The organism is Lachnospiraceae bacterium GAM79 (assembly GCA_020735665.1).
Classification (GTDB): Bacteria; Bacillota; Clostridia; order Lachnospirales; family Lachnospiraceae; genus Coprococcus.
Genome location: CP085928.1, coordinates 1837843 through 1895513 on the forward strand (window position 1 = coordinate 1837843; position 57671 = coordinate 1895513).

At 40.8% G+C, this 57671-nt stretch carries 42 protein-coding genes and 1 pseudogene (2 of these 43 only partly in view); 4 read left to right on the top strand and 39 right to left on the bottom strand.

Features of this window, described 5'->3' with window-relative positions; all coding sequences use genetic code 11:
• The 8 genes from LK416_08205 to LK416_08240 form a co-directional block, all read right to left on the bottom strand.
• A protein-coding gene (locus tag LK416_08205) for a leucine-rich repeat protein (GenBank protein UEA73673.1) crosses the window boundary here: on the bottom strand, nucleotides 1-4141 show its 5' portion. The gene continues 1760 nt to the left of window position 1, outside the view; 4141 of the gene's 5901 nt are visible here — the first part of the coding sequence; it begins with the start codon at nucleotides 4139-4141; the stop codon falls past the left edge of the window.
• Between the two features lie 59 nt (nucleotides 4142-4200).
• Nucleotides 4201-4851, bottom strand: a complete 651-nt coding sequence (locus LK416_08210) for a TetR/AcrR family transcriptional regulator (protein ID UEA73674.1) — start codon at nucleotides 4849-4851, stop codon at nucleotides 4201-4203.
• Between the two features lie 151 nt (nucleotides 4852-5002).
• Nucleotides 5003-7420 carry an HAD-IC family P-type ATPase gene (locus tag LK416_08215; GenBank protein ID UEA73675.1) on the bottom strand — a complete coding sequence of 806 codons (2418 nt, stop codon included), beginning with the start codon at nucleotides 7418-7420 and terminating at the stop codon, nucleotides 5003-5005.
• Nucleotides 7421-7562: 142 nt separating this feature from the next.
• Nucleotides 7563-8090: a phosphatase PAP2 family protein gene (locus LK416_08220; protein UEA75890.1), complete on the bottom strand. Its 528-nt coding sequence runs from the start codon at nucleotides 8088-8090 to the stop codon at nucleotides 7563-7565.
• Between the two features lie 117 nt (nucleotides 8091-8207).
• On the bottom strand, nucleotides 8208-9266 hold the full coding sequence (locus tag LK416_08225) for a hypothetical protein (GenBank protein ID UEA73676.1): 1059 nt from the start codon (nucleotides 9264-9266) through the stop codon (nucleotides 8208-8210).
• A gap of 426 nt (nucleotides 9267-9692) precedes the next feature.
• Nucleotides 9693-10157 carry an Hsp20/alpha crystallin family protein gene (locus LK416_08230; protein ID UEA73677.1) on the bottom strand — a complete coding sequence of 155 codons (465 nt, stop codon included), beginning with the start codon at nucleotides 10155-10157 and terminating at the stop codon, nucleotides 9693-9695.
• A gap of 346 nt (nucleotides 10158-10503) precedes the next feature.
• Nucleotides 10504-12297, bottom strand: a complete 1794-nt coding sequence (amt, locus tag LK416_08235; protein ID UEA73678.1) for an ammonium transporter — start codon at nucleotides 12295-12297, stop codon at nucleotides 10504-10506.
• A 336-nt stretch (nucleotides 12298-12633) separates the two neighbouring features.
• The gene (locus LK416_08240) at nucleotides 12634-13806 is read right to left on the bottom strand and encodes a sugar transporter (GenBank protein UEA73679.1); all 1173 of its coding nucleotides are present in this window, start codon (nucleotides 13804-13806) and stop codon (nucleotides 12634-12636) included.
• Between the two features lie 498 nt (nucleotides 13807-14304).
• Here LK416_08240 and LK416_08245 point away from each other — a divergent pair, with 498 nt between their 5' ends.
• Complete coding sequence (locus tag LK416_08245; GenBank protein ID UEA73680.1) at nucleotides 14305-15726, top strand: alanine:cation symporter family protein; 1422 nt, start codon at nucleotides 14305-14307, stop codon at nucleotides 15724-15726.
• A gap of 465 nt (nucleotides 15727-16191) precedes the next feature.
• On the opposite strand, the gene LK416_08250 is transcribed toward LK416_08245, so the two are convergent.
• The 16 genes from LK416_08250 to LK416_08325 all read right to left on the bottom strand — a co-directional run bounded on the left by LK416_08250 (nucleotide 16192) and on the right by LK416_08325 (nucleotide 37587).
• Nucleotides 16192-17130: a D-2-hydroxyacid dehydrogenase gene (locus LK416_08250; GenBank protein UEA73681.1), complete on the bottom strand. Its 939-nt coding sequence runs from the start codon at nucleotides 17128-17130 to the stop codon at nucleotides 16192-16194.
• A 405-nt stretch (nucleotides 17131-17535) separates the two neighbouring features.
• Nucleotides 17536-19089 carry a hypothetical protein gene (locus LK416_08255; protein ID UEA73682.1) on the bottom strand — a complete coding sequence of 518 codons (1554 nt, stop codon included), beginning with the start codon at nucleotides 19087-19089 and terminating at the stop codon, nucleotides 17536-17538.
• A gap of 16 nt (nucleotides 19090-19105) precedes the next feature.
• Nucleotides 19106-19495: a glycerol-3-phosphate cytidylyltransferase gene (gene tagD, locus LK416_08260; protein ID UEA73683.1), complete on the bottom strand. Its 390-nt coding sequence runs from the start codon at nucleotides 19493-19495 to the stop codon at nucleotides 19106-19108.
• A gap of 1 nt (nucleotide 19496) precedes the next feature.
• Nucleotides 19497-23492, bottom strand: a complete 3996-nt coding sequence (locus LK416_08265) for a CDP-glycerol glycerophosphotransferase family protein (GenBank protein ID UEA73684.1) — start codon at nucleotides 23490-23492, stop codon at nucleotides 19497-19499.
• Nucleotides 23493-23705: 213 nt separating this feature from the next.
• Nucleotides 23706-26030: a polyphosphate kinase 1 gene (ppk1, locus tag LK416_08270; protein ID UEA73685.1), complete on the bottom strand. Its 2325-nt coding sequence runs from the start codon at nucleotides 26028-26030 to the stop codon at nucleotides 23706-23708.
• Nucleotides 26031-26100: 70 nt separating this feature from the next.
• Nucleotides 26101-26760, bottom strand: a complete 660-nt coding sequence (locus tag LK416_08275; GenBank protein ID UEA73686.1) for an HD domain-containing protein — start codon at nucleotides 26758-26760, stop codon at nucleotides 26101-26103.
• 443 nt (nucleotides 26761-27203) lie between these two features.
• Nucleotides 27204-28544 carry a citrate/2-methylcitrate synthase gene (locus tag LK416_08280; GenBank protein ID UEA75891.1) on the bottom strand — a complete coding sequence of 447 codons (1341 nt, stop codon included), beginning with the start codon at nucleotides 28542-28544 and terminating at the stop codon, nucleotides 27204-27206.
• Nucleotides 28519-29040 (bottom strand): MarR family winged helix-turn-helix transcriptional regulator, encoded by a 522-nt coding sequence (locus LK416_08285; protein ID UEA73687.1) that lies wholly within the window; start codon nucleotides 29038-29040, stop codon nucleotides 28519-28521. Before LK416_08285 ends, LK416_08280 begins: the two co-directional genes overlap by 26 nt.
• A gap of 858 nt (nucleotides 29041-29898) precedes the next feature.
• Entirely contained in the window at nucleotides 29899-30837 is a 939-nt protein-coding gene (locus LK416_08290) for a transketolase family protein (protein ID UEA73688.1), read from the bottom strand.
• On the bottom strand, nucleotides 30825-31661 hold the full coding sequence (locus tag LK416_08295; GenBank protein ID UEA73689.1) for a transketolase: 837 nt from the start codon (nucleotides 31659-31661) through the stop codon (nucleotides 30825-30827). The genes LK416_08290 and LK416_08295 overlap by 13 nt, the downstream gene beginning before the upstream one ends.
• A gap of 30 nt (nucleotides 31662-31691) precedes the next feature.
• Nucleotides 31692-32408: an NAD-dependent protein deacylase gene (locus LK416_08300; protein ID UEA75892.1), complete on the bottom strand. Its 717-nt coding sequence runs from the start codon at nucleotides 32406-32408 to the stop codon at nucleotides 31692-31694.
• A gap of 96 nt (nucleotides 32409-32504) precedes the next feature.
• On the bottom strand, nucleotides 32505-33734 hold the full coding sequence (locus tag LK416_08305; protein ID UEA73690.1) for a hypothetical protein: 1230 nt from the start codon (nucleotides 33732-33734) through the stop codon (nucleotides 32505-32507).
• Nucleotides 33724-34680 (bottom strand): diadenylate cyclase CdaA, encoded by a 957-nt coding sequence (cdaA, locus tag LK416_08310; GenBank protein ID UEA73691.1) that lies wholly within the window; start codon nucleotides 34678-34680, stop codon nucleotides 33724-33726. The genes LK416_08305 and cdaA overlap by 11 nt, the downstream gene beginning before the upstream one ends.
• 115 nt (nucleotides 34681-34795) lie before the next feature.
• Nucleotides 34796-35773 (bottom strand): hypothetical protein, encoded by a 978-nt coding sequence (locus tag LK416_08315; protein ID UEA73692.1) that lies wholly within the window; start codon nucleotides 35771-35773, stop codon nucleotides 34796-34798.
• A gap of 2 nt (nucleotides 35774-35775) precedes the next feature.
• Entirely contained in the window at nucleotides 35776-36195 is a 420-nt protein-coding gene (locus tag LK416_08320) for a hypothetical protein (GenBank protein UEA73693.1), read from the bottom strand.
• Between the two features lie 360 nt (nucleotides 36196-36555).
• Nucleotides 36556-37587: a glycoside hydrolase family 5 protein gene (locus tag LK416_08325; protein ID UEA73694.1), complete on the bottom strand. Its 1032-nt coding sequence runs from the start codon at nucleotides 37585-37587 to the stop codon at nucleotides 36556-36558.
• A 233-nt stretch (nucleotides 37588-37820) separates the two neighbouring features.
• Between LK416_08325 and LK416_08330 the strand changes: the two genes are divergently transcribed.
• Nucleotides 37821-38564: an AraC family transcriptional regulator gene (locus tag LK416_08330; protein UEA73695.1), complete on the top strand. Its 744-nt coding sequence runs from the start codon at nucleotides 37821-37823 to the stop codon at nucleotides 38562-38564.
• A 462-nt stretch (nucleotides 38565-39026) separates the two neighbouring features.
• Here LK416_08330 and LK416_08335 read toward each other — a convergent pair whose 3' ends face one another.
• From LK416_08335 to LK416_08355, 5 genes are all read right to left on the bottom strand, one after another.
• Nucleotides 39027-40382 (bottom strand): hypothetical protein, encoded by a 1356-nt coding sequence (locus LK416_08335; protein UEA73696.1) that lies wholly within the window; start codon nucleotides 40380-40382, stop codon nucleotides 39027-39029.
• A gap of 65 nt (nucleotides 40383-40447) precedes the next feature.
• Nucleotides 40448-41503 carry a PDDEXK nuclease domain-containing protein gene (locus LK416_08340; protein ID UEA73697.1) on the bottom strand — a complete coding sequence of 352 codons (1056 nt, stop codon included), beginning with the start codon at nucleotides 41501-41503 and terminating at the stop codon, nucleotides 40448-40450.
• Between the two features lie 575 nt (nucleotides 41504-42078).
• The gene (locus tag LK416_08345) at nucleotides 42079-43539 is read right to left on the bottom strand and encodes a hypothetical protein (GenBank protein ID UEA73698.1); all 1461 of its coding nucleotides are present in this window, start codon (nucleotides 43537-43539) and stop codon (nucleotides 42079-42081) included.
• Between the two features lie 170 nt (nucleotides 43540-43709).
• The gene (locus LK416_08350) at nucleotides 43710-43898 is read right to left on the bottom strand and encodes a hypothetical protein (protein UEA73699.1); all 189 of its coding nucleotides are present in this window, start codon (nucleotides 43896-43898) and stop codon (nucleotides 43710-43712) included.
• 354 nt (nucleotides 43899-44252) lie between these two features.
• Complete coding sequence (locus LK416_08355) at nucleotides 44253-45041, bottom strand: NERD domain-containing protein (protein ID UEA73700.1); 789 nt, start codon at nucleotides 45039-45041, stop codon at nucleotides 44253-44255.
• A 197-nt stretch (nucleotides 45042-45238) separates the two neighbouring features.
• Between LK416_08355 and LK416_08360 the strand changes: the two are divergent.
• A pseudogene (locus LK416_08360) lies at nucleotides 45239-45457 on the top strand (DUF1016 N-terminal domain-containing protein).
• 1026 nt (nucleotides 45458-46483) lie between these two features.
• A complete protein-coding gene (locus tag LK416_08365) occupies nucleotides 46484-47542 on the top strand; it encodes a PD-(D/E)XK nuclease family transposase (protein UEA73701.1) in 1059 nt (352 codons plus the stop codon).
• A gap of 132 nt (nucleotides 47543-47674) precedes the next feature.
• On the opposite strand, the gene LK416_08370 is transcribed toward LK416_08365, so the two are convergent.
• From LK416_08370 to LK416_08415, 10 genes are all read right to left on the bottom strand, one after another.
• On the bottom strand, nucleotides 47675-49033 hold the full coding sequence (locus tag LK416_08370; GenBank protein UEA73702.1) for a hypothetical protein: 1359 nt from the start codon (nucleotides 49031-49033) through the stop codon (nucleotides 47675-47677).
• Between the two features lie 56 nt (nucleotides 49034-49089).
• Nucleotides 49090-49437, bottom strand: a complete 348-nt coding sequence (locus tag LK416_08375; GenBank protein ID UEA73703.1) for a helix-turn-helix domain-containing protein — start codon at nucleotides 49435-49437, stop codon at nucleotides 49090-49092.
• Between the two features lie 39 nt (nucleotides 49438-49476).
• A complete protein-coding gene (locus LK416_08380) occupies nucleotides 49477-49788 on the bottom strand; it encodes an AzlD domain-containing protein (GenBank protein UEA73704.1) in 312 nt (103 codons plus the stop codon).
• Complete coding sequence (locus LK416_08385; GenBank protein UEA73705.1) at nucleotides 49781-50521, bottom strand: AzlC family ABC transporter permease; 741 nt, start codon at nucleotides 50519-50521, stop codon at nucleotides 49781-49783. The genes LK416_08380 and LK416_08385 overlap by 8 nt, the downstream gene beginning before the upstream one ends.
• 27 nt (nucleotides 50522-50548) lie before the next feature.
• Nucleotides 50549-51169 (bottom strand): GDSL-type esterase/lipase family protein, encoded by a 621-nt coding sequence (locus LK416_08390; GenBank protein UEA73706.1) that lies wholly within the window; start codon nucleotides 51167-51169, stop codon nucleotides 50549-50551.
• Nucleotides 51170-51815: 646 nt separating this feature from the next.
• Nucleotides 51816-53720, bottom strand: a complete 1905-nt coding sequence (locus LK416_08395) for an ABC transporter ATP-binding protein/permease (GenBank protein ID UEA75893.1) — start codon at nucleotides 53718-53720, stop codon at nucleotides 51816-51818.
• Nucleotides 53721-53733: 13 nt separating this feature from the next.
• On the bottom strand, nucleotides 53734-55485 hold the full coding sequence (locus LK416_08400; GenBank protein ID UEA73707.1) for an ABC transporter ATP-binding protein/permease: 1752 nt from the start codon (nucleotides 55483-55485) through the stop codon (nucleotides 53734-53736).
• A 17-nt stretch (nucleotides 55486-55502) separates the two neighbouring features.
• Nucleotides 55503-55967, bottom strand: coding sequence for a MarR family transcriptional regulator (locus tag LK416_08405; protein UEA73708.1), 465 nt, complete (start codon nucleotides 55965-55967; stop codon nucleotides 55503-55505).
• Between the two features lie 452 nt (nucleotides 55968-56419).
• The gene (locus LK416_08410) at nucleotides 56420-57124 is read right to left on the bottom strand and encodes a response regulator transcription factor (GenBank protein ID UEA73709.1); all 705 of its coding nucleotides are present in this window, start codon (nucleotides 57122-57124) and stop codon (nucleotides 56420-56422) included.
• Nucleotides 57117-57671, bottom strand: partial view of a DUF4118 domain-containing protein gene (locus LK416_08415; GenBank protein UEA73710.1) — the 3' portion only. Its footprint extends 507 nt past the window's final position; the window shows 555 of its 1062 coding nt (coding positions 508-1062); the start codon falls outside the window, past its right edge; it ends in the stop codon at nucleotides 57117-57119. The genes LK416_08410 and LK416_08415 overlap by 8 nt, the downstream gene beginning before the upstream one ends.

A 57671-nucleotide genomic window follows, 5' to 3' on the forward strand; every position in this document is an offset into this window, starting at 1 on the left:
CGGTTATGGAATAGGACGGACTACCCTCCTTGCTGTCAACCCACTTCACGAAATGCCAGCCAAGATCTGCTACCGGAAGAACTCCCTTTGGCGTTCCACTTACTGCCTTGATCGTCTCTGTCAATTCACCGGAACCGGTCTCGTCACCTACCCATTTTACTGTTCCATGCTCGCCGGCCTTGTAGGTAAATGTAACCTCTGTTTCCTTTGTTGTAATCTCTACCGTATGATTTGCCGAGATATCGGATATCGTATAATTGCCATCCTCATCCGGCGTCAATGTCTTGCCTTCTAAGCTTACCCCTTCTAATATGCATCCTGTATCCGGTGTTACTGTAAATACAACAGTCTCACCGGTCTCGGTGATAAGCTCTTTCACTTTCTTCTTATCAACGCTTGCCGATGCATAACTACCTTCCGTCAATTTAAATTCCAGAGTGTACAGGTCATATGCTTCTGCATATACATCCTTATCTGTAGTTAATACATGCGTGAAATCATACAAGGTCGTAAGTTCCTTATCTTCATACCAGTCGAATGTATGAATCGTATCATTCTTTCCTGTTACAGTCGGTGCCTGGGTCTCGGTAACTGCATGGTTGTAATTCGTATATCCATATCCTGCAAGATCTTTACCACCGGTCGTATAATGGAAGGTCATCTGCATAACGCTTCTACTTGTTTCTTCCTCTGTTAAATCAAGATACGGATATCGTTCGATTTCTGCTCCGCTTATTATCTGTTTCCATACAAATAACTGCTTTCCTCCGGAAGCCTTCAGATCTTCATTGATACCATTCTGCAGCTTCCAGGCAGCCTTACCGGATTCAAAATCTTTCACTGTCATAGCTTCATTATCAGTAAATGTCACCTTATGTCCCTTCAAATCCATGGAATATCCGTAAGCTTCCACATCAATATCTCCCACATAACAGCAGGCAGATACCACTGCATTTCCCAAATAAGATGAAACACAACCTGCAATAGGCGCTGCAAATGCATGCGGTTCATTATTCTGGAAGCTGGTTGCAACATTTGTTGTCTTTATATTCGTGGAATAATTATAGCAGTCTCTTATCAGAGCATTCTCTACCCCTCCTACAATTCCTCCGGTATGGGAACCACCTTCAACGTCTCCTGTATTATAACAGCCGTAGATCGTACCCTTACTACATATTGCATAAGCAGCAATACCTCCGGCGCAACTGTCCGAAGCTGTAACAGCTCCTGTATTATAACAATAATAGATTCCATACTGTGACAGAGAAACCGGAACCAATTCCTCCGCTTCCGCAGAACCGCTTCCCGAATCATCTGAAGATCCGCCGGATGTATCTTCCCACCCCCCAATGGATGGATTTACGATTATTACATCACCGCCTTCTGCCACACCGGTTCCTGCTGCAATACCTCCGACATATGTTCCTGTAAGTGCTCCTTTATTATAGCAGTTAGCAACATATCCCTTGTTATCTCTTACAATACCGGCTGCCTGACCGGTTGATGTAATTGGCGCTTCATTATAACAGTTCAGGATCTTGCCATTATTCCAATCACAAATTCCTCCCACATCTCCGCTAATGCGTCCTCCGGTATTATTGATTGCTCCACGATTGACACAGTTTTTTACAATGCCATAATTCATATCTACTATGCCAAAGCAATTTTCACGCTGTTTATCGATCCATTCTACATCTGCTGTATTCACACAGGCATCCATAATTCCATAATTCTTATATACAAAAACAGCACCGCCATGCCCACAATATTTTGTGCGCAGTCTTCCGGCTGTACAGTTCGTAACGGATCCATTATTGAACCCTGCAAATACTGCACATGCAGTTACATAAGACTTCTCTATCGTCAGATTCTTTAAAGCTCCCAATCTGCCGATATATCCGATCAGTCCGCCCTGATTATCATATCCCGGATTTTTCCGATACAAGCCCCGGATCGTCTTATGATTTCCGTCAAAAACTCCCTGATATATAATGTTATATTTCGTAAAATTAACATTATAAGATCCGAGAGATGGCCAGTTGATCACATTTGTCGTTTCATCTGTCCATACATCCCATTCACTTGTATCATTCATCTCAATATCATTGCAAAGAACGACATTCTCCGACAGATGTGCCGTAGCATCATCTCCGTTTCCATTTACATAATCAGCAAACCAGTATAACTGTCCAGCATTGCTTACTGCATAGTATCCTATGTAATTTTCGTCTAATCCAAATGCCTTACAATTCTCCGCCGTGACCTGCTCAGCCGGCTGATAGGAACCATCCACCGTTGCAAATCCATTTTCATCATAGGTCAGGCTCTTGCTGACTTCTCCACATGTACTACATTCTGCCGTATAGGTATATATGCCATCCTTTACACCGGTCAACTTCCAGCCCACCTTTTCCTCATGGAAAGTGATGTGATCTCTTGGCACACCAAAGGTCTCCGTCAGGCATCTGTAAATCTCAAATGAATGTACCATATAGTACATGCTCTTTAAACTATTCGCTATCGTCTCTTTTGATTTATCTCCATAATCTGTTAAAGTTAACTGTAAAGAATCGTTATCTTTGTGCGGAATCTCTACCATCGTTCGGTTCCATGAACCACAAAATACATTCATATTTAACTCTTTTAAAGAAAGAGGCAGCTTAATCTCACGTTGTTCTTTCAGATTTGTATTATTTTCTTTATATGTAGAAAATAAGCCTTCCGGCAAGGTATTCAAGGCACATCCGTCTTCAAATGTTATGTACTTGATTTTTGCATTTCCGCCACCATCCAATGAAGTCGCTGTAAAATCCGTCAAGCATTTTGGATATTCAAGGCTTCGCAGATTACTGATGCTAAATGCCCGGGTTCCAATGGTAGTCACGTTCTGCATATACGGCAGCTCGGTTATATATATATAACGGAACGCTTCATCTTTAATTGTCTTAACACTGTCCGGAATCCGAAGTGATGATACCTTTGAGCATCCCATGAAAGCCTGCTCTTCAATCATCTCTAACTGATCAGAAAGTTGTATATCGGTAACATTACCGCAATATGCAAATGCTGCTTTTCCAATTGATGTCACGGAATCCGGAATTACGATCTCCTGCAATCCGTCACAATCATAAAATGCACATATACCGATCGTTGTGACTGTACCAGGAATCACAAGCTTCTCCATCTGATCCAGATTTCGGAATGCTGATTCTCCGATCGTTGTAAGTCCTTCCGCTAATTCAACATCTTTCAAAGCGTAACAGGCATAAAAAGCTTCCTTTCCTATGCTTTCAACCTTTGAGCCTTTTTCGAACCGGATCGTCTCAAGATACTGTGAATTATAAAAGCACCTCTCCGGTATCGTTTCAATGGAAGCCGGAACCGTAAATTCTTTTAAAGACTTACAACCGTAAAGTAAATATTGAACATTCTTTCCAAATGAAGTAAGCTTGCATCCTTCCTCAAATGTAATCTTCTCCAGTGACTCATCCATATAGAACATGCCATGATTGAACGAACCTGAATTGAATTCTGTAACAGATGCCGGAATCGTGATCTCCTTCAGCTTCTTCTGTTGCTGCACCAGTGCTGTTGTTAATTTCTGCATCGTACTTGGAAGATAGATATATTCATACTGGAGATTTTCTGGTGGACTATATACATTAAAATATGTCAGTCCTTCTCCAACTTCTACCTGCACGATATTGTACTTGGCAAATACGTCTGCATAACCTGAGAATACACTAAACTCACCAGCCCTGCTGCTGTTTGTATCTACGCCTCCATATGTGATCGTAGCAATATATTTTTTCACTGATGTATCTTCTGTATCCACTGCATCTGCTGTGTCTGCCGTAGCTTCCGTATCTGCTGTATTTTCTGCAGCTGCATAGATCCGCCATATATTTCCGTTGTTATCTTTTTCCTCCACCAATGGTTCACCGGTCTTCTGATAGTGATATCCGGTTTCTTCATTGGTTACTTCACCAGTATCTTCACCAGATTCTGCCCCGGCCGCGTCATCCGTCTGTGCATACGTTGTCACAGACCCATAAAGCGTTATCGGCGTCGCAACCGCAAGCATGGCAAGCATGGCGGCTGCCAGATAATGCTTTTTTCTCTTTGTTTTTAATTTACTCATATTTACCTCCCTTTCATTCATGCACGTATCCCTTATATTCCTAGTACCCCTGCATCCTGTTATACGGATGCTGTCGCATAGTTTATGATCATTTCCTTTAAACGTATCAACTCCGGCATATAATCCCTGTTATCCTCTGCGCCCCATATAAAGCCTCCCGCGTAGTAGGTACATGCTGCCATCATCGTATGTACGGTCACACGGATAAATTCATCCTCCGGTATATCCGTGCGAAAGGTATGATCTTCCTTTGCTTTCTCATACATCATATGCAATCGGGTATCAGCCGAATACACCGACGTATGAATATTCTCAAACTGTTCCGGATCTACGCCCTCATGTGTGACGTAGTGATTAAAGTTATCATTGTACTGAAGCAGTTCCTTATGGTTCAGATACATTTCAATATAACTGTCCAGCGTGAATATGAATCGATCGATCGCCGGAATATCCTGAACCGATGAAATCGGTCTGTTTCTATCGAGCTCATCCAGATATGATTTCCACTGTGCCATACAGACTGCGATCGCCAGTTCTGTCTTATTCGAATAACACCGGAATAAGGTCGCCCTGCCGATACCGACCGCCTCTGCGATCTCGCCCATACTTACCGCTTCAATCTTCTTTTCTACAAAGATTCGAAATGCAGTATCCAGGATCCGCTGTCGTCGTTCATTTTCTTTTGCTTTTTGTTTCTCTGATTTGTTCATTACCATGTTCCTTTTTGATACGTACTGTATCATTAATTTTATAGGAAATAAAATGTGTTGTCAATACGCACAAACACCTCTTATATATAAGTCAAGGATTTTTTCTGACCTCAAAAAAATTAGGCAGCCCTGCTTTGTAGGCTGCCTGTCTCTATTTAAGCTCCAGATATTTTTTAAGCTTTGGCTTTTTCTTTTTATAGTATTCCTGCAGCTTCTCCACCAACAGGGTGAGGTAGCGGAACAGGGATTCTGCCGCGAATCCGAATACCACCATAAGCAGTACGCAGATATTTGACAGATCGGTCAATGCAAATAACTTCTTCAGGAAAAATCCTGAGAATATAAATCCAACGATGTTCAGTCCGATCACACCATATTTCATCTTGTTTAACGGCTCACTGATCTTAAACAGGATCATAAAGCCAACAACGCAAAGCACCATTGTTGCGATCGTACCGATGCTTTCTCCCGGCAGGGCAAATACCTCACCGCAGATTACTAACGCACCAACCGCAATTACATCAGTAAGACCACCCGGAAATGCTTTGAACATAACATTTGTAAGGAAATGTCCTTTGATCCTGTCTCTGTTCGGTTCGAGTGCCAACAGAAATCCGGGAGCACCGATCGTAAACATACTGACCAATGAGATCTGCGCCGGTTCCAGCGGATAGGTGATCATAAAGATAACCGAGAACAGCGACATCAACAGTGAGAATATATTCTTAACAAGGAACAGGCTGGCGGAACGCTGTACATTATTTACAACCCGTCGTCCTTCGTATACCACATCCGGCATATGTGCAAAATCTGAATCTAGCAAAACGACCTGTGCTGCCTGTGTTGCAGCTTCACTACCAGATGCCATCGCCACGCTGCAATCCGCATCCTTCATTGCAAGGATATCATTGACACCATCACCTGTCATGGCCACGGTATGCCCCTGCTTTTTAAGTGCCTGCACAAGCTTCTGCTTCTGCTTCGGCGTCACACGGCCAAATACCGTATATTCTCGTACGGCTTTCTTAATCTTCGTATCCGTATCAAGTGTCGTTGCATCCACATAACTTTCTGCGTTGTCAATACCCGCCTGAACTGCGATCTGTGATACCGTCTTTGGATTATCACCGGATATAACCTTGATCGCTACATCCTGACTCTTAAAGTATGCAAAAGTCTTTACCGCATTTTCACGGATCGGATTTGCCAGTGCCACAAAGCCAAGCGGTGTTACTCTGTCAGATAATCCATTTGCAATACTGCTTCCTTCATATCTTCCAAATAACAGCACACGATCTCCCTTTTCGGCATAAGGAAGAATCTCTTTCTCGATTGACGCATAATCATCTCGCATGATGAATTCCGGTGCGCCAAGCAGATAGATGCCATCCGAAAATGTAATACTACCGTATTTCAAACTGGATGAAAATGCCAGACGATCAAGCGGTACTCTGTGTTTTCCGACACTACCGTCTGCCTCATCGGCATATTTCTTCAATGCCTCCATCGTAGCGTTATTATCCTGTGACGCTGCTGTATAATCGATCAGCAGCCCCTTTAATTCGTCTATCGTCTTTAACGGATTCCGGCTGTCCTTACTTAAGAATACATCCTTGATACTCATAACCGGTTCTGTGATCGTTCCGGTCTTATCCACGCACAGCACATCGACACGCGCCAACGTCTCGATACTTTTCATATCATGCAGCAGGACTTTTCGTTTTGCCAGATTCATCGTACTGAGTGCCAGTGCGATCGTAGTAAGAAGATATAACCCCTCCGGGATCATACCAAGGATAGCTGCAACCGTCGAGGTTACACTCTTCCGGATCGAGTCATCATTTACGAAATGGCTCTGCCAGAACAGAATGATACCGATCGGTATAATGATGATACCAACCCATTTTACGATCAGGTTGATCGACCGGATCATCTCGGACTGTTCACCGCTTCCCATGGTCTTTGCTTCCATGCTGAGTTTTGAGATATAGGATTCATTTCCGACCTTTTCCAGTCTGGCATAACATTCACCGGACACCACAAAGCTGCCGGATAACAGAGAACTGCCGCTCGTCTTTTCTACCTCGTCCGCTTCACCGGTAAGGAGGGATTCATTTACCTGAATGCTGCCATCGATAACAACCGCATCTGCACAGATCTGCTTTCCGGCTGTCAGTAAAATGACATCATCCTTTACCAGTTCTTCCGAACGGATCTGCTGTAAAACCCCATCTCTGACTACATCTGCATGAGGTGCATTTAAGAAATTCATTTTTTCCAGTGTCTTCTTCGCACGCAGCTCCTGTATGATACCGATCAATGTATTACCTATGATGATCGGCAGAAAAGTCAGGTTCCGAAAGGAACCAACAAGGATCAATAATACTGTGATAATAAGAAATATTAAGTTAAAGTATGTAAGTGTATTCGACAGAATGATCTCTTTCGTTGTTTTATCCGTCGATATATCGGTCTGATTCGTCAGCCCTTTTTCGATTCGTTTCTTTACTTCGTTTTCTGTCAGTCCCCGGATCGAAGGATTGATCTGATTTGCATTTGTATCGTCCATAAGATTTCCTCTCTGGTCTGTGTTATCAAAACTTTTACACCATTCTACTACATTCCTATGAAAAGAAAACGAAAATAACTGTTAAATTTTGTTAATTCTTTATTCGTCTTTATTCAGGCGATAGCCTGTCCCCATTTCCTTTCTATTCATTCAATGAATTAAACTTCAGTTTCTTTTTTGTGATCAGATATGCTATTACGCCACACAGAATTCCAACCAGAATACCACCTAAGATATCGGTCGGGTAATGCACATACAGGTATAGTCTGGAAAATGCGATCAGCACCGCAAGCACCAGTGCCGGATACCGGTATTTCTCTTTTGCAAAAAACAATGCAGTTACTGCTGCAAAGGACGCTGCCGTATGACCGGATGGGAATGAATAATCTGTCGGCTTCTTCACTAACAGGGAAATCGCTGTATTTACATCAAAGGGTCTTGTCCTTGCTACCGCATTCTTCAATATGCCATTACAAAGTATAACATCAAATACCAGTGCAAGTGCCATCAGGATTCCTGTCTTTCTGTGTTTCTTACTGATCAACAGCACGATCGTAAGTGCGATCCAGATGACCCCTGCATTTCCAAGTGTCGATACAAATGGCATCACTACATCAAGAAATGCATTTCTCATATGCTCCTGTATAAAATCCAAAATCGTTAACTCCATCTGATTCACCTTTTGTCCTCCTGCCTGTATGTAAATCGCACACTGTTTCTACCGATCTGCTCTGTCGCTTCACTTATGCAAGTGATTTTGTATGTCTTTCAGATAAGTATCATTTATTTATTTTTCCCGGAGGATCTTCACACCACGAACAATCATGAATACCCCTACGATCAACAATGCTGCTGACATTACCGTTGGAAACAAAGAACCCATAACAATCGTGAGGCTGGCCGTCTGAATGAGCATAAAAATAAAGCTAAGCACACTAATGCCATTTACTAATATAAAGCCGGCTCCGACTACAATACATATGACTCCGGCATAAATATTCGCGCCTTTCCGAACTGCGGAACCAACCTTTCTTGCCTGCTCCCGCTGTGCAGGATCCATACCCATGCCATTCATCATCTGATCAAATTCAGGCGACATACCGCTTCCATATACTGTACCACCACTATTCACCTGACTGGTATAGACCTTGTTTCCAGCATCTCCTGAAAATGGTGTGCCCGGAGTTCCCTGCTGCCATTGTGAATTCTGCCCGGTATCTGTAGCCCCTGGTGATGTTTTCTCGCTATTTTCTATTATTATGTCTGCCGGCTGACTGCCATACACACCATACGGGCTGTTGTATCCGGACTGACTATTGTATCCGGACTGGTCGTTATATTCGCCGTCATAACTTCCATATTCCGGCGTCTGATATGGCTGATATCCACCGTCCATTTCCTGTCCATTAATTCTATCACCGACACCGCCGCTCCATTGAACCCTGCCGGATTTCTGGTCTGCATCACCGCTGTCTCCTTTTAAAAAGTTACGAATTCCCTGGATCAGAAGCAGCACTCCTATGCCCCCGAAAAACAGAAGGAAAAGTCTCATGACACCTAGTCCTTTTGCAAAAAGGCCCACAAAGCCAAAACTCATGAATACCAAAGTTCCCAGAATGCAACCCAGTAATTGTTTGACCCGATTGGATACACTTTCCATCGAATTAATAAATAATACAACACCTGTCAATGCAAATATTAATCCGAATCCAAGTACGATCCCCCATGTTAAGATTCCACCCTGATCATACAGGGTTGTTATGCCCCATACTCCGAGTGCAAGCATCATCACGCCAAAGCAAAAGAAAACAAATGCTCCTATTTTTGCTCCTTTTTGTTTCTGCATAAAACCACCTCCGTTTATAGAGTATCACATAACTGTGGTTTTTTACACTTCTCCATGTATATTTTTTTGATTTTGTCACCAAAGCCCTTCGATGGAAATTCTTCCGATGATACTTCTGTTCCTATAAAGCAAAAAAATCCCCCGCACTTGTCTCCTGTAGTTCTTCGGGCTACAGGCAAATGCGGGGAACCTTTTCTTTGTTTGTTGATTTATTCACTCTAATAAGTATGTTTCTTTGACTTTGGTACTGCAGCTTCAACCTCCTGTGCATTATGATTAGCTGTTGCACATACCTTCTGAACTGCTTTCTTTTTCTTCAATGGATGCTTTGGATTCTTATCCATAATCTACACTCCCTTTCTTATATCTGTATACATATACATAAGGGGTCATGTTTTTATTCGCACGGCTCGATATCAACACATTTTATTCGATGGCAATGAAGTTCTCCTTTTCGATTGCTTCCGGTGCTTTCTTTGGAAGGGTCAGACGAAGAATACCACTTTCATATTTTGCATGTATATCCTTCTGACTGATACCGTCACCAACATAGAAACTTCTGCTCATGCTGCCGGCATAACGTTCACGTCTGATATACTTACCGGTCTTCTTATCTTTCTCATCCTTATCCAGACCTTTTTCAGCGGAAATAGTGATGTAGCCATCTTCCAGTTTGACATTTACTTCATCCTTCTTAAATCCAGGAAGGTCAATGTCTACTTCATAGCTGTCATCTGTTTCACGGACATCCGTCTTCATCATGTTCTTAGCATGTTTGCCATACAACGGGCTTTTCTCTGGAAACATTTCCTTTTCAAATTCCTTACCGAATGGGAAATCATCCATCCAATCATCAAATAAACTTTCTCCAAAAATACTAGGTCTTAACATAAGTCATTACTCCTTTCAATTTCAAACCAGTGTCGGAAATCTCAGCTCCTTATGGAACCTTGAGGCACTTAGACTTTTGTATGTTTAGCACTGTCAGAGAAACTGAAGTGTCGAATTTGTATGTTATAAGTTCCGGGATTCTTTCTTTTATCTTCTTTCTTAATCCCTTTCCTTATCTTTATCTATGTTATAGCACCGTTTATTAGCACTGTCAATAGGTGAGTGCTAATTTTGTGTGAAGATTTTGTGAACTATCTGATTTCCATTTCTACACTTAAAAGAAAAAGCCAGACCGGTGCTCACCGGCCTGGCTCTTTCTTCTATATAATTATAAGTTATTTGTAATTTACTCTACATCCTGTAAAGCTGCAAAGTCTTCCTCACCGGTACGAACCTTAACAACCTTGTCAACGCTGTATACGAAGATCTTACCATCACCGATATGTCCGGTATACAGAGCCTTCTTAGCAGCTTCAATAACTGCACTGACAGGAATCTTGCTGACTACGACTTCTACCTTAACCTTTGGAAGAAGGGTTGCATCTAATTCAACACCACGGTACATCTCGCCGGCACCCTTCTGGATACCACAGCCCATAACCTGATTCATTGTCATACCTGTAACACCGAGGTCATTTAAAGCTTTCTTTAAGATCTCAAACCGTGCAAGCTTTGCAATGATAACTACCTTGTAGATACCGCTTGGGGATGCTGTAACAGGAGCTTCCGCAACCTTGACTGCTGCATTCTTTAATGTGTCAGAAGCCTTATCATAATCAGCTACACCAAGATCTGTATTTTCATTTACATCCATTGTCATTGTATTTGATACATCAACAATACTGAAGCCGGCATATGCAGATGGAAGACCATGCTCGCATGAATCCAGACCAACAATTTCCTCTTCCTCTGATACACGAAGGCCGAAGATCTTCTTAATAAGAAGGAATGCAATTGTAATCGTAACTGCTGTCCAGAGGATGGTTGCGCCCATACCTACGAACTGAATACCGAGCTGCTTGAAACCACCGCCATAGAATAAACCTTTGGCTGCGATCTGGTTTGCACCATATGTTACACCATCACCGATACCTCTTGCAAATGCAGGAGCTGTATCTGTAGCGAAAAGACCAACTGCGATTGTTCCCCAGATACCATTTAAACAGTGAACTGCAACAGCACCTACAGGATCATCAACATGTAATTTGTAATCTAAGAACCATACACCGAATACAACCAGTACACCGGCAACAGCACCGATCACGATAGCACCGAAAGCATCACAGACATCACAAGGAGCTGTAATTGCTACCAGACCTGCAAGAGATGCATTCAGACACATTGAAACATCAGGCTTACCATATTTTACCCAGGTAATGATCATTGCTACAACTGTTGCAACAGCAGGAGCAATTGTTGTTGTTACGAATATGGAACCAAGTTCTGAAACGGTTGTTGCTGCTGCACCATTGAATCCATACCAGCCAAGCCAGAGGATAAATACACCGAGACAACCGATCGGAAGGTTATGTCCAGGGAATGCATTTACTTTTTCAACCTTACCATCCTTGCCCTTTACAAACTTACCGATACGAGGTCCAAGGATTGCTGCACCGATCAATGCACAGATACCACCAACCATATGAATACAGTTAGAACCGGCAAAATCATGGAAGCCCATCTGAGCTAACCAGCCGCCGCCCCATGTCCAGTGTGCCTCAATCGGATAAATAACTGCTGAGATAACTGCTGAATATACACAATAGGAAATGAATTTTGTACGTTCTGCCATCGCGCCGGATACAATTGTCGCTGTTGTTGCACAGAACACTAAGTTAAATACGAAGTTGGACCAGTCAAAATTTGCATAATCAGTAAATATGTCAAATCCCGGTTTACCGATCAAACCAACCATGTCTTCACCAAGTAAGAGTCCAAAACCAAGAAGGATAAATACAACTGTACCAATACAGAAGTCCATCAGGTTTTTCATCAGAATGTTTCCGGCATTCTTTGCTCTGGTAAATCCTGTCTCTACCATCGCAAATCCTGCCTGCATCCAGAATACCAATGCCGCTCCGATCAGGAACCAGACACCGTACACTTCACCAGAAATTGCATCTAAAATTTCACTTGTCATAGTTCTTACCTCCTAAAACTCAAAAATGCGATACATGGAGACTTATCCTTAACAGACGCCCCATTGCATCGCATTTTACTTCATTTTTCCCCTCATCCGGTCCGCGCGTATAGCCGGATATCAGGCTTCTCTTTATCCTGTACCGGGATACCTATACCTCCCGATAAAAGAAAAAGGCACTACGAATATTTCGTAGCGCCTTTGCTATGTCCATGAGTATAGCACCGAGGATTACTCATGTCAACGAAAATTTATATTTTTTTTAGAGATTATTAACCATGCCTTTTCCAACTGATCATCACAGTTTATATTTACGCGTTCCATACAAGTATTTATCTACTTTCTCTTCATCTGTGGGATCAGTATAAAGCTGCAATACAGGATAGCTATAACTGCCATGATCCCCCCTGCAAATCCGATATACCCCATCGATGCATGTGTACATACCAGACCACCGATCCAGGTTCCGCATCCGATTCCCAGATTATAGATTCCTGAGAACATCGACATGGCCACAGCGGAGGCTTCCTCCGGAACCGCTTTGATCGTCTCTGACTGGAAAGTAACGCTAAATGCCGTTACAGCCATACCCCACAGCATACAGATCAATATCATTGTCCATGTAAATTTCGATGCCGGTTTCAGGCAAAGCATGACAACAGCGATCAATGTGATCGATGCACGGATAAAATGATATCTGTGTTTGTCATATACACAGGAGAACAGAAAACTTCCAAGAATTCCGGCAGCTCCAAACAACATTAAAGTTATAGTAACAAGATTATCCTTAAACATTGCTACCTGCTTCAAAAACGGCTCAATATAGCTGTAGCCTGTATAGTATGCACCCGCAACTAAGAACGACATTAATATGATCCCAAGCATAACCGGGTTCTTCAATATCACCGGCAGTTCTTTCATTTTAAAGGATGTACCGCCTTCAACCTTCGGAAATACAAATGCCATATAGATAAGGGCAAGAAATGCAACAACTGCAACACAGAAAAATGTCATTCTCCATCCTACATATAATCCAACGATCCTTCCAAGCGGAAGTCCAAATATCATCGCAATGGATGTACCGGTTACTACCATACTCATCGCAAACGACCTGAACTTCTCCGGCACGATCTTAACTGCTGCCGGTGATGCGATCGACCAGAAGACCGCATGTGCACAGGCAACTATGATCCTTGCCGCCATCAGCATCGCATATCCGGCTGCAACCGCTGATAATACCTGACCGATTCCAAATAACGCAATCGTTCCCAACAGCAGCTTTCGGAAGCTGATCCTTGATGCAAGCAGCATAAGTGGCAGTGATAACAGCATAACCGCCCACGAATATGCTGAGATCAGCATCCCCGCTTTTGCCTCCGTGATCTGAAAATCATCCGCGATATCGGTCAGAAGACCGATTGGCATGAATTCCGATGTATTAAATATAAATGCCGCTACCGTCATTCCGATGAGCGGCAGCCATTCCCTGATAGTTAATTTCTGATTCATTCTGTGATTATATCCTTTCCTGTATTTTTCTATTTAAACATTTACCATTTTGCAACGCAGTCCGTTAATATATATTCTTTACCATGCAACATAGTCTGTTAATATATATTCTTTACCATGTAATGCAGTATGTTAATATGACTCCGTATTATGCAACACATTTATATGAAACCTATCTTGTATTATATGGTATTTTTTCTATGAACCGCATCTGATATTATCCGGCATTTTTATTTCCATAGTAATTTTATTATCGGATTCCCAACTCCGCAAGTCAAAAAATAGTCTTCTTTTTGTAATTTTTGCTGTGTTTACCGCTGTTTTTTCACGAAATTAAACGAATTCTGTTGCATTAGCGTAGAAAAGTATGTATTATATTAAAATATTGTGTTATTTTTATAAATATTTGATTTTTCTGTAATATAATTCTTTACTTTATTCATATAATTTATGAGAATAACACATCACCACAATACAAAAAATGAAAAGGAGAAAATCATGTGGGCAACTGTAAATGAAATCTTAACAAAAATCGATGATTTTGTGTGGGGTCCTCCACTTATGGTCCTTATTATGGTCGGTGGAATTCTTCTCACAATCCGGATGGGCGTTCTTCAGATCCGCAAACTGCCATTAGCACTCAAATGGATGATCAAAAACGAAGAAGAAGGCGAAGGCGAAGTTACTTCCTTTGGTGCACTGTGTACTGCTCTTTCCGCTACGATCGGAACCGGTAATATCGTTGGTGTAGCAACTGCGATCGGAGCCGGTGGACCGGGAGCATTATTCTGGATGGTACTTGCTGCATTCTTCGGAATGGCAACCAAATATGCAGAAGGTCTTCTGGCTGTCAAATATCGTGTCGTTGACAAGGACAACCATGCACTTGGCGGACCATTCTACTATATCGAAAGAGGTATGGGATCAAAATGGAAATGGCTTGCAAAAATATTTGCTTTCTTTGGTATCTGTGTAGGTCTGTTCGGTATCGGAACCTTCTCTCAGGTAAATGGTATTTCTTCCGCTGTTAATTCATTCTTTGATCCTGACATGCAGTGGACGATTAATATTCCAGGGATCGGTACTTATTCATGGACCGTTGTTATCGCTTCCCTGATCTTAAGTGTATGTGTTGCACTCGTTCTGATCGGCGGACTGAAGCGTATCGCAAGCGTATCCCAGATCATCGTTCCATTTATGGCTGTTATCTATATTGTTATATGTGTGATGTTACTGATCTGTAACATCACTAAGATTCCTGAGGCTGTTGTTATCATTGTAAAGAGCGCATTCAAGCCTTCTGCTGTTGCAGGTGGTATCGCCGGTTCATTTATCATTGCTATGCAAAAAGGTGTAGCGCGTGGTATCTTCTCAAATGAAGCCGGTCTTGGTTCTGCTCCTATCGCAGCAGCCGCTGCCCAGACAAAGGAACCGGTTCGTCAGGGTCTTGTATCCATGACAGGTACTTTCATCGATACCATCATTATCTGTACAATGACAGGTCTTTCCATCGTTCTTACCGGTGCATGGAAAGTAGAAGGTTTACAGGGTGTTCAGGTTACCACATATGCTTTTAACGAGGGACTTCCGATTCCTGCAACGATATCAAGCTTCCTGTTAATGCTCTGTCTGGTATTCTTTGCATTTACAACTATCCTTGGATGGGATTATTATTCTGAGCGTTGTCTGGAATACTTATCCGGCGGCAAAAAGAAATCCATCATGATCTACAGATGGTTATACATTCTTGCTGTATTTATCGGACCTTACATGACAGTTTCTGCTGTATGGACGATCGCCGATATCTTCAACGGACTGATGGCTATTCCTAATATGATCGCCATCTTTGCTTTAAGCGGTGTGGTTGTAAGGGAAACGCGTGATTTCTTCAGCCGTCATAATAAGCAGCCTTTTGAATAAATTGTTAAAATAAAATAGAGGACCCTGAGATCTAATTCACATATTATTACGCAAGACACTTTCGTTCTATCTTCATGTAGCGGTACTAAGCTCCTGCTTTCGCAGATCGCTAAGGACCGACATTCAGATAGGCTTGCTTCATAATAGTGAATATATATCTCAGGGTCCTCTATTTTATTTTTCTGCACTATACTAATTCTTTTCTCCTGCTTTATATAGTTAATGGGTACCAAACCACTTTATAACACTTCATACCACATCAAATTTTATTTTTAGGGTATATGCTTTTATTTTGATAATCTATACCCTTATCTCTACCTTACTTTCGGGTATTATCATCCATAGAAATCTTTCATACCCTGAAATCATTTTATTTATGGGTATAAAATCATTTTATTTCACACCATACCCATCTTCTTAATTATTTCCGGGTATCAATCCGCCCACGCACTCTTTATACCCATTTTATCTCGTCTCAACAAAATCCTTTACATGGTCAAGGACGATCTGCATCAGGCGGGTGCGGGCTTCGGTGCTTGCCCAGGCGATATGTGGCGTGATGAGTAGCTTATGGCTGTCCTTTATAGCAAGCAAAGGATTGTCCGGCTGTATCGGTTCCGTCCGAAGGACATCTACGCCTGCGGCTGCGATCGTGCCCTGCTTCAAGGCTTCCGCAAGATCTTCTTCTACTACGATCGGTCCACGTCCAAGGTTCAGGAAGATCGCGGATCGTTTCATCTTTGCAAATGCCACTTTATCCATCAGGTTCTCGGTATATTCATTTAATGGCGCATGAACCGATATAACATCAGATGTCCGAAGAAGTGTATTCAGGTCAACCTGCTCATAGCCCTCCTGTGCCGGTCTGCCGGATGCCGAATAATAGATTACATGTGCGCCAAATGCCTTTGCTATATCTGCTACCTTCCTTCCGATCGCTCCAAGTCCGATGATGCCCCATGTCTTTCCGGCAAGCTCTGTAAACGGCTCGCCAAACCAGGTAAATACATCATTTTTCTGATATGATCCATTCTTTACATAATCATCATAATACCGAAGCTTTTCGAGCAGATAAAAGAGCATGGCAAATGTGTGCTGTGCAACGATCGTGGTGGAATATCCGGCTGCATTTCTCCATTCAATTCCCCGTTTATCCAGATAATCTTTATCCAGATTATTTGTTCCGGTTGCTGCTACGCAGACCAGCTTCAGATTCTGAGCAGTTCCGATCGTCTGCTCGTTTACCGGTACCTTATTCACGATGATAACATCTGCATCTACTACCCGCTCCGGAACTTCTTCCGGCTGTGACATTTCATATGTTACAACCTCACCCAAAGTCTCAAAGTCTGTCAAGTCAATATCTTCTCCTATCGTCTTACGATCCAAAAACACTATCTTCATAATCATATTTCCTTCCCTGTTTTATCTTTGTTATTCGATATTCCATTTACCTGTACCTGCGGTCAGCCGTGCTTGGTAAAAACAAGCTATCAACATATACCGCATTCCATCCGCCTGTACCTGCTGTCAGCCGTACTTGGTAAAAACAAGCTATCAACATATGCCGCATTCCATCCGCCTGTGCCTGCGGTCAGGGTGGAGAGAAAACGCGTTTCATTTCCTATTCTGCCCGCACGCCTATTTGCCGTCAGTCGCCCTAACTCACCCTTATGGGTTCAGACAAGGGCTTTGTGCCGGCAGCTAGTGCCGGCATCATAACGGAAATTACACTTTATGTTTTCCTCTCCACCCTGACAGCAGACACAGGCGGATAGAACATCGGAAAAACTAGAAAATATGGGAGAATCACCCAAGATCCTCCCATATAGCTACCATCACTAATTTCATGTTTCGTTTTACCTTCCAGACAGGAATGACCGCCTCATCTGCAAATATGTAAGGTATGACATCCTTTGTCTCATCGAAATCCTTCTTGATATGATACAATCCATCTTTACAATACCAGAATGTATTTCCATCTAAGGTTACGCGAAGCTTCCAACCAACGAAACGTTTTCCCGGAACCGAAAATTCACATTTACGAAGTGTTCCTGTTCCGTCATTCTCCCAAACCGTTTTGTCCTTGTACTCCAGATTTCCCTTCTTCGTCTGTAAAAACTGATCTTGAACATCTTCTGAATAATGATTTTCTACATCAGCTCGATCACTGTTATAGCATATATAGAATGGAAAATATCCAAACCCATCCGCCTCATCCAACAGCTCCTCTGTAACAAAATCCGTACAGATTGTATCAACACCGGAATCCAACAGGTGTTTTGCATAATCTGCATCTTTCTTAATCGTATAGCAAAATACATACAATCCTGCATTATGAACTTTATGAATCATTTTCTCATTCACATAATTCATCCGAATAGCTATGCTGCATATTCCATGATCCAGACAATACGTAATAATGGAATCAAGCCTTTCCGTCCGCCGTCCAACCAGATACATATAATTTTTAAAAAGATATACAGAATCTATCTGTTCATACATTGTCTTATTGTATACCTGTACCAGCAGTCGATCCAGGAATGCCTCATCATGCTGAAAATCATCCAACAAAATTTCTGTGATTTCTTTAATTTCATTTCCATCTTTCTTACTATGAAAATCCACCTCAAACCTGTAGTCCGGTTCGTCCTTTACTCTTTCATAAAATTGTCTCGCATCCATGATCGGATTCCCATGAATCGGCATATTCATCACACGTTCATATGTCATGTTATCAAAATCCGGTTTATATGTAATTCCGAGACACTTGCAGTTACTCGGCGACCAACCATGACTAAGTACCAACCGACCATCAGTGGTATAGGAAAAATCGATCTCAAAATCCTTATAACCTGTTCCTATCCCATGCTCCAGTGCTGCCATCGTATTATGATAAGTCTTGTCATCCATGCCACCAAATGCATGTCCCATCAAAGGCTTTGAGAATATATCTGATCCGCAGTTCACGCGAATTCCATGCTTATCTTCCCACTGTGTGACAAAATAAATACTATTCTCTTCCTTATACAGCTCTTTCACTGATGATCCAACCGGAAGCAGCATTTTTTCCGGCATATCCGCCTCTGTTCTGTGCCAGCTTCCATCCGTACAGTACCATTCCCATACAGCAGGAGTCCGTCTTCTGGCATAAAAACCGATACAGTCTGCATCTTCTCTTACAAAAGGGTTCTGTAGTTTCGGATATGAGAATCCGCTCCATATAGTACTGACAAAGCGTCGGTCACAATCTGCCGATCCTGTCTTATTATATTCACTGTCTACTGATGTTGCACCATTTCCGACATATACAAGTCTTCTTGTCTTATGCCCTAACTTCAAATGTGGCACATGAACCTTCATGCTGATTAACCGCCTTTTATTTTCCTAAATCATCTTTGATCTGTGTCGTTGAGATATCCGGTGTTCTTGGCAGATATACAACCTCACACTGCTCTTTTAAGAAGTCAAATTTTCCTTCCCAATCATTTCCCATAACAAAGGTATCTACTTTGAATTCCTTGATATCTTCTTTCTTCTGCTCCCAGCTTTCCTCCGGAATAACCAGATCTACATAGCGAATTGCTTCCAGAAGCTGTTTTCTTTCTTCATATGAAAAATAACATTTCTTCTTCTTCTGATTCCAGTTAAATTCATCTGTTGATAATGCAACGATCAGATAATCGCCCATCTCTTTTGCTCTGCGGAGCAGGTTAATATGTCCATAATGGAGCAGATCAAATGTTCCATACGTAATTACCTTCTTCATATCATTCTCCTTCATCCCTGACAGCTAACGCAATCAGATTCTTTAAATCTTTTTCATTTGTAATAAGCTGAACTGCATATGCATCACCGTATATGGCTTTGAAAATCATCCGCTGTTCTTCTGTCTTTACAAATACTCCCCTCATGTATGGCAGGCACACCTTCAGGGCATCCTTAAGAAACTGATCTTTTTCTACCACCAGTTTCCTGAACATGTCATCACTGATACATAATATTTTATTTGGTGTTTCCATAAATGTCAATGACAGAAGCTTTTGTGCATCGATGACATCATATAATAGGATCAGATCAAATGGCGCCTGTCCAAAGAAACGTCTACCGGCGGCCGCATAGTCGTATTTCCATACTCCCATTGCCTGTTCGATCGTGATCTTTTTATTGTCATAGAGCTTCTGTGCTGCAATACCTGCTCCACTCAAATGATATTCATCATGAGTTCCAATAACCGGTATTTTATTCAGCATCGGATAAGCTGTATCCTTATTGTCATTTGTCAGATATCGGTTACATGAAATGAATACATCCATATCATCATGCCCGTCAGATTCTATATAGGTTCGAAGACGTCTGGTATCTTCCGAATCTCCACAGGAATCCGAATAGATCAGCACCTGTTTCTTCGCATGATCCGAAATTGGCTCTACATCTACATATTCCTCTGTACCTGTAAACAGACTACAGAGCTTCTTCGCATTATCCACAGAATCATAAGCGCAGAATTCCTTATATGCAGCTTCATCGTCATATGTCTTTCCGCGGTTAATTGCTTCCAGCACTTCTTCTTTCGTACGCACTTTGTCAAATGGAAGCTCCATCAGATCCATGTATGTTCCACGTTTCTTGCGATATAATTCATAATCATTGCAATACAGAATGATCTGTCTGCGCAGCACCAGATAATCATAAAATACACTGGAGTAATCCGTGAGCAATGCATCTGTAAGCGCAAGCAGCTGGTAACTGTCTACCGTCGGCGGGAATTTCTTAATTCTCTTATATACACTGTAATCAAGAGAATCACTGACTTTATGATGCAGATTTACATATAAGATCTGATCATCTCTGAGATTTGCATCCAGATAATCTAATAATTCTTTTGACTCATCTATAACCTGTTCTACGTCCAGATAATCTTTCCAGGTAGGCATATATGCATACAGATGTTCACCGTTCGGCGCAAGTTCGGCACGAAGCTCATGCAGATCTGCTTTTGATGCTGCAAGCATTCCGCCGGTTCTTGGATAACCAAGGTTCAAAGCTTTTCCCTGCATCAGTGTTGCTACCTTATATGACTCCAGCATATGCACCTTTGTGTATTCATTTGGATATAACAGATAATCTGCATCTATAAAATTCTTCTGTGTGTTTCCATCTTTATGCTTTCCGTTTGCATTCTTGGCAAGTCCCAGCTTCTTTAATGGTGTGCCATGCCAGATATTGATATAGGTCTGGCCATCCTTTTTCACCCAGCCAACCGGGAAATATACCTCAGTGAGCAGATACTGTGCAGACTCTATTATCTCCATATATTGTGCATCTTTTATAATGGTCTGTGTCCGCGTCCAGTTATTATTCTTAATATAGGTCTGAACTGTTGCATCCGTTTCCTCATCCGTCCGCACATAGATCTTAAAATCCCTGAAGCAGTCATTTGAATTCAGTTCATTCAGGATATACTGCATGGAACCACGCACGCCTTTTCCAAGTCCTACCAGAGCAACCGTATTTGGAACGATCTTACGACCGTAATAAGCATCTGTTACATTTTTCCTACCGGGTTTTACCTTGTTCTCTTTTGCAAGCTCTACCATCTCCTGAACCTGAGATTCCCATTCCTTATGTTCTGTAGTATCCGGTTCTGTGGTCTTCTTACAGTCAACAAGTCCTTCTGACTGATTCGGAAGCAAATGGATCTTTTCCGGTTTCTTTTCCTCGCTCAGTTCCAGTTTAATGCTGCTATATATTTCAGATATGTCTTCTTTGTAACGCAGAATATCTCTTCCGTAAAATCCATATTCAGGTCTCTGCATCTGAAGCATCTGTTCTTCCGATGTACAGAAATAAAGCCGGATCGGAGTCTCCCAGCGATATCTTTCCATAACAATATCTGTCCCCTGTCCAGGCTCTCCTATACATACTACATCAAAATGTATTAAATCTCTGACATACTCCATCTGCTCTCCATCAAATGGAATATACCCCCTTAAGTCCGTAGTCGATACGATCAATCTGTCTGCTAACAGCATTAACAGTTTATGCTGCATACTGTTCTTTTCTACCATTCTGCCCCCGGCAGCTTCCAGGTTTTTCCATACTGTGCTTCCAGGTTCTGAAACAAAATAATATTCATTTCCATCTTTTTCAGATACTGCATATTGATATAATTCCGTGATACGACTCTCTGTCTGATCCGTATCAGCCATGAATAACACTACTGCATTATTCTTATTTGCAGTCTCTTTATAGAACATTTTTCTGAGCCTGCAATTTTCTTTTGCAGCCTGTGTACGAGCTTTTCCCAGTTTCTTCTCAAATAATTTTTCTTTCTGGCATTTATCCTGATTAGAACATTTGAAAAAATAAATACCATCATTTTCTGATCTGGCACTGTATCCGCCAAGATTCCATTCAATTCCAACATTTGGATCACTTATCGGAACATATGCCGAATCAAATCCCAAAGGAATCCTGATAGATTCATCACCGAAATTAGCAAAACATAAGAGATAACAATCTTTTCGATCCTCAAATGGCATATCTACATGTATCATCGCTTCCTGATACATCGTCTGCCCCATAATCTCTTTTCCTGTATAACTGCCGCTGTAAACAAATACTTTCTTCTTGCCACCAAACATAAAATAAACCTGATCAGCCATAGCAGCAAGGATCGGATGAACATGTCCATCCACACACAAATTTCCATCCCTGTATTTGATCTGATCGATCTGAAGCTTCAGATTACTTATCTTATCCAGGATCGTATTTTCCGATCCATAATATGCTTCTGCATCAAAATACTTCTTCTCAAAGACATATTCTTCGTCATACTTTAATTTTCCATAAAACATCTTTACAATATCCGGAACCTGTGTTTCCTTCAATTTGTAGCAGTTCAGCATAACATCATCTTCTACATATGAAAGCAGCTGTTTAATCTCGGAAAACACCACTTCGCGATCAGGATCAGTTTCTCCAAATCCGCAATCCGTCATATTCTGCTCTATAAAGCCTTTTAACACATGCATCAAATGATATTGAATAAATACCGGAACTGTCTCATACTGAGTCTGCAGCTCTGCAAGAAATGGCAGCCAGAATGTCCGGAACAGATCCGTCTGATTCTTTGCATATGGCTGATTTTCATCCATATCACGCAAATATGTGATATAGCTGATATATAATACATTCTTTTCTTTTGCACAGATATCCAGCATACTGGCCTGTTCCATTGCCTGCTTATATTCATTTTTGAATTCCAGTTTATTCATTTTATCTGTACGTAGAATTGTTCCACCAAAATAAAACGGATGGCAGTGGAATTTCTTACGAAGCACCTGATCGATCACCTTTTTCCCTGTCGTATCCCCTGCAAATGCATCAACAGACCCATCTGGGCCGCATTTTTTCAGCATAATAACCGTACTTTTATTATGCATCTCAAGTTCTGCTACAAGACGTACAAATGCTCCGTCTGACCACCGGTCACCGCTATCCGTAAATGTAACATAATCACCTGTTACATGACTTTTGGCGTCTTCAAATATATTACTGTTCTCTGGGATTTTATTTATATCATATATAGAAATATCAAGATTTTTACCTGTCAAAGTCTCCTCAAATGTCTGTCCGTTTCCCTTGTAGATCAAAAGCTGAATATCACCTGTATAACCCTCCAGCTGCTTCTGCAGGCTGTTCCCTGTGATGAGGTTCTTTTCCTCCCTGTCAGATAATCTCCATATAATTGAAAGCTTCATGCTGCTGTTAAAACTCCTTACTCATTTTTATCAGTGACAGGTTTGTTGCCTAAAATAATTCTCTAAAAATCTACCTGTTTCGACTACTTTATTATATCTATTTCACCCGCTTTTTTCAACCTAATAATACAAATACAGCAATAAAACAGCTATAGAAATTATGCGCGTTCTATAGCTGTTTTATTCTTATCGCTTATTCGCTTATATTATCTGCTATTTATTTTCCTGTTCCGCATCCTGCCTGCGCAATAACTGATGAAAGGCATCACCTGCTTCTTTGTATGCTTCCTCATAGAAATATTCCTGAGAATTCAACACAGGTCCGACCATCGGAAGCTTTTTATAGCTGCCGTCCGGCTGCTGCTCTCTCGCTTTCACATTATCCCGAAGCATCGTTGCAAATATCTTACGAACTTTATTCTTTACCGTCTCATCATAAAGCGGTGCTGCGACCTCCACACGGCGAAGTGTATTTCTCGTCATAAAATCAGCCGATGCGATATAGACCTTATCTCTGTCATGCGTTCCGAATATATAGATTCTGGAATGTTCCAGAAAACGCCCCACGATACTTACAATATGGATATTATCGGTATCCCCCGGTATTCCGCTTCTCAAACAGTTAATACCACGGATCACCATATCGATCTTTACTCCGGCTCTGGATGCATCGATCAGCTTATCTATGATCTTCTTATCTGTCAGCGAATTGATCTTGATTCCGATATAAGCCGGCTTTCCTTCCTTTGCGATCTGAATCTCATTCTCGATCATAGCAATTACTTTATTCTGAAGACATTTTGGTGCAACCAGCAGATGCTCCATATCTTCTACCACGGAACCAAGCAGGATTGCCTGGAATACCTTTGCTGCCTCCTCACCGATCCTTTTATCTGCCGTGATCAGTGACAGATCCGTATATAATCTGGAAGTCTTTTCGTTATAATTTCCGGTTCCCACCTGTGTAATATACTGAATCTCATCTCCAACCTTTCTGGTGATCAGGCATAGCTTTGAATGAACCTTTAAGCCATCTATACCATATACAACATGGCAGCCCGCATCCTCTAATGTCCGACTCCACTCGATATTATTTGCCTCGTCAAATCTGGCCTTTAATTCAACCAGCACATCAACCTGCTTGCCATTTTCGGCAGCTTCGGTCAAAGCCTCTACCACCTTGCTGTTTCTTGCCAGACGGTAAAGTGTCATACGAATAGAGATAACCTCCGGATCGCGGGCAGCCTCCTGAAGCATCTGCAAAAACGGTTTGATGCTCTCATACGGATAGGATAACAATACATCATGATCCAATATCTGTGGTATGATATGCTCATTGCTCTTTAGCATCGGAGATGCCTGTGGCACACGTCTCTGATAGACAAGCGTTGCATCCTTTCTCAGGATATCCTCAATCTGTAACAAGAAGGAGAGGTCAAGCGGTGCCTGATTTAAGAACACATGCGGTTCCTCCATCTCTGCATACTCGCATACCTGCTTTATCATATCTCCATTAATATCTCGGGATAATTCCAGTCGTACAGGTGCCAGCTTCTTTCTGAGCTTTACGATCTGTGCCATCTTATCTCTGTAATCAAGGTCTTCATCATAGACTGCATTAAAATCAATATCCGCATTTCTCGTTACACGGATCACGGATTTTTCAAGAACCTTATAGCCTTTATAAACCTTTGGCAGAAAATGCAGGATCAGTTCTTCGACCAGCATATAAGTATCATCCTTCGTCGGAATCCGGATCAGTCTTGGGAATACAGAACTGCTGCACGGAATGATTCCGATCTTTTTCTTGTCACTTCGTGTTCCAAGAACCGCAAGCGCATAAATCTCCTGTCCCTTCAAAAATGGAAACGGCTGCTTTCTTCCCACGATCATAACAGATAACAGTGGCACAATCTCTTTCATAAAATATTCTTCCAGATATTTGCTCTCCGATTTTGTAAGTGCTTTGAAATCAGTCAGATGAACGTCTTTCTCTCCAACCTCTTTCATAATAGACGTATAGATGGCATCCTTCCTGTCATTCAACTCGGATACACGCTTTAAGATTGCATCGATCTGCTCTCCCGCTGTCATATTCGTCTTATTCTCCCGAAGCTTCTGGCTTAACAGCTTCTGATCCTCCAAAGAACCGACACGCACCATAAAGAATTCATCCAGATTACTCTGAAAAATAGACAGAAATGTCATCCGCTCACACAATGGAACACAGGTATCTTCTGCCTCCTCCAGCACACGCTCATTGAACTTCAACCATGATAATTCACGATTTTCATACAGTCCGACATGATTCACCTTTTTTACCGGCTTCTCTTCCTGTATTTTCTCACTTTCTTCCTTCTGCTTATTTTTTCTTCCAAACCGAATACCCTTTACTTTGTTTTTTGATTCATCCTTTCGTATGTCATCATTTGAACAATCCTCAGATACATCCGTATTACCTGTTATGATCGTTACTTTCTCTGTTCCATCTGTAGTTACAGACTCCTGATTTTTCAGATTCTTTTCTTCGTTATTCATTCTTTGAATCGCTCCTGTTATTTTCTCTTTTATGTAATGAAATATTCTTTGAATCGCCATACACCCCCTGTCAGATTACCCGCTGTTTATTGATCGTAAGCCAGAATTCCAGCCCAAGCACCTCTGCCGACTTCCTGCACAGGATCATACGCTGTAAAAAGATCTCGAAATAATCCATAACGGCACACATAGATTTATCGATCTTTAACTTCAGCTCAATATGTGAATCTCTGGTAATCTTCAGTTTGTTTTCTTTTACGGCATAGTTCACTCTGTCATGAATATCAAAGGATGAAATATCCGTATTCCTGACTCTTGAATTTCTCACATCACTTTTATCCGCGATCAGCAATGCTGCTGCGATCGGATTTACCGGAAATGCTGCTGACTCATCATGATTTCCAATTGCTGTTATAATTACAGCTGTGTCCTCCGGGTCTGCTCCCATATCATCTAATATCCGAAATGCCATGACCGCACCGGACTGCGCATGTCCTTCCCGGTTCACAACATTTCCGATATCATGCAGATACCCCGCAATGCTCGCAAGCTCTGCTTCCCGCTCGGAATATCCAAGTGTCAGCAGTATCTCCCTTGCTGTCTCTGCCACACGTTCTACATGTGCAAATCCATGCTCCGTATATCCCATTGCGCGCAGAGATTCATCTGCCATCCTTATATATGTCTGAACCGCTTTGTTCTTCTTTACATCTTCAAGTGTTACTTTCATATACCATCTATCTCTCTTCTGCTTCACTGTTCTTCAATTTACATCATCCCGATTTTTGTCGCTATCAAGCATTTGAAAATTCTTTGTAAAATCATGGTAAAATCATTTATTTTCAATGTATTACCGGCATCCCCCAAATAATTTCCCTTATTTCCGGTTCTTTCTGATAACCCCTGAAAAGCATCTGGAAATTTTACATTTCTTTCTAAGTATATGTGATCCGTTGCTTTTCTATTTATGTAAAATATATGTTTATGCGGATTCCTTCTGTATATTTCCTTCTATATATTTCCTTCTGTAAATTTTCTTCTGTATTATCTGATTTATTTTATAACTGATACAACGATCCATACATAAAAACAGACAGTTTATAAGAACCTCAATGGGTCCTTATAAACTGTCTGTTTTCATGTTATAAACTATGCTTTGTTTTTGGCTATTGGTTATATCTGGGGATTTTTCTCCATGATACTCATATATGCCGGACGCATGATCCGGTTATTCGTGATCAGCTCCTCGATCCTGTGTGCGCTCCATCCAACGATACGTGCGACTGCAAACATCGCTGTGTAAAGCTCCATCGGGATTCCCAGCATATCATATACAAATCCGCTGTAGAAATCCACATTTGGACTTACACCTTTGAAGATCTTACGCTGCTTTGCGATCAGCTCCGGGGCAAGCTCCTCTATGTTCTCGTACAACCTGAGATCTTTTTCCCTGCCCTTTTCATGAGCCAGCTTAACGACATAATCCTTGAACACTCGCTCTCTCGGATCTGACAGGGAGTATACGGCATGTCCCATACCATAGATCAGTCCCTTATTGTCAAATGCTTCCTTGTTCAGTATCTTGCTTAAGTATGCTTCTATCTCATCTTTATCTTCATAGTCTTTTATATGTTCGCGAATATTATCCATCATTTCCATAACCTTGATATTGGCACCACCATGCTTTGGTCCCTTTAAGGATGACATAGCAGCCGCCATTGTGGAATAGGTATCAGAACCGGAAGATGTAACAACTCTTGTTGTAAAGGTTGAATTATTACCGCCACCATGCTCCATATGAAGGATCAGTGCCGTATCAAGTACCTTCGCCTCTACCTTGGAATATTTCTTATCCGGACGAAGCAGCATGAGAATATTCTCAGCCGTTGACAGATTCTTTGCCGGACGATGGATGAACATACTATCGTTCTTTACATAGTGATTGTATGCATTATATCCATATACAGCCAGCATCGGGAATTCGCTGATCAGCTGGATACACTGACGCAGAGAATTATTCACACTGGTGTCCTTTGCATTCTTATCATACGATGCAAGCGTCAGGATACTACGTGTCATGGAATTCATGATATCCTCTGTCGGCGCTTTCATGATAACATCTCTTGTAAAATTCGATGGCAGCGTACGAAGCCCACCGATGATCTTCTCAAATTCATGCTGTTCCTCTGCATTTGGCAGCTCACCCATCAGCAAGAGATATGCCACCTTTTCAAATCCCAGTTCATCTTCTCCCAGGCTTCCGATCAGATTCTCCACCCGATAACCCCTGTACCAAAGTTCTCCGTCACAAGGTACTTTCTTGCCATCCTGCACCTTAGAGGATACAATCTTTGAAATGTTCGTCAGACCGGTCAATACACCAACTCCGCGGTCATCGCGAAGTCCGCGGTTTACTCCATATTCATCATATAATCTTGGTGCGATATAATCATTTTTCTCGCATATCTTTTCCTGTATTGCCACATACTCATTCATTTTCATCAGACTCATCATCATTCTTCACCACCTGCATTTCTTCAATCTCACTCTCCATAACCGTATCCAGCTCCTTCATCAGGATCAACAGATTGATCATATTCTCTTTGCCGAATTTGTTAATTACATTTCCGTAAAAGTCCTTAATGATCGTTTCCTGCTCATGAAGCTGTTTCGCACCGGCATCCGTGATCGTTACATAAGTTCCGTCCGTACCATTTCCATCATGTGACCATTTGACATAGCCACGATCTCTGAGATCCCGGACTGCCTTTGATGTCTTACGGATACTCATCTGCATACGCACCGATAGATCGGTCAGATATGCCTTTCCTCCATAAATAGCGGAATCTCCGCTGATCGCCTCTATACTTTGCAGTGCGACATATTCCGCAACACTTAATTTAGAAAATAAATGCCGTACGGAGTCCCTGCTCATCATGTATTTTCTGTAAGTAAATTCATTCGATAATTTCGTGATATCAATTTCCTGTTCGACTTTCTGTTCCTGCATAAACAACCTCCCTTTCCGGTACACATATAAAAGCCCCTGTTATCGCTCCAACGCATATTGTTTCACTGGATTGTACACAACAATAAGTATAAGTGTCCCTTTGATCTGTCAATTCTCTGTCCCTATGTAGTTTTATTTCCTGATCTTTTTATAGATTTTTCGTATCTGTTCCAAACATGAACGGAACAATGAATGAAAAGATTTTATTGAAATAATAGATTTAGATATACTCTACTTGATATGATAAATGAAACTTCCGGCTTCTGTCAACCGACTTTATCCTTATTTAAGAACTGCGCCGAAGATTTTAGAATTATGATAGAGGAACATTATCATTATGGAGCAAGACACGTTCGTATATCTTTGAAACAAAATGGGAAATACATCACATATTATTACGCAAGTCGTTTGCACTCTATTCCAACGCAACGGTACTAAGTTCCTCGCCTATGGCGACTCACTAAGGACCGGCGTTGGAACAGGCTTGCTGCATAATAGTAATGCTATTTCCCATTTTTTGCCCTAGACATTGATGCTCGAAAGTTCTTGCTCCATAACGATAATGTACCGTGCATTTTTATGTCATAGTCAGCAACTTCTAAACAGGTTGTTTCACAATAGAAAAAGCAGCGTTATAAAAATTTTACAAGTTAAATCTGCCATCGGTACTTTAAGCAAAATGAAAGACAGTATTAATATTATGAAGCAAGCCTGTCCGAATGTCGGTCCTTAGCGATCCGCTGACAGGCGGGAGCTTAGTACCGTTACATGAGGATAGAACGAAAGTGACTTGCGGAATAATATATAATACTGTCTTTTATTTTGTTTCAAAGACTCCCGGAAGAATCTTATGAAATTTTATAATGCTGCTTTAATCTGCTTATAAATGCCCTCTGCGTCGAGTTCATACTTATGAAGCAGGTCTTTTGCCGGGCCGGACTCACCGAAGGTATCGCGAACACCGATTCTTGTTACCTTAACCGGATTCTTCTCTGCCAGACATTCCATAACCGCTGAGCCGAGTCCACCGATGATCGAATGCTCCTCTACCGTGAACACTCTGCCGGTTGCCTGTGCTGCCTTTACGACAAGTTCCTCGTCAAGCGGTTTGATCGTGTGGATATTGATCACCTGTGCATCGATACCGTCCTCTGCCAGCATCTTCGCAGCTTCTAAGCTCTCAGATACCGGAAGTCCGGTTGCTATGATCGTGATATCCTTTCCAGGACGTAATTCTACGCCCTTGCCGATCTCAAACTTGTAGGTTGTCTCATCATTGATGACCGGTACTGCCAGTCTTCCAAATCTCATATAGACAGGTCCTACATATTCATATGCTGCCTTTACGGCTGCTCTTGCTTCTACATCATCACATGGATTGATAACCACCATGCCAGGGATCTCTCTCATCAGGGCAAGATCTTCATTACACTGGTGGGTCGCTCCGTCTTCTCCTACGGAGATACCTGCGTGGGTTGCTCCGATCTTTACATTTAGATGTGGGTATCCGATACTGTTTCTCACCTGTTCAAAGGCTCTGCCTGCCGCAAACATCGCAAAGGAGCTCATAAACGGCACATATCCACAGGTTGACATTCCGGCTGCGATGCCTGCCATGTTACATTCTGCGATACCACAATCTACATGGCGTTCCGGAAATGCTTTCTTGAAGATTCCGGTCTTTGTTGCTGCTGCAAGGTCTGCATCCAGTACGATCAGGTTCTCATGTTCTTTTCCAAGCTCAACCAATGCATTACCATAGCTGTCTCTTGTTGCGATCTTCTTTACTTCTGACATAACACGTCACCTGCCTTTTCCAGTTCTTCCATTGCAATCGCATACTCCTCGTCATTCGGAGCTTTGCCATGCCATCCCACATTGTTCTCCATGAAGGATACTCCCTTACCTTTTACGGTATGGGCGATGATCGCTGTCGGCATTCCCTTGGTTGCCTTTGCTTCCTTGAATGCTGCATCGATCTGATCAAAATCATTTCCGTCGATATTAATTACATGGAAATTAAATGCTTCAAACTTCTTATCGATCGGATATGGGGAACATACATCCTCAACGGTTCCGTCGATCTGAAGGTTATTATTATCTACGATCACTAAAAGGTTATCCAGCTTTCTGTGACCTGCAAACATAGCAGCCTCCCAGATCTGTCCCTCCTGGATCTCTCCGTCTCCGCACAGACAGTAGGTTCTGTATTCCTTACCGGACATCTTCGCTGCCAGTGCCATACCGACTGCTGCGGAAAGTCCCTGTCCGAGAGAACCGGATGACATGTCCACACCAGGAATATGCTTCATATCCGGGTGTCCCTGTAAATAAGAACCGATATGCCGCAGAGTCAGAAGATCCTCAACCGGAAAAAATCCTCTCTCAGCAAGGGCTGAATAGTAACCCGGTGCTGTATGTCCTTTGGATAATACAAAACGATCTCTGTTCTCATCCTTTGGATTCTTCGGATCTACATGTAATTCCTCAAAATAAAGATAAGTAAAAATGTCTGCTGCCGAAAGTGATCCGCCCGGATGTCCTGCTTTTGCAGAATGTACGGAGGAAATAATTCCTTTACGGATGTCAACAGCCTTTTTTTGAAGGTCTAGTTTGTTCATGTCTTTCTCCATTTCGTTTTATTTTCATTTTTATAATTGTCCCAGCACTTTTCCGATCTTGTCAGCGATCAGAAGATCTGCCTGACCGTCCGTCTGTGTCGGTGACATATTAATAACTACCAGATGTTTTCCCCTGAAATACCGAACCAATCCGGCGGCAGGATAAACAACCAATGAAGTTCCGCCAATGATCAATGTATCTGCTTCCGAAATATACCGGATTGCATTCTCGATATCGTCATTGTTCAGCCCCTCTTCATATAATACTACATCCGGCTTAATTATTCCACCACAACTGCATTTTGGTACACCATCTGATTGAATAATATAATCCAGATCGTAGAATTTGTGACATTTTGTACAATAATTTCTGTGAATAGAGCCATGCAACTCGATCACATTCTTACTTCCTGCCATCTGATGCAGACCATCAATATTCTGTGTTACGATCGCTGCAAGCTTGCCCTGTGCTTCCAGTTCGGCAAGTTTTTTATGTGCCATATTCGGTTTTGCATCCCGATAAATCATTTTATCTTTATAAAACCGGTAAAACTCTTCAGGATCACGCATATAGAAGCTATGGCTGATGATCGTTTCCGGCGGATATTTGTATTTCTGGTTGTAGAGTCCGTCTACACTTCGAAAATCCGGAATTCCACTCTCTGTAGAAACACCTGCCCCACCAAAGAAAACCATACGTTCGGATTCTTCAACAATTTCTTTTAACCTTGCTATTTTCTCATTCACCTGTTCCATATATCAATCTCCCTTCTGCATAATATATAAACAGGCAATAGCGAAACTGCCTGATCCAGCGTTTTACTATTGCCTGTTATTACCGTATCATGGCATAGCCGTAACCTCAATCGTTACCTTACAGGTACTCTCGATCGTATATGTATCGCTGTCTTCTATCGACAGCTCAACAGTATTTGTTCCCACGGACAATGTCTCTGCATCAACTATAATCTTTAAGTCCTTCGCAGTAAGCTTGGACACTTCATCTGACAGACCGGATATCACAACCGTATTCCCCTCCGGGAACTGAATCGAGTAATCATAATCGGTCATTTTATTATTGATCGTAATGTCTTCTGCCGATACCGTCATCGTTCTGCTGATATTCCGCTCAATTGTGACACGCACACTGATACTTGTATTCTCATCAGCAAGTACAACGCCTTCAGGCAGATATTTTGCAACCTCAATCGTACTTTCAAGATCCTCATTACATCCGGCTACATCAATGTCATCTATCTTTATCTCTGTCAGATTCTGTAACACATCTGCAGGACCGCCGACCGTAATCTCACTTGGAACATATTCTACATTGACAACTTTGTAGTTCTCCGCCGGGACACCTGTTGTCTCAATCTTGACAGCTACCTTTTTCGTCTTATACACCGGTACAGTTACCAAGATTCCCGTGGCCTTGCTTTCCAGCTTCTTACCGGATATCTCTTCACCATTTGCATCATAGAAGATTGGTGTGCATGTTGCTGTTACATCAGATGATCGTCCTGATACATCCACCTGCACCTCTGCTTTTTCTATCCGTTCGATCACACTTGCCGCACCTTTAACCGTTATCAGATTTGGTGTAGATACCGGAACACCTGTTGTGTATCCCTTTGCAGTCTCTCCTTTTGTAGTTACCGTTACAGGAAGGGATGCTGTCTGTTCTTCCTCCAGTTCAACCTGAAGCACATTATCTACGATCGTAATACTGATGTTATTATTAACGGACGGAGAATTTGCTGTTACTGTAATGTTGACAGCATTTGTGATCGATAATTTTGACATGTCTGCAACTGCAGTAAAATCAGATGCCCCAAGCGAATTCACAACAGATCGTCTGCCCTTTATAATTATGTCTACCGTTTCACCGGATACAATATCGTACAACTGATTCTTATCCGTGATCGCATCTGTATTTATCAAAGTAACCGGTATATCTTTGATCTGCCGTGTAGTTGAATAGTCATCTACATTCAAAACAGTCACCCATACGATAAATCCAAGGATCAATGACAGAAGTTTCAGTCCCCAATTACTGAATAATTTATCTTTCATCACTGTCAGCCTCCTTTCTGTTGTCAGAAGACCTTCCGTTTTTTATATTATTCGAGTCCGTCTTTTTCCCGGTACTTTTCTTTGTACTCTTACGTCTACGTTTACTGTCTTTCAGGCGACGTTCATCTTTCTTCTTTACATCATCCTGACTCAAAAGCTCCAGATGCTTACGAACACTCTCTGTATCCAGATTCCGATACAGTTCTCCGCCCTTTGCGATCGATATCGAACCGGTCTCCTCAGATACGATAAGCGTCACGCTGTCTGATACCTCACTGATACCAACCCCTGCACGATGTCTTGTTCCCAGTTCCTTATTAATAGAAAGATTTGCAGATAACGGAAGATAACAGGTTGCCGCAATAACTCTGTTATTTCTAAGAATAACCGCACCGTCATGGAGCGGTGTATTATGCTCAAATATGTTAAGCAGCAACTGGTTGGTAACCACCGCATCAATCGGAATTCCTGTATCAATATACTCGCCAAGAGCAACCTTATCTTCAATTACGATCAAGGCTCCTGTCCGATTTGCAGAAAGAACCGTCACGGTCTTGATCAATTCGTATATCGTTTTATCAGACAGTCCTCTTTCTTCTGTATCCTCGTGCATGATGTAGTCAAAAAACTTCTTTCGTCCCAATGTTTCAAGTCCACGACGGAACTCCGGCTGAAACAGAATGATCACCGCCAGAATACCGATGCTGAACACATTTTTTAAAATATACAGAATCGTATTGAACTGCAATAAAGATGCAAGCATGGTAAATAAAAATATCAATACAATACCTTTTAACAACGTCCAAGCACGACTGCTCTTAAACCAAAGCAGTATTTTATAGATGACATACGAGAGTATCAGGATCTCAATAATATCACTAACATCCGGTCTGGTAATATAAAACCAGTCAAAATAGGTCTTTAAAAAAGCCATAAGCTTATCCATTTGATATCTCTCCTTTCCACAAGCTGTTATAAGTCAGGCAAAGCCTGAGCCGTGATCTGTTGTCATATACAGTTATGACCTGACAATATAGTCAGGTCATATGCAGGAATTTCTATTATCTGGTAACACCACTGATCGTATCGTCCTCCATAGAGTCCTGTGATGAGGCGTTGATCTTTCTTACACTTTTCTGTTGTTTTGCCATAACGATCTTCGGAACAGCTTTAACATAGTAGTAATATTCGTCGTCTTCAAACTGTGTATTCTCAACTCTTGAATAATCCACAACTGTTTTAAAGAACTGTACGATCACTCCGATGATCACTGCACATACGGAACCAAGCAAAATCTGTCCAACCGAAATACTTGCCTCTAAAACGACATTTCCAATCAGGAAAAGAATAATTTCAAATAAACCACCGACAATGATAGCCGCATACCATGAATATTCTACAGACATCCGGTAGATAACATATACGATCACCAACACAACCGCAAATACTGCAACTGTGAGCAATAAATTCTTATTATCAATCAAATGCTGGAATATATATTTGTAACTTTCAAGCATATTTTCCGGATCTGTTGATTTCTCCAGTTCCTTCAGATAATCTGCCGCATCCATTGAGAAATAATAAAATATTGCACCGAATGCCATCGGTACGATCGCTGTAGGTCCAACGATCATGCCTGCCAGAACAGGAAGCAGATACTGCAGCTTCAGTACAAAGAACAGCGGAGCATACATCATGATCCATGTTGTTTTCGGGAAGAAACGGATATACAGACAATACATCACAATAAATATGATGATAAATGATATTCCGATCTCCTTGCTTGCGGAAAAATAATTCATAAATGCAATTACTCCGCCAAATACATATCCAAGTCCATCCGGAACAAACGCACATACTACCGATAACAGGAAAATGATCAATCCGCTGGATGCTGTCTCATTATGTCCCCCTGTTATATGTACGATCGACCAAAACATCAGCAGTGCAAGCACAAATCTGATCACCGGTACCACGATCTTATCATATTTACTGCAGAAATTTTTTATACCATCTCGAAAACTCAGCAATGATGCCATGATTACTTCCTCCTTTTCTTTCCTTTGGTCTTATCCTCATTATCATAAAATGCGATCAGTTTTTTAAGATCCTGATTGTATCTTATAATATGAGGTTTTGCCTTGGCGTATCTATGGGAGTATAGAAACCATGCAAGAACCATAAATAATATACATACAAGTGCATATACGATCAATAGCTTATAGGCCATACCAAGCAGATCAAGATCTACCAGCTCTGTAATCAGCTTACCCATGTTATAATAAATATATGCCGCTACAACTATCACAAACAGGATCGTTGTAGACACTAAGGTTTTCAGGCAATTATATTTTACATAATCTGATTTGAAGTATCTGCCTTTTTCCAGATCTTCTTTTCCCGTTGATTGTTCATACATGGCAAGTCTGGTCATTAATCTGACCTTTTCTTCGTTTACCATCTTGTTTTCTCCTACTTCTTTTCTAACTATAAAAATCAGCTTTTGTTATTATAATCCATACGAAAAGAATAAGCAAGCATACGCCGGAAAAAGTTTCTTAAATAGAATTAACGCCTTGATTAAAAGAATGCCATGGCCCAGGTAAGGCAGACAGAGATGGTGGGTTGGTTGAGACTTGCTTCATTTCCGAGAAAGGTACACATGCTCGATCCGCTCATGCTCTTGTGCAAACTCGCCCTCCGGGCTCAGACATGCACCCGCATTCGCCGGCAATGTGACCTTTCTATTCGGAAATTATGCAAATGTTACAACCAACCCACCATCTCTATCTGTCTTACCCGGGTATATGGATAAACAGCCTTAAAAATATTTCTTGAGTTCAGCAAATACCGGTTTCAGGCGGTCAGCGCGAAGGTCGAAGTCCATCTCCTTGTATGACCATGCCGCACGACCGATACCGTATTTTACAAATACTTCATGGATAGCTTTATACCATAATACAGTGTTTGCCGGGTCTGCGTTTTCGATCACGCCATATTCTCCGCAATAAAGTGCTACGTTTCGTTCCTTTGCAACAGCGATCGCATCGGCAAACAGATCTTCAAAATATGCTGAATCAAGATTTCCCTTATAATCAAGGATCGACAGCGTTCCGGCAAGCTTTGCAGGCAGGTGTGCTTTTGCATATGCACAAAAATCTTCCATGCTGCCTTTGAATTCCATATGATAATCCGCCGGCATGTCATCTACCCACTGTGCGCCCTGATGTGTAAAAAGAAGAGGGTCATAGCTGTGGAAATTATATATGATATGTTCATCCATCGGCATCGGAATATCTCTGACTGCCTGCACGCTGTTATGCCAGTAACCACCGATCAGAATATCAGTTGTCGGTGCATATGCACGGATACGTTCTACACACTTTGGTGCGATCTCTGCCCATACAGCACCATCTTCTTTATCTACTACTTCATTTAATAATTCAAATGCAACTTTATCTCCATATCCGCCAAAGCGCTTTGCAAATTCTTCCCATAATCTGTAGAAGCGTTCCTGAAGAGCTTCGTTTCCAAAAAATCCACTCTGTTTTTCTCCCGGATCAAAGGAATAACCAGCGGTCTTATGCAGATCAAGGATCATATTGAAACCATATTTATGTCCCAATTCCAGCGCGCGTTTGATCCGTGCAAAACCTTCTTCCTTATACTGTCCGTCTTCTGTCTCTACCAGATTATAATCCACCGGCAGCCTGAGATGATCCAGTCCCCAGCTTGTAAGCTCTTTAAAATCATCTTCCGTAATAAAATTATTGAATCTGTCCTCGGAATAATCACACTGGGAAAACCAGCCTCCCAGATTAACACCCTTCTGATACCCTTTCCATGTCTTCATATGCATGATCTCCTTTTCATTTAGCAAATAATAAATTGTAATTGTTATTTTCTGAATTTATGATACTATAAATGCATATGTATGGAATATAACATATCCGATTTTTATATCAAATAGCTGACCTTCATTGTTCTGATTGTATTTTTGGTGATGTACAATCCGTTCATTTGAAAAAGTACTGCTTGTATGCAAATATTTTTTATAGCTGTATATTATATGAAAGGAGTATTTCCATGAATAAAGAATTACAGAAACTGTTATTAACGCAGCAGGAGGAACAGTCTTATCACCTGCCGATGGAGGCAGAGTATTCATTTTACCGGCGGATCGCAAATGGGGATATGGAGCTACTGAAACTAAATATGAATGCAGATACCATGGAAGGCATGGGAAAGCTGTCTTCATCCCCACTGCAGAACAAAAAATACCACCTGGTCATTCTGACTGCCATGATCACACGTTTCTGTATCGAAGCCGGGTTGGATCCGGAACAGGCCTATACTTTAAGTGATATGCATATCCGAAAGATCGATGCATGTCTGACACCGGAACAACTGGATCCGCGAAAAGGGGCTGTTGTGAAGGATTTTGTACTTGCCATGCACGAGCTTCATAACAGTCCCGGACTGTCTTATCATGTCATGCAGGTCGTCTCCTACATTAACAGCCATATCACAGAACCGATCCGGGTATCGGATGTCGCCGATGCAGTGAAGCTCCACCCGGACTATCTGACCCGTCTGTTCAAAAAAGATATGAACTGCAGTCTCTCACAATATATCATAAAAGAAAAATGCAGGGCGGCCCGCTACATGCTGTTAAACAGCCAGGCAAGCTGTACAGAAATCAGTTCATTTCTGTATTTTGCGTCCTGCAGTCATTTTGTAAATTGTTTTAAAAAAGAATATGGTCTGACACCGAATGCTTACCGCAAACAGATGGGCGGTCTGTCAAATGATCGAAGCGATGCGTTCTAATACAACAGCTAAACCTCTCTCCATCTTTCCTGCCGATCGCATTGCGTATTATGTGAATTAATTTTGGTCGCAGCCCCCACACAAGGCGGGAACTGCGACGGTCGGCCCAAATTTTTTCCTTTATTTCTTCCCCCACTTTTCTGGTTTTCCTGTTACACCTCGGTGAGAATTTACAGATTGAGTTTTAAATTACCATGAGGTTTTCTTTATTACTCCACCACACACTTTCCTGCCTATTCCGTATTTAATAAAGGTATTTATTTGGTTTGATGAATACAAAATTACTTTTTATCTATTTTCCCATAAAATATAATCAAGGTGAAGAATTCAAATTCTTCACCTTGGTTGTTATTATTATTTTCAGATTATTTTCCTTTTTTATTTCAGAGAACTAGGTTCGGTGCCGTAAAAAGGAATCAAAACTGTATTAACAGTACAATATTAATATAATAGTGTCAATAATTAGTCCTCATACGAAACGCCTGCCGTAACTGAGGCATACTTCTTTCCGTATATATTTACCAAATCTCCACTTTTTTCCGGAGTACACTTTACACTGTATGGATCATAGGTCCTAACCACATGAATCTTCATCATTTCGTTGCAAACTGTACACCTAACATTCATATCGCACTCGGACCATTCTGGGGTGATTGTGGTTGGAACATAGGCGTATTCGGCAGGATGATGGGTTATACCGGTAACAACTCGTGTTTCCGTAGGCTTCGTATGTCCAGTTTCTTTTTTGTGTTTTTCATAATCAATAACACATTCTGGAAAATAAACCCATCCCTCTACTGGAGCTGTCCATACTCCATCACCATCAAGATCAGTCCATTCTTCTCCTTCTTTTGGTTTTTTATTCCACACACATGTTAAACAAACTGTTTTATCCTCCCATATTTTTTCATCCCAAGCCGGTTTAATTTCTTTGTATACATTTTCAACAACTGCATCATGTTTTACATAGTTCGTATCTTTTAACATTGTATGATCTTCTGCCAGAGGTGACCACTGATGCGTGTGAGCCGGAATTGTATCATCTGTCTTACCGTTATTATTTTCACCTGTATTGTCTGATTTTCCACTATTGGAACTATCCGGAGTTTTTGTTTCAATCTTTGTTTTTGTACATGTTCCATCCGCCTTGATCGTGAACTTGTAATTACCGGATTTTACTGTCTTGGCAGTCCTAATCATTGATCCGTTCTTATCTACATAGAAATATTTTCCGTGGATCTTTACCCGGTCATTCTTATATTTTGCAAGGCTCTGAGCTTTGAAGGCTCCACCTGACACTTTGTAGTATTTCTTTCCAGTCAGCTTTACAGATGCCGTACCGGTTTTTGAAACATAATAAGTATAAACCCCTGACACCTTTTTCCAACCGGATTTCAGTACAATCTTGCCTTTTGAATTAACAAAAAAAATCTTCTTTCCGATTGTTTTGGCTTTATTCTTATAGGAAGAAAGTGATTTTTTTACGAACTTCTTGCCGGAAAAATGATACCAGTATCCACCGGAAATCTTCTCGGTTACATATCCCTTTGAGCCGACATAATAGACATACTGCCCGTTCTGATTCTTCTTCCACCCGGTCTTTTTATCTGTTTTTCCGGATGCATTTTTGTAATAATACTTATTGTCATTTTTTTTGATCGTACAAGTAGCTGCTGAAAGTTCTGCAACCTTCTTATCCGTCTTTTCATATGCTGAAATTGTTGCTGTATCATCTGCGGCAGCATATACCACCCCTGACATTGTGAAAATCAATGTAAATGTAATCAGCAGACTTAATAATTTCTTTATTCTCTTCATTCATTTAACCCCTTTCTCACTTTATGCGTATAATAATACCACTAATAAAAATGTAGCACAATATTTTATTTTTCTTTCTCAGACAATGTCGGATGCTGCATATAAAATATTTCCTTTTGCCTGTCTATCTCTGCTTTCAACTGCTCTTTTGTCGGCAAATATGTGAGATATTTTGACATAAAAAGCCTGTCATTATCATGCAATACTGAATACCTTGCTATATCCTCATCTGTTTCCGCACAAAGCAATATTCCAAGTGTAGGATTATCGCCCTCTTTACATTTTAGTTCATCATACATACGAACATACATATCAATCTGTCCTACATCCTGATGTGTAATTTTTCCCATTTTTAAATCAATAAGCACATAACATTTTAATTCAATATTATAGAAAACAAGATCTATAAAATAATCTTCTGTCTCAGTAACAATATGCTGCTGTCTGGCAACAAAAGCAAATCCCTTTCCCATCTCCATCAGGAAATCTCTGATATGTGTCAAAATTGCAGACTCCAAATCACTCTCAATATAAGAATCTTCATTTTTAAAGCCTAGAAACTCTGCAACAATGGGACTTTTTAGAAGTTCAAATTTATTTTTTTGACTTTCCGTTGTTTTCTGTATCATCTCTTTAATAACTGCATCTTTTTTAGGTGACTGCATTAGTCTGTAATAATATTGTGTACTGATATTTCTGTCTAAAGTTCTAACGCTCCAACCTTCTGTTGCTGCTTCGTTCATATACCATAACCTGGCATTTTCATCTGGCACACGTAAAAGTGCTCTAAAATGAGACCAATTTAGATTGTGAACACATGTGTTCACAATTTGCTCATCAGAAAAAGCAAGATAAAATTTACGAAAATATTGCAAATTTCTTTTTGAAAAACTTTTTCCATATTCCTTTGTAAGTTCATCTGCCAATGCCTCAATTAAAGCCTGACCATATTTTGCTCTTTCTTTTCCATCCTGCTCCTGCTCCACAATACGCTTACCAACATGCCAATAGGTGAGTACCATAGCCTTATTGGCTGCATTATAAGCTACTTCACGACCAGATGAAATAATTCCCTTTATATCGGCAATCACCTCCTGATAGTTCACAATATCATTTGGCATATTATCTAACCTCTCTTTCCAGTTTTATGCGGCACATACACAACAGCTTGTCTTAGTCCACCTGCCACCGTCGCTCCAATTTTGATTGTAACTTATTTTTCTATGCCTGACAACAGCTAAACCTCTCTCCATCTTTCTTGTCAGTCGCATTGCGTATTATATAAATTAATTTTGGTCGCAGCCCCCACACAAGGCGGGAACTGCGACGGCCGGCCCAAATTTTTTCCTTTATTTCTTCCCCCACTTTTCTGGTTTTCCTGTTACACCTCGGTGAGAATTTACAGATTGAGTTTTAAATTACCATGAAGTTTTCTTTACTACTCCACCACACACTTTCCTGCCTATTCCGTATTTAATAAAGGTATTTATTTGGTTTGATGAATACAAAATTACTTTTTATCTATTTTCCCATAAAATACAATCAAGGTGAAGAATTTAAATTCTTCACCTTGGTTGTTATTATTATTTTCAGATTATTTTCCTTTTTTATTTCAGAGAACTAGGTTCGGTGCCGTAAAAAATAATGTAAAAAGGAATCAAAACTATATTAATTACAACATATTGATATAATGGTGTCAATAATTGAACCCGTGAAGTCTTAAAAGATCAAGGTAACTCGTATCCGTTTCATTCATATAAGCATAACTTCCAACGTAAACCCTCTTGTTGTAAGGCTTTCCACCAACAACCGACCGAACCTTGCTACCACTGGTCGTAATCAAATCACCGCTTTTATCTGGAATGCACGCCCCAACAACCGCTGTACTCTCGGATAACGCCCCATTAACTACATGGATTGTCATTTCCTCGCCGCACACTGTACATCTCCGGTGTTCATCCCACTCGGACCATTCTGGGGTGATTGTGGTTGGAACATAGTCGTATTCGGCAGGAATAATCTCATATCCTATACAAATATCATAAGTTGCTGATTGACCATGTTGTGGATATTTTTCAGCATGTAACTTTTCCTCAACACTACCTCTTTTAAATGAACATTCCTTAAAATATATTTGTCCCTCTACCTGAGTTGTCCATATTCCATCTCCATCGAGATCTGTCCATTGTTCCCCATTTTGAGGCTTTTTGTTCCACACACAGTTGAGGCAAACATCTCGTTCCTCTTTTACTTCTTTCTTGTAAGCCGGTTTAATTTCAGTGTATATATTTTCCACTATTGCATCATGCTTTACATAGTTCGTATCTTTTAACATAGTATGATCTTCTGCCAAAGGCGACCACTGATGCGTGTGCGCCGGAATTGTATCATCTGTCTTACCAGTGTTATTTCCGTCTGATTTTCCACTATTGGAATTGTCAGGAGTTTTTGTTTCAATCTTTGTTTTTGTACATGTTCCGTCCGCCTTGATCGTGAACTTGTAATTACCGGATTTTACTGTCTTGGCAGTCTTAATCATTGATCCGTTCTTATCTACATAAAAATATTTTCCATGGATCTTTACCCGGTCATTCTTATGTTTTGCAAGACTCTGGGCTTTCCAAGAGCCTCTTGACACCTTATAATATTTCTTTCTCGTCAGCTTTACAGATGCCGTACCGGTTCCGGAAACATAATAAGTATAAACCCCTGACACTTTTCCCCAACCGGATTTCAGTACAATCTTTCCTTTTGAATTAACAAAAAAAATCTTCTTCCCGATTGTTTTGGTTTTATTCTTATAGGAAGAAAGTGATTTTTTTACGAATTTCTTGCCGGAAAAATGATACCAATATCCACCGGAAATCTTCTCGGTTACATATCCCTTTGAGCCGACATAATATACATACTTCCCGTTCTGATTTTTCTTCCACCCGGTCTTTTTATCTGTTTTTCCGGATGCATTTTTGTAATAATACTTATTGTCATTTTTTTTGATCGTACAAGTAGCTGCTGAAAGTTCTGCCACTTTCTTATCCGTCTTTTCATATGCTGAAATTGTTGCTGTATCATCTGCGGCAGCATATACCACCCCTGACATTGTGAAAATCAATGTAAATGTAATCAGCAGACTTAATAATTTCTTTACTCTCTTCATTCATTTAACCCCTTTCTCACTTTATGCGTATAATAATACCACTAATAAAAATGTAGCACAATAATTCTCAGAAAACAATGGCGGTGTTTAGTTATTCTGAAAATTTAAGGGGCAACATATTATTGTTGCCCCAACTTGGATTTTACAAAAAATTGGATTTTAAATTAGGTCTACAGTGTTTCGAACTTCAGCGACAGTTTTTTCTTTTCACAAATTTTCTCTCCCGATAATCCCATGTCTACATATGCTTTGATCAAATCTTCAATAATGCCATCGGCTTTCGTTTTTGTCTCACTACTCTCAGGATCCATTATTTCTAATATCATCTCACACATAGCAATGACACTATCTTCTTTCATGTTCGCAATCGTAGTCCAATGTTTGCATCTCATCCAGTTCCGATGATCTGTGTATCAAACATATGTGCTTTTATAAGATATACCCCATTGTATTTTGTGATTACTAGTGTCAAAATTCTAAAACTCAACCTTATTTCTTTGTTTTTCTTCCAATGTTTGATACCCCTGTTAATACAAAGGCTCTAATGCCTCAAACAACAACGGCTTCGCCAGAGTGCGTTACGAAGATGCTGCTTATATGCTTTGATCTTCTGCCTCGGCCATAGGCTGTCAAATCAGCCCTTAAAGTTTTTTATTAATAAATAGTAATCCGCTAATATTATATCTGTCTTAGGTTAAAGCGTCAATATATTATTAGTCATCTACACATATATCATTATGTTTTAATATCCCCTTGCACCTCGCCGGCAACTTATTTTTTTTAACATTACGTAGGAAAAATTTATGTAATATGTCTCTTCCCTCAGTCCTACAAATCCATTTTTTTAATTTTGCCCCGATTTCATCAACATCATAATGTTCCGCGGTAGAGTGCGTTTTGATTATATAATCAACCATATCTAACATATCTTCTTCCACAACTAAATTGTCATCCAGCATTTGTTGAACCTCTATTTTGCTTTTATCAAGATCCCCGATTATGGTCATGCCACAAATCGGTATATTGAACCCTAAAAACTCAACTAATTCGCTGGTAAATTGCGTATGCATCCTATTCTGTCGGACACCATTCGTCATTCTTGATCTGCCTAAATTTTTTATTAAATTCCAAGTCCTGGAATCCGCTCCTCCAGTGATGCGTTTACAATATTCATCACTTAGATGTTTAACCTCAATCGGGATTATCAATTTTTGTGTAACAATCAATATATCAATTTGTATTGTCCTGTACACTTTTAATTTTTCATTGTATTCTCCTGTTTCAAAATATATATTTTCGAAGATCAAGAATTTTTCGTCTCGTTTTTCAAAATAATTTCTTAATTTTTCCACGATTTTCTTTTCGTATTCCGCACCAAATTTTTCCAGAATATCATTTTTACTTTTTCTTAAGAGTCCGGGCTGATACGGATCAAGCTGTGCCTTTCTTCCCACCAAAACGGGATGGTTCTCTGTTTGTAATATTCTTTTATTCTTGTTCATCTTATTTCCTCCTTAAATGTTTTTTATATATTTATATTACTGTCGATTTTCAAGAAATTATAAGTAGAAATTTAAATTTTTTTGATTTTTATAAAAATATCTGCATATCATACTTCTTTCTATATTCTTATCCATTAGTTTTATCTAACATTTTTCCACATGTGGAAAATTTGGACATTTATTATTCCATTTATGAATATCTAACCAACAAATTTGGTAAAGGAAATACACAAGACAACCTAAAATTAATGAGACGATTCTATGTTGTTTACCCTAAAGATCTAATTGGAGAAACACTGTTTCCCCAATTCAATATTCTCCCTTAAATTTCCAGAGGTCGTAGATTTTATCTCAGTTGGTCACATTATTTAAAGCTCATGGGAATTGATAATATTGATGAACGTCACTTTTATGAGTTTGTTAGCAGCTCCTAAAGTGCTAATTTTTTCATTCGTCGTTTTTTATTATCTCCCTATATAGGTGGTCTACACTGTTATTTTATTGCCACTTATAAATGTGTGACAAAATAACATTATTATGTCAATTTATATTTACAGATAAGCAAAACAGCTAAAGCTAGTGTTTTACGACTTATTAAGGTAAGAATGTACCATGTGGATTTTACTTGTCATTCATTTTGTTATACTTCTGCCATTCATTTTGTCATACTTGCCATTCATTTTGTCATACTTCTGCCACCTATAAGTCTCGGAAGCCGCATAAATACTGGTTTTTTAGCACTCAGTAATCAAGAGAATGTACCATGTGGATTTGACTATGACCTATAAGTCTCGGAAGCTGCATAAATACTGGTTTTTAGCACTCAGTAATCAAGAGAATGTACCATGTGGTTTAACTACGACCTATAAGTCTCGGAAGCTGCATAAATACTGGCTTTTTAGCACTCAGTAATCAAGAGAATGTACCATGTGGATTTGACTATCACCTATAGAACATACCATCTGGATTTGACTACCACCTATAAGCCTCGGATGCCGTATATATACTGAGTTTTCGGTACTCAGTAATCAAGAGAAAGTACCATGCGGATTTGACTTGACATTCATTTTATCATCGTCCTTATCCGTTAGCTTCATCTAACAATTTTCCACATGTGGAAAATTTAACCACATGTTATTTCATTTCTCTTAATTGCCGATATTGTATTTATATTTCTTAACCAAATCCTAACCATTCTAGAATTGACAATCCAAAGCTCTGTGAACTATAATAAACTAAGTCCTTTAATTACACCTTCTGGTTTACGTTTTATCTAACCAGAAGGGATTTTTAATTTATTCCTTTATAGTCGTTATAATCATCCACTTACCAAAAGTTACATCAAACAGTACCATTTATTACATTTATGAACTTTTCTCTTTTATTTCTGATATGGTAGTTATGTCGGCAAATCAGGTACCGGAAATTAAGAGGAATAATCAATGTATGATCACAACGAAGATAGCAATAATATTACACCTACCACGGCACACAAATCCGCGTCAGTAGATATTCGTCAAATTTTCCCGGCTCGGAAAAAAGATGACTTTTTAAAAGATTTACAAAAAGATGTCAATACCTTTAGCAAATATCTGGATTTGAACAATGAATGGCGAAATAGATTTGAAGAATTTATGGAAGGAAATAAATCTCTTCCTTTAACCTATGATCCATTCTTTAAAGCACTGTTTAACCCTGATGTCTATCCCGGACGACTATCTCATTTGCTTAGCAGCATCATAGGAATTAATGTTATAGTTCAAAGCGTTCTATCGCAGGAAAACCGTTTACTGCCAACTTCACCATTATTAATTATGGATATCATTGTACAGTTAGAGGATGGTTCTATTGCAAATGTAGAGATTCAAAAAATACATTATGCATTTTCAGGTGAGCGCATGTCTTGTTATTCGTCCGATCTTCTTCTCCGTCAATATACACGCGTCAAGGGAGAAAAAGGAGACCAATTCACCTATCACGATATCAAGACTGTATATACAATCGTCATGTTCGAAGACAGTCCACCTGAATGCAAATCTTCTGATATTTTTATACATCATGGAAAAACAATTTTTAACACAGGCATTGATCTTCATCTTTTGCAGGAATACTATGTTGTCGCCCTTGACGTATTTAAAAATAACAAGTATGCTAAAGAAAAGAATGAACTTAATGCATGGTTAGCTCTGCTAACAGCTGATTCTATAAATGACCTTGCTACACTAATATCCGACTATCCCTGGATGGAAAAGATCTGTCGGGATATGTCCGAATATTTATATCGTCCAAAGGAGGTTATCGGTATGTATTCACAAGCCTTAGCAAAAGCAGATGAAAATACTGTTAATTTTATGATTGAACAGATGAAAAAAGCGTTGGAAGAAAAAGATGCTGCTTTGTCTGAAAAGGACGCTGCTTTGTCCGAGAAGGACGCTGCTTTGTCCGAGAAGGATGCTGAAATTGCTGCATTACAGGAAAAAATTGCAATGTTAGAACACTAATGTGCAGTTCATTAACATAATTATTTTTACATAATAATCCCCAGCTATAATGCTTATTCATTTTATCTTTTAAATAAACATTATAGCTGGGGATTTTATCTGTTCATGATGTAATCTCCATTTCGCAATTGCTTATTTCCTTGTTTCTGCTACATATCCTATAAGCTCTTTGCTATACCGATATAAATCATCATTTAGCATAAGACCTCTGCATGTATCCGCAACCCCCGGCGATTTTACTTCTACTCTGAAGAAAGGATAATACCGCTCAAATGATTCTTGATTATTTTCAATATCTGTATATATATGATCCCAATCAATATCACGTAGTAAAATATACCTGTTGTTCTCTGATATCCATTCACATCTGCTTTTAGCATCCTTTTTCATTAGTCTGTCAATCTGTTCACGTTCTACCTCATATTCCAATATGAAATCATGCGTTTTCCTGTCACTTCCTAACACCTGCATTAATATAGGATGTATTTTATCGCCAGGCTGATAAAATCTAAAATGTGCATTTTCCATTATTCCAAACCGTTTTATAATATTTTTTACGCACTCAACATCCATTACCCCTATACCATATGTTATTCTATCCTCATCCAGTTTCTGTATAAATCTGTCAGTTTCCTCACATTTTTTTATAATATAAGATATCATTTGTTTTTCTTTCTCCTCGCTGTCAAATACAACATAGCGGGTAAGATCGTCCATCCGAAAACCATATCTGTAATACTTCTCTACAATATCTTCGAATTTATAACTGTCTATTTCTATACCACTGAATTGAGGTTTCCAATATGCATCAATAATTTCATCAGAAAATGTCTGATACATACACTTACCAAACTGTTTTGTCCTGCCACCAATATAATATCTTTCTATTATATCCAATTTTTCTTCTACAGATGTTGGAAGATCCATCACCCGATTAAAAAAGCGTTCCATATAACAGCTGTCTGGCATATCTATCGGATTATCCAGATACTGATTAGCGATCAAAACTGCCTTCCTAAATTCATCCCTGGAGATATCTCCATATGTAAACGCTTTTCTTTTCAATCTTGCTTCTATCAAAGCGGCAACCGCTAGCAAAAGAATATGATAAGGCATGCCCTGAGTCTTATATTCCCATATCAAATGACATGGATATCTTTCTACTCCATCAAATGAATGCGTAGGCACCATACAGATCGCATCAATCATTTTCTTTTCCGGTTCATCATTCTTAAAAAAATTGCGTCCGAGATTAAATTCTTCCCCAATTTTCATGAATGTATAGTCCCCTGACATCACACAGTATTTATTTCCATTTTCATTATGTTCTACTGTTCGTTCCAGACATACTGTGTCTACATCATGAATTTTTTTCTTTACTCTTTCTGCAAATGGTAATTTTTGAATAAGCTTTGCTGCTTCGTCATATACAGCCTTCCATTCGTCACGTGTTACAGATTTAGAAATCGATAAGCAAATAAATATACCCATTTTATGCCTCCTGTTGTTTTTTCTAAATTGTAACGGACTTTTGCTGTATTTGTCATTCAACCATTGGTTGAAACAGCCTTCTTCGTTATTAATTCTCGATAATACTCAATCAAATACTTTGAAGTAGAATCAACTATCTTTTTCTGTTCTATTCTACAAATCTCAATTTCCCTAAAGATGAAAAAATCTTCCACTTTCGCTCCCAGAATCTGTCCCAACAAAAACAGATTCTCAATATCCGGTAAACAATGCGAATGCCGCCATTTATTGATTGACTGAACTGATACTCCTATCATTTCTCCTAAATGTTTATCACTGATGTTGCCCTTATCAATCAGACGTCCTATTTGCTTTCCTGTAGCATCCATGTCTATTCCTGTAATAAATGACATACTCCAATCCATATCGTTCTTCCCTCTTTTTCTTTACATTTGTATTCTCTCTCATAATAACATATACACAATCGTACTGCCTATGATGCTGACAAATGTATTCTTTTTCCACACATGAAGAACGACACAAACTGCGGCTGCGATCAACTTCTTATAGCCGCCGCTTAAGAATTCGGTCGGTACTTCCCTCAGGCAGTACACGATCAGCACCGCCATGATGGTTGCCGGAAGGATTCGTCCGAGATACCGGATTTTCTCAGGGATTTGTTTTCTTTTTCCAAGAATGGTAAATGGGAGTGCCCGCATAAATAAAGTAGCTGCCGCCGACACAAGAATACAGATCAATACATATCGATCATTCATGAGCTTCCACCTTTCTTTCACAGATCAGCAACAGACCTGATACCAGAATCAAAGTTGGAAGAAGGAAATAATCTTTTCCTATTAACAAAAGCAACAGCACACCTCCGATAAACCCGGCAAGTGCCGGCAAATGCACTTTCACACTTCTCCATTGATCGATCGCGATCGTAATAAATAACGCTGTCATACAGAAATCGATTCCCTCTAATTTCACCGGAAGGATCTGACCGAGTATGCCGCCAAGCACAGCGCCCACCATCCAGGATATACGACTGAATAATGCCACATAAAACATAATATCAAATCTACGTTTCCGGTCATTTGCCTTCTCTGCGTTACGATCTCTTATCACCTCAGAAGACAGCATGGAACAATTGACGGCATATGTCTCATCCGTCATTGTGTGTACCATATATGGATAACGCTTACCCATTTTCTTGAAATCTTCAACAAATGTCAGTCCATAAAAGAACTGTCGGCTATTCATAAACAACGCAGTAAGTGCGATCGTGAGAATCGATGCCCCACTGCTTAAGAATGTTACCAGCACAAACTGAAATGCACCGGTATATACCGTCAGGCTGGTAAACAGCGACCAGAGCCAGGACAGTCCTGCTTCCTGCATCGTGAGTCCGTATGCCATACTGACAAAGAGATAACTTCCGGTGATCGGCAGAGCCTTCACAAATGCCTGTTTTAATACTTCTTTTCTGTCTACAGTCTCCCCAGCCATAATTTCTCTCTGTACTCCTTACTCACATTACAAAATCTCTGAAATCTTTTCCAATACCGCTTCTGCCAGCGCCTTGTGTCCTTCTTCATCCATATGCTCCTGATCCCGTTCCGATGGTACGGCATAATCAGAAGCCGCCAGATAATAAAGTCCTTCTTCCTCTGCGATCTGCCGGTAAATCTCCGGCAGCTCTTTGGACACCTGTACAGAATTTTTTCCAAATTCCGGATCAAATCCATCCCAGACCTTCTCGCCCAGTGCGATCGGTGACATCAGAAGGATCTTTGCTGCTGGCGCACCATCCCGGATCTGTCGCACCAGCTTACGAATACCCAGTCCGATGCTACCTGCCGTTGCACCATAAAATGTCTTACAGTCATTTGTTCCAAGCATTAAAATGATCAGATCTTCCGGCTTATGGGTTTCTAATATGATCGGAAGGAGTTCACTGCCACGTCTGCCCGGACGAAGCGGATCGTCAAATACTGTAGTTCTGCCACACAGCCCTTCCTCCTGTACAATATATCCCTTTTCCATCAGTCCGGTTCCTACGATTCCGGTCCATCTGGTATCCCAGTCATAGCGTTCTGCCGTTCCCGGCACATAACCATATGTGTTTGAATCACCAAAGCATAATACCTGTCGCATGGCATTTCCTCCTTCTTATATTTTACTAATGCCGTAACGTAATATCATCATGTTTGAACACTTTCGGCATTACCAATCAGAGGACGCTTCCGCTCGTTTCGTCCTGCAACGGTACTAAGCTGCCGCTTACAGCGCCACCTAAGGACCGGCGGACTCAAATGCCTCTGTCTTGGTAATCCGAAGTGTTCAAACTTAATACAATTTTTGTTTCTGCGCATCATTATCTTACTATTCCTATTCGGAATGTATGAATTATATAACAAATTCCAACTAAAATACAATACATAAATATTAGAATTCGTTATAACTTTCTCTTATAGCAAACCTAGTCATGCTATAATCAATACGCTATCCACCATTTACCGCCTGCCTAAAAATAGCAAAAAACTCTACTGCTTCCTAGGGCTGGGTATTATGCTTATTATAAAATAATATTGCGAGATTTCGTTGTTGCCGGATCAGAGTAAGCTACACTAACCTCAAACTACGCTAACGCTCGTCTTCACTAAGTGCTCCGCTCAACCGAACGCGAGTTAGCACAGGAGTATTTACGAATCAGGCATATGCAGTAAACAGAAATCGCAGCACGTTATTTATAATAAGCGCAACCACCAGAGACAGGTAACAGTAGAGTTTTTACTATTTATCACTCCAATTCAAATGCTCCGGTATAAAGCTGGTAATAGGTTCCTTTCTTTGCGATCAGATCCTCATGTGTACCACGTTCAATGACTGCGCCATGATCCAGTACCATGATAACATCCGAATTCTTAACTGTAGACAAACGATGTGCAATGACAAATACGGTTCTGCCTTCCATCAGCCGGTCCATTCCCTGCTGAACCATCGCCTCCGTTCTTGTATCGATCGAGGAGGTTGCTTCATCCAATATCATAACCGGCGGATTGGATACGGCTGCTCTTGCGATCGAGATCAACTGCCGCTGTCCCTGTGACAATCCGCTTCCATCTCCGGCAAGCACCGTGTCATAACCATTTGGCAGCATCATAATGAAATTATGCGCATTCGCAAGCTTGGCGGCTGCAATACATTCCTCATCCGTGGCATTTGGATTTCCATATTTCAGGTTCTCCATAACCGTTCCGGTAAACAGATTGACCTCCTGTAATACGATACCGAGAGATGCCCGCAGATCCTTCTTGCGGATCTTATTAATATTGATTCCGTCATACCGGATCTTACCATCGTCTATATCATAGAAACGATTGATCAGATTGGTGATCGTCGTTTTTCCTGCTCCGGTAGCACCTACAAATGCGATCTTCTGACCCGGTTTCGCATAGAGCGTCACATCACGCAGAATCTGTTTGTCCGGATTGTAGCTGAAATCCACATGATCCAGAACGATATCGCCCTCTAATCTCTGGTAAGTAAGACTGCCATCCTCATGTGGATGCTTCCATGCCCAGATTCCGGTTCGTTCTTTCACTTCCACCAGCTCACCATTTTCCTCTTTGACATTTGCAAGTGTTACATAACCATTATCCACTTCCGGTTCTTCATCGATCAGCTTAAAGATACGTTCCGCGCCTGCAAGCGCCGTTACGATCGCATTGAACTGATTCGAAAGCTGCGAGATCGGATTGGTAAAGTTCTTCGACAACGTGAGGAAGGATGCGATCATACCAAGGGTGGCTGTATTCGTTCCGACCAGCGTCAGATTTGTTGCACCGGAGATCGCAAGCCATGCTCCAACAACCGCTACAACTACATACTGCACATAACCAAGTGCATTCATCATCGGCATCATTCCGCTTGCATAACCATTTGCACTGGCTGCTGCCTGCTGCCATTCCTGATTCTTTTTCTGGAAATCTTCTCTGGCTTTCTCTTCGTGGCAGAATACCTTAACAACCTTCTGGCCATTGACCATTTCCTCGATATAACCATCTAATGCACCAAGTGTCTGCTGCTGTTTTATAAAATAAAATCCACTCTTGCCACCGATGACCTTCACCAGCTTCATGATAAAGAACAGCATCACGACAACGATCAGTGTCAGATAAATGCTCTGATATAACATACAGCAGAATACCGCAACAACCGTACATATCGATGAGATCATCTGTGAAAGGGACTGTGCGATCATCTGGCGGAGCGTATCAGTATCGTTGGTATAGCAGCTCATGATATCTCCGTGTGTATGCGTATCAAAATAACGGATTGGCAGGCTCTGCATCTTCTCGAACATCTCATCTCGTATGGTTTTCAGAGTTCCCTGTGCGATCCCTACCATCAGGTAGTTATAAAACCATGTAGAAAATACACCGATCAGGTAAATAACGCCTACCATGCAAAGTGCCTTGATCAGCCCGGTATAGACCGGATGATCCATTGCAAGGATCGGGATGATATAATCATCGATCAGTATCTCGATAAACATTGCCGACGCTACACTTGCAAGTGCACTTAAGATAATACAGATAAATACAACAACCAGCGTCTTCTTATATGCTCCGATATAGGACAGCAGCCGTTTGGCTGTATTTTTATTGACCCTGCTGCCCTGCTCTCTGTCGGGTGCGTTCATCTGTTTCTTCTGTTTACTCATCCTGACCGCCTCCCTTCTGCTGTGATTCATATACTTCTCTGTAGATCGGACTCTTTACGATCAATTCTTCATGCGTACCTACATCCATGATCTTACCATCATCCAATACCACGATCTTATCTGCGTGCTGAACAGAGGAAATTCTCTGCGCAATGATGATCTTGGTCGTGTCCGGCAGGTATTCGGCAAATGCTTTCTGGATCATCGCATCGGTCTTCGTATCAACCGCACTGGTCGAATCATCGAGGATCAATATCTTCGGTTTCTTAAGAAGTGCCCGCGCAATACAAAGACGCTGCTTCTGTCCACCGGAGACATTTGTTCCACCCTGTTCAATATAGGTATCATATCCATCCGGCATCGCCTCAACGAATTCATCCGCGCAGGCAAGACGGCAGGCTTCTTTTACTTCTTCATCCGTCGCCTGTTCATTTCCCCAGCGGAGGTTCTCTTTTATCGTCCCTGAAAACAGTTCATTCTTCTGAAGAACCATTGCAACTGCATCACGAAGCACCTGCAGGTCATATTTGCGGACATCCACGCCACCGACCATAAGTGTTCCGCCTGTCACATCATACAGACGAGGGATCAACTGGACAAAGGAAGACTTCGATGAACCGGTTCCACCGATAATACCAACAGTCTCACCGGATCGGATCTTAAGATCTGCTCCGTCAATAACTTTCTTATCTGCCCGTTTGCTGTAAGAGAAATCCACATGATCATACACGATCGAACCATCTGCAACAGTCTGAACCGGGTTCTCCGGATTCTGTATCGTAGTTGTCTCCTCAAGCACCTCAACGATACGTTCCGTTGAAGATCTGGATATCATGATCATGACAAATACCATTGATAACATCATAAGTGCCATCAATATCTGCATCGCATATGTGATAAGTGCAGTCAACTTACCGGTCGTAAGTCCAAGTGCTTCGTTATTTCCGCTTGCCACAATGGCTTTTGCACCGATCCATGAAATTGCGATCATACATCCATACATGAAGAACTGCATCAAAGGAGAGTTAAATGCCAGGATTCTTTCTGCCTTTACAAAATCCTTATAGATATCACCTGATGCATGTTTGAATTTGCCGATCTCGGCTTCCTGCGAATTAAAGGATTTGACAACCCGCATTCCCTTTACATTTTCCTGAACGATATTATTTAAACCGTCATATTTGTGGAATACCCGTTCGAAGATCGGGTGTACCTTGGTTGCTATAAATATCAGACCGAATCCCATAAATGGAATAACGATCAGGAATATCCATGCCAGTTTTGCATTGATCGTAAAGGAAACGATCACGGAAAAGATCAGCATGATCGGTCCTCTGACTGCAATACGAATGATCATCTGATATGCGTTCTGAATATTCGTTACGTCTGTGGTCAGTCTTGTTACGATAGATGAAGTGGAAAACTTATCTATGTTAGAAAATGAAAATGTCTGGACATTATCATAGATATCCTGTCGCAGATTTGCGGAAAATCCTGCTGACGCTTTCGCACCGAGAACTGCTGCAAGCACACCTGTTAAAAGCTGTAAGGCTGCAAGCACAATCAGCCATGTTCCATCCTTTACGACAATACTCATCTTTCCACCTTCGATACCAAAATCCAACAGATCAGACATACAAAGTGGAATTAAAATCTCAAATACTACTTCAATTGCTGCACAGAATATCGTAAGCAGTGTCGGCTTCTTATATTCCCGCAAACTTTTTAATAATTTTCTGATCATACGTCCTCCTTCTTTCTTTATCTGATATTTTCATATAATTTTTCAAGCAGCTTTTTCGCCTGCGCCACCTCATTCTCTGAAAAAGAATGAAGCAGTCTCTGTTCCGCAGCTCTCCTGCCTTCATACATTTTATTGAGCAGTTTTTCAGCTTCACAGGTGCTGCATACCATCTTATTTCGTTTGTTATTCTCATCCAGATGACAGTTCAGATAACCTTTCTTTTCCAGACGGTTCACGATGCCGACAACTGTCGGATGCGCTACATCCAGAAATACCTCGATCTCCTTCTGTGTCACCATTCCACCATTCCAGTACACATATTCAATCACTCTTGCCTGTGAACTGGTCAGATCCACGTCACATAAATATGCGTCAAATCCGGCCTTCAGCTTATCATTGATCCGCTTAATATAATAACCGATGTCCTTCTCCGGACCACACGGCAGCTTTCGATCTGCATCCATATCCTTTTCCTGTTCCATTACGGTTCCTTTCTTTTATTTACAGCTATGTATAATTTCCGGAAAATGCTCTTACATTTAATGTTATATAGCTTGCATATCTTATACATACTATACATCTTTTTTCATGTGTAGCACGCTACATTTTAGTTCAAAAAAAAGAATGTGTCAACACCACTTCCTGTATTTTATATTAAAAAAACATAAAATCTTTCTCTTATAGTCAATTATCTAATTATACAAAAAACTCTACAGCACTCGGTCACGGGGATGGTGCTTGTTATAAAATAACATTGCGAGATTTCGTTGTGAACTGCACATTGCCGGTAAATACGAGTGCTTGTCCGTGTGAAGCGAGTTAGCACAGGAGTATTTACGAATAGGGCAATGTCCAGAGAACAGAAATCGCAGCACGTTATTTATAACAAGCGCCATCCCCGTGACCGAATGCTGTAGAGTTTCAGAATTCTTTTCTATGAATCGCACATCCGGTATCCGACCCCTAATTCATTCGTTATGTAATTCTCCTTACCGGGAACTGCACCGAACTTCTTTCGGATATTCGCCATATTCACCTGCAGCTTCTTCCGGCTTCCCGAATCATTATATCCCCAGATCTCGTTGATGATAAAACTGTAGGTCAGCATCTTACCTGCATGCTCGGATAACAACGCTACAATATTATATTCTGTCTGTGTCAGCTTCACTTCATTTCCGGCGATCGTAACCAGTCTTGCATCATAATTGATAACCAGCTCTCCAACCTCGAACCTTCCACCCGGCCGCAATCCGTCCTCTGCCCGATGCGTAGCGATACGGAGTGCTGAACGTACCCTTGCTACCAGTTCATTTGAACTGAATGGCTTGGTTACATAATCATTTGCACCCTCATTGAGTGCCTCTACTTTATCCCTCTCATCAGAACGTGCCGATAAAACGATGATCGGTGTAAATGATGATTGCCGCACTTCCCTTAAAAATGTCATTCCATCCCGATCCGGCAATCCCAGATCCAGAATGACCAGATCAGGACGATGGGATGCAAACATCATCTGTCCCCCCCGACAGGAATATGCGGAAACAGCCTGATATCCATTTGCTTCCATCAGCGCACTGATCAGATTATTAATATGTTCTTCGTCTTCAATTATCAATATCTTATATCTGTTATTAATCATTCTCAGTTTCCTCCATATCCAATGTAAACCGCACAACAGCACCGCCATCCTGCAGATTCTCCGCAGAGATCTCACCACCATGGGCTTTTACGATCGTGGTACATACCGACAATCCGATCCCTGCATTTTTCTTACTGCTGTCAAGTCCTGATTCACCATAAACCAGCTTCCCTGCAAATATATCCTTTACCTTGTCAACCGGAATACCACATCCGTTGTCCCGAATCTCAAATACTGCAAAATGCCCACTCGTATATACACGAAGCCCAAGCTTACTCATTCCCTCTGCATGCTGAACTGCATTTTCTAACAGATTCAGGATCAACTGCTCGACTAAGATCGCATCCATCGGAATCATGATCAGTTCATCCGGAATGTCAATCTCAACATTCTGATCTTCATACCGTTTATTGAACTTAACCAGGACAGAATCTAACAGCTCATCCAGCGCGATCGGGATCTTAATGATCTTAACATTTTTTCCATCCAGTCTGGTAATCGATAACATATTCTCAACCATTCGTGACAGCCATTGCGCATCCTGTTT

Coding starts and splice junctions, on each gene's coding strand:
- LK416_08210 (UEA73674.1), bottom strand. CDS start 4,851: ATGAACAAATCAGAGAAACAAAAAGCAAAAGAAAATGAACGACGACAG.
- ppk1 (UEA73685.1), bottom strand. CDS start 26,030: ATGAATAACGAAGAAAAGAATCTGAAAAATCAGGAGTCTGTAACTACA.
- LK416_08255 (UEA73682.1), bottom strand. CDS start 19,089: ATGAAGGTTCATGTGCCACATTTGAAGTTAGGGCATAAGACAAGAAGA.
- LK416_08375 (UEA73703.1), bottom strand. CDS start 49,437: ATGGATTGGAGTATGTCATTTATTACAGGAATAGACATGGATGCTACA.
- LK416_08330 (UEA73695.1), top strand. CDS start 37,821: ATGAATAAAGAATTACAGAAACTGTTATTAACGCAGCAGGAGGAACAG.
- LK416_08365 (UEA73701.1), top strand. CDS start 46,484: ATGTATGATCACAACGAAGATAGCAATAATATTACACCTACCACGGCA.
- LK416_08335 (UEA73696.1), bottom strand. CDS start 40,382: ATGAAGAGAATAAAGAAATTATTAAGTCTGCTGATTACATTTACATTG.
- LK416_08290 (UEA73688.1), bottom strand. CDS start 30,837: ATGTCAGAAGTAAAGAAGATCGCAACAAGAGACAGCTATGGTAATGCA.
- LK416_08345 (UEA73698.1), bottom strand. CDS start 43,539: ATGAAGAGAGTAAAGAAATTATTAAGTCTGCTGATTACATTTACATTG.
- LK416_08355 (UEA73700.1), bottom strand. CDS start 45,041: ATGAACAAGAATAAAAGAATATTACAAACAGAGAACCATCCCGTTTTG.
- LK416_08395 (UEA75893.1), bottom strand. CDS start 53,720: ATGAACGCACCCGACAGAGAGCAGGGCAGCAGGGTCAATAAAAATACA.
- LK416_08390 (UEA73706.1), bottom strand. CDS start 51,169: ATGCGACAGGTATTATGCTTTGGTGATTCAAACACATATGGTTATGTG.
- LK416_08340 (UEA73697.1), bottom strand. CDS start 41,503: ATGCCAAATGATATTGTGAACTATCAGGAGGTGATTGCCGATATAAAG.
- cdaA (UEA73691.1), bottom strand. CDS start 34,680: ATGGATAAGCTTATGGCTTTTTTAAAGACCTATTTTGACTGGTTTTAT.
- LK416_08385 (UEA73705.1), bottom strand. CDS start 50,521: ATGGCTGGGGAGACTGTAGACAGAAAAGAAGTATTAAAACAGGCATTT.
- LK416_08350 (UEA73699.1), bottom strand. CDS start 43,898: ATGAAAGAAGATAGTGTCATTGCTATGTGTGAGATGATATTAGAAATA.
- LK416_08295 (UEA73689.1), bottom strand. CDS start 31,661: ATGAACAAACTAGACCTTCAAAAAAAGGCTGTTGACATCCGTAAAGGA.
- LK416_08380 (UEA73704.1), bottom strand. CDS start 49,788: ATGAATGATCGATATGTATTGATCTGTATTCTTGTGTCGGCGGCAGCT.
- LK416_08325 (UEA73694.1), bottom strand. CDS start 37,587: ATGAAGACATGGAAAGGGTATCAGAAGGGTGTTAATCTGGGAGGCTGG.
- LK416_08275 (UEA73686.1), bottom strand. CDS start 26,760: ATGAAAGTAACACTTGAAGATGTAAAGAAGAACAAAGCGGTTCAGACA.
- LK416_08230 (UEA73677.1), bottom strand. CDS start 10,157: ATGTTAAGACCTAGTATTTTTGGAGAAAGTTTATTTGATGATTGGATG.
- LK416_08285 (UEA73687.1), bottom strand. CDS start 29,040: ATGCAGGAACAGAAAGTCGAACAGGAAATTGATATCACGAAATTATCG.
- tagD (UEA73683.1), bottom strand. CDS start 19,495: ATGAAGAAGGTAATTACGTATGGAACATTTGATCTGCTCCATTATGGA.
- LK416_08225 (UEA73676.1), bottom strand. CDS start 9,266: ATGCAGAAACAAAAAGGAGCAAAAATAGGAGCATTTGTTTTCTTTTGC.
- LK416_08250 (UEA73681.1), bottom strand. CDS start 17,130: ATGAAGATAGTGTTTTTGGATCGTAAGACGATAGGAGAAGATATTGAC.
- LK416_08410 (UEA73709.1), bottom strand. CDS start 57,124: ATGATTAATAACAGATATAAGATATTGATAATTGAAGACGAAGAACAT.
- amt (UEA73678.1), bottom strand. CDS start 12,297: ATGACAAGTGAAATTTTAGATGCAATTTCTGGTGAAGTGTACGGTGTC.
- LK416_08280 (UEA75891.1), bottom strand. CDS start 28,544: ATGATGAGTCTGATGAAAATGAATGAGTATGTGGCAATACAGGAAAAG.
- LK416_08315 (UEA73692.1), bottom strand. CDS start 35,773: ATGGCATCATTGCTGAGTTTTCGAGATGGTATAAAAAATTTCTGCAGT.
- LK416_08215 (UEA73675.1), bottom strand. CDS start 7,420: ATGGACGATACAAATGCAAATCAGATCAATCCTTCGATCCGGGGACTG.
- LK416_08265 (UEA73684.1), bottom strand. CDS start 23,492: ATGAAGCTTTCAATTATATGGAGATTATCTGACAGGGAGGAAAAGAAC.
- LK416_08405 (UEA73708.1), bottom strand. CDS start 55,967: ATGGAACAGGAAAAGGATATGGATGCAGATCGAAAGCTGCCGTGTGGT.
- LK416_08245 (UEA73680.1), top strand. CDS start 14,305: ATGTGGGCAACTGTAAATGAAATCTTAACAAAAATCGATGATTTTGTG.
- LK416_08305 (UEA73690.1), bottom strand. CDS start 33,734: ATGAAAGATAAATTATTCAGTAATTGGGGACTGAAACTTCTGTCATTG.
- LK416_08240 (UEA73679.1), bottom strand. CDS start 13,806: ATGAATCAGAAATTAACTATCAGGGAATGGCTGCCGCTCATCGGAATG.
- LK416_08400 (UEA73707.1), bottom strand. CDS start 55,485: ATGATCAGAAAATTATTAAAAAGTTTGCGGGAATATAAGAAGCCGACA.
- LK416_08220 (UEA75890.1), bottom strand. CDS start 8,090: ATGGAGTTAACGATTTTGGATTTTATACAGGAGCATATGAGAAATGCA.
- LK416_08320 (UEA73693.1), bottom strand. CDS start 36,195: ATGGTAAACGAAGAAAAGGTCAGATTAATGACCAGACTTGCCATGTAT.
- LK416_08370 (UEA73702.1), bottom strand. CDS start 49,033: ATGGGTATATTTATTTGCTTATCGATTTCTAAATCTGTAACACGTGAC.